Origin of the sequence: Algibacter sp. 2305UL17-15, from assembly GCF_040720935.1 — a bacterium.
GTDB lineage: Bacteria > Bacteroidota > Bacteroidia > Flavobacteriales > Flavobacteriaceae > Jejuia.
This window is the reverse complement of sequence record NZ_JBFDAE010000020.1, coordinates 1-57,671: the sequence shown is the minus strand read 5'-3', so window position 1 is coordinate 57,671 and position 57,671 is coordinate 1. Positions and strand designations below refer to the sequence as shown.

At 33.5% G+C, this 57,671-nt stretch carries 45 protein-coding genes and 1 pseudogene; 10 read left to right on the top strand and 36 right to left on the bottom strand.

Translation table 11 applies throughout. The features are described 5' to 3' along the window. Positions 1–170 precede the first annotated feature (170 nt). Positions 171–866 carry a LytTR family DNA-binding domain-containing protein gene (locus ABXQ82_RS17065; RefSeq protein WP_367062658.1) on the top strand — a complete coding sequence of 232 codons (696 nt, stop codon included), beginning with the start codon at positions 171–173 and terminating at the stop codon, positions 864–866. A gap of 72 nt (positions 867–938) precedes the next feature. Here ABXQ82_RS17065 and priA read toward each other — a convergent pair whose 3' ends face one another. From priA to nadC, 3 genes are all read right to left on the bottom strand, one after another. After that, the gene (gene priA, locus ABXQ82_RS17060) at positions 939–3,389 is read right to left on the bottom strand and encodes a primosomal protein N' (RefSeq protein WP_367062650.1); all 2,451 of its coding nucleotides are present in this window, start codon (positions 3,387–3,389) and stop codon (positions 939–941) included. A gap of 6 nt (positions 3,390–3,395) precedes the next feature. Next, positions 3,396–4,334, bottom strand: a complete 939-nt coding sequence (locus ABXQ82_RS17055; protein WP_367062647.1) for a YihY/virulence factor BrkB family protein — start codon at positions 4,332–4,334, stop codon at positions 3,396–3,398. A 134-nt stretch (positions 4,335–4,468) separates the two neighbouring features. Then, positions 4,469–5,329, bottom strand: coding sequence for a carboxylating nicotinate-nucleotide diphosphorylase (gene nadC / locus ABXQ82_RS17050; protein WP_367062644.1), 861 nt, complete (start codon positions 5,327–5,329; stop codon positions 4,469–4,471). 120 nt (positions 5,330–5,449) lie between these two features. On the opposite strand from nadC, the gene rlmH reads away from it, so the two are divergent. Next, positions 5,450–5,923, top strand: coding sequence for a 23S rRNA (pseudouridine(1915)-N(3))-methyltransferase RlmH (gene rlmH, locus ABXQ82_RS17045; RefSeq protein WP_367062641.1), 474 nt, complete (start codon positions 5,450–5,452; stop codon positions 5,921–5,923). A gap of 292 nt (positions 5,924–6,215) precedes the next feature. On the opposite strand, the gene ABXQ82_RS17040 is transcribed toward rlmH, so the two are convergent. Next, positions 6,216–6,515 carry an HPF/RaiA family ribosome-associated protein gene (locus ABXQ82_RS17040; RefSeq protein ID WP_367062638.1) on the bottom strand — a complete coding sequence of 100 codons (300 nt, stop codon included), beginning with the start codon at positions 6,513–6,515 and terminating at the stop codon, positions 6,216–6,218. A gap of 140 nt (positions 6,516–6,655) precedes the next feature. On the opposite strand from ABXQ82_RS17040, the gene ABXQ82_RS17035 reads away from it, so the two are divergent. From ABXQ82_RS17035 to ABXQ82_RS17020, 4 genes are all read left to right on the top strand, one after another. Continuing rightward, positions 6,656–7,234, top strand: a complete 579-nt coding sequence (locus tag ABXQ82_RS17035) for a non-canonical purine NTP diphosphatase (RefSeq protein WP_367062635.1) — start codon at positions 6,656–6,658, stop codon at positions 7,232–7,234. Positions 7,235–7,287: 53 nt separating this feature from the next. Beyond that, positions 7,288–9,507 carry a RelA/SpoT family protein gene (locus ABXQ82_RS17030; RefSeq protein ID WP_367062632.1) on the top strand — a complete coding sequence of 740 codons (2,220 nt, stop codon included), beginning with the start codon at positions 7,288–7,290 and terminating at the stop codon, positions 9,505–9,507. Positions 9,508–9,583: 76 nt separating this feature from the next. Further along, positions 9,584–10,054, top strand: coding sequence for a transcriptional repressor (locus tag ABXQ82_RS17025; RefSeq protein WP_367062629.1), 471 nt, complete (start codon positions 9,584–9,586; stop codon positions 10,052–10,054). A gap of 18 nt (positions 10,055–10,072) precedes the next feature. Further along, on the top strand, positions 10,073–11,347 hold the full coding sequence (locus tag ABXQ82_RS17020; RefSeq protein ID WP_367062626.1) for an adenylosuccinate synthase: 1,275 nt from the start codon (positions 10,073–10,075) through the stop codon (positions 11,345–11,347). A gap of 61 nt (positions 11,348–11,408) precedes the next feature. On the opposite strand, the gene ABXQ82_RS17015 is transcribed toward ABXQ82_RS17020, so the two are convergent. Continuing rightward, positions 11,409–12,359 (bottom strand): calcium/sodium antiporter, encoded by a 951-nt coding sequence (locus ABXQ82_RS17015; RefSeq protein ID WP_367062623.1) that lies wholly within the window; start codon positions 12,357–12,359, stop codon positions 11,409–11,411. 223 nt (positions 12,360–12,582) lie between these two features. On the opposite strand from ABXQ82_RS17015, the gene ABXQ82_RS17010 reads away from it, so the two are divergent. The 4 genes from ABXQ82_RS17010 (at position 12,583) to ABXQ82_RS16995 (ending at position 19,219) form a co-directional block, all read left to right on the top strand. Further along, positions 12,583–12,942: a BlaI/MecI/CopY family transcriptional regulator gene (locus tag ABXQ82_RS17010; protein ID WP_367062620.1), complete on the top strand. Its 360-nt coding sequence runs from the start codon at positions 12,583–12,585 to the stop codon at positions 12,940–12,942. 2 nt (positions 12,943–12,944) lie between these two features. Next, positions 12,945–14,252: a M56 family metallopeptidase gene (locus tag ABXQ82_RS17005; protein ID WP_367062617.1), complete on the top strand. Its 1,308-nt coding sequence runs from the start codon at positions 12,945–12,947 to the stop codon at positions 14,250–14,252. A 489-nt stretch (positions 14,253–14,741) separates the two neighbouring features. Further along, positions 14,742–14,894, top strand: a complete 153-nt coding sequence (locus ABXQ82_RS17000; protein WP_367062614.1) for an SsrA-binding protein — start codon at positions 14,742–14,744, stop codon at positions 14,892–14,894. 167 nt (positions 14,895–15,061) lie between these two features. Then, a complete protein-coding gene (locus ABXQ82_RS16995) occupies positions 15,062–19,219 on the top strand; it encodes a two-component regulator propeller domain-containing protein (RefSeq protein WP_367062611.1) in 4,158 nt (1,385 codons plus the stop codon). An 81-nt stretch (positions 19,220–19,300) separates the two neighbouring features. Here ABXQ82_RS16995 and ABXQ82_RS16990 read toward each other — a convergent pair whose 3' ends face one another. The 31 genes and pseudogenes from ABXQ82_RS16990 to ABXQ82_RS16840 all read right to left on the bottom strand — a co-directional run bounded on the left by ABXQ82_RS16990 (position 19,301) and on the right by ABXQ82_RS16840 (position 57,034). After that, complete coding sequence (locus ABXQ82_RS16990; RefSeq protein ID WP_367062608.1) at positions 19,301–20,830, bottom strand: arylsulfatase; 1,530 nt, start codon at positions 20,828–20,830, stop codon at positions 19,301–19,303. A gap of 35 nt (positions 20,831–20,865) precedes the next feature. Next, positions 20,866–21,570, bottom strand: coding sequence for a fibronectin type III domain-containing protein (locus ABXQ82_RS16985; protein ID WP_367062606.1), 705 nt, complete (start codon positions 21,568–21,570; stop codon positions 20,866–20,868). Between the two features lie 7 nt (positions 21,571–21,577). Then, positions 21,578–24,109, bottom strand: a complete 2,532-nt coding sequence (locus ABXQ82_RS16980; protein WP_367062603.1) for a T9SS type A sorting domain-containing protein — start codon at positions 24,107–24,109, stop codon at positions 21,578–21,580. 165 nt (positions 24,110–24,274) lie between these two features. Then, positions 24,275–28,258, bottom strand: a complete 3,984-nt coding sequence (locus ABXQ82_RS16975; protein ID WP_367062600.1) for an FG-GAP-like repeat-containing protein — start codon at positions 28,256–28,258, stop codon at positions 24,275–24,277. Positions 28,259–28,385: 127 nt separating this feature from the next. Further along, entirely contained in the window at positions 28,386–29,954 is a 1,569-nt protein-coding gene (locus tag ABXQ82_RS16970; protein WP_367062597.1) for a hypothetical protein, read from the bottom strand. Between the two features lie 46 nt (positions 29,955–30,000). Beyond that, complete coding sequence (locus tag ABXQ82_RS16965; RefSeq protein ID WP_367062594.1) at positions 30,001–31,869, bottom strand: RagB/SusD family nutrient uptake outer membrane protein; 1,869 nt, start codon at positions 31,867–31,869, stop codon at positions 30,001–30,003. A gap of 62 nt (positions 31,870–31,931) precedes the next feature. Further along, complete coding sequence (locus ABXQ82_RS16960) at positions 31,932–35,078, bottom strand: TonB-dependent receptor (RefSeq protein WP_367062591.1); 3,147 nt, start codon at positions 35,076–35,078, stop codon at positions 31,932–31,934. Positions 35,079–36,395: 1,317 nt separating this feature from the next. Next, entirely contained in the window at positions 36,396–36,707 is a 312-nt protein-coding gene (locus ABXQ82_RS16955) for a hypothetical protein (RefSeq protein ID WP_367062588.1), read from the bottom strand. An 8-nt stretch (positions 36,708–36,715) separates the two neighbouring features. Beyond that, positions 36,716–37,180, bottom strand: coding sequence for a hypothetical protein (locus tag ABXQ82_RS16950; RefSeq protein ID WP_367062585.1), 465 nt, complete (start codon positions 37,178–37,180; stop codon positions 36,716–36,718). Positions 37,181–37,309: 129 nt separating this feature from the next. Next, the gene (locus ABXQ82_RS16945) at positions 37,310–37,756 is read right to left on the bottom strand and encodes an RHS repeat-associated core domain-containing protein (RefSeq protein WP_367062583.1); all 447 of its coding nucleotides are present in this window, start codon (positions 37,754–37,756) and stop codon (positions 37,310–37,312) included. Positions 37,757–38,108: 352 nt separating this feature from the next. Next, positions 38,109–38,465, bottom strand: a complete 357-nt coding sequence (locus tag ABXQ82_RS16940) for a hypothetical protein (RefSeq protein ID WP_367062580.1) — start codon at positions 38,463–38,465, stop codon at positions 38,109–38,111. Further along, positions 38,465–39,556, bottom strand: a complete 1,092-nt coding sequence (locus ABXQ82_RS16935; RefSeq protein ID WP_367062577.1) for an RHS repeat-associated core domain-containing protein — start codon at positions 39,554–39,556, stop codon at positions 38,465–38,467. The genes ABXQ82_RS16940 and ABXQ82_RS16935 overlap by 1 nt, the downstream gene beginning before the upstream one ends. Before the next feature lie 436 nt (positions 39,557–39,992). Then, positions 39,993–40,526 carry a hypothetical protein gene (locus ABXQ82_RS16930; protein WP_367062574.1) on the bottom strand — a complete coding sequence of 178 codons (534 nt, stop codon included), beginning with the start codon at positions 40,524–40,526 and terminating at the stop codon, positions 39,993–39,995. Positions 40,527–40,528: 2 nt separating this feature from the next. Continuing rightward, complete coding sequence (locus ABXQ82_RS16925; protein WP_367062571.1) at positions 40,529–41,551, bottom strand: hypothetical protein; 1,023 nt, start codon at positions 41,549–41,551, stop codon at positions 40,529–40,531. A 249-nt stretch (positions 41,552–41,800) separates the two neighbouring features. After that, positions 41,801–42,178, bottom strand: coding sequence for a hypothetical protein (locus ABXQ82_RS16920; RefSeq protein ID WP_367062568.1), 378 nt, complete (start codon positions 42,176–42,178; stop codon positions 41,801–41,803). Positions 42,179–42,184: 6 nt separating this feature from the next. Further along, complete coding sequence (locus ABXQ82_RS16915) at positions 42,185–43,216, bottom strand: hypothetical protein (RefSeq protein ID WP_367062565.1); 1,032 nt, start codon at positions 43,214–43,216, stop codon at positions 42,185–42,187. Positions 43,217–43,600: 384 nt separating this feature from the next. Continuing rightward, positions 43,601–44,104: a hypothetical protein gene (locus tag ABXQ82_RS16910; protein ID WP_367062562.1), complete on the bottom strand. Its 504-nt coding sequence runs from the start codon at positions 44,102–44,104 to the stop codon at positions 43,601–43,603. A 5-nt stretch (positions 44,105–44,109) separates the two neighbouring features. Then, positions 44,110–45,132 carry an RHS repeat-associated core domain-containing protein gene (locus ABXQ82_RS16905; RefSeq protein ID WP_367062559.1) on the bottom strand — a complete coding sequence of 341 codons (1,023 nt, stop codon included), beginning with the start codon at positions 45,130–45,132 and terminating at the stop codon, positions 44,110–44,112. Positions 45,133–45,418: 286 nt separating this feature from the next. Next, positions 45,419–46,264, bottom strand: coding sequence for a hypothetical protein (locus tag ABXQ82_RS16900; RefSeq protein WP_367062556.1), 846 nt, complete (start codon positions 46,262–46,264; stop codon positions 45,419–45,421). 6 nt (positions 46,265–46,270) lie between these two features. Next, positions 46,271–47,341, bottom strand: a pseudogene (locus ABXQ82_RS16895) (RHS repeat-associated core domain-containing protein); the annotation flags it as partial. Positions 47,342–47,650: 309 nt separating this feature from the next. Further along, positions 47,651–48,178, bottom strand: coding sequence for a hypothetical protein (locus tag ABXQ82_RS16890; RefSeq protein ID WP_367062553.1), 528 nt, complete (start codon positions 48,176–48,178; stop codon positions 47,651–47,653). 1 nt (position 48,179) lies between these two features. Beyond that, positions 48,180–49,112, bottom strand: coding sequence for an RHS repeat-associated core domain-containing protein (locus tag ABXQ82_RS16885; RefSeq protein WP_367062550.1), 933 nt, complete (start codon positions 49,110–49,112; stop codon positions 48,180–48,182). A 398-nt stretch (positions 49,113–49,510) separates the two neighbouring features. Next, the gene (locus tag ABXQ82_RS16880) at positions 49,511–49,972 is read right to left on the bottom strand and encodes a hypothetical protein (protein ID WP_367062547.1); all 462 of its coding nucleotides are present in this window, start codon (positions 49,970–49,972) and stop codon (positions 49,511–49,513) included. Between the two features lie 5 nt (positions 49,973–49,977). Then, a complete protein-coding gene (locus tag ABXQ82_RS16875; protein ID WP_367062544.1) occupies positions 49,978–50,769 on the bottom strand; it encodes a hypothetical protein in 792 nt (263 codons plus the stop codon). A gap of 521 nt (positions 50,770–51,290) precedes the next feature. Beyond that, positions 51,291–51,812 (bottom strand): hypothetical protein, encoded by a 522-nt coding sequence (locus ABXQ82_RS16870; protein WP_367062542.1) that lies wholly within the window; start codon positions 51,810–51,812, stop codon positions 51,291–51,293. Positions 51,813–51,828: 16 nt separating this feature from the next. Beyond that, complete coding sequence (locus ABXQ82_RS16865) at positions 51,829–52,872, bottom strand: RHS repeat-associated core domain-containing protein (protein WP_367062539.1); 1,044 nt, start codon at positions 52,870–52,872, stop codon at positions 51,829–51,831. A 395-nt stretch (positions 52,873–53,267) separates the two neighbouring features. After that, a complete protein-coding gene (locus tag ABXQ82_RS16860) occupies positions 53,268–53,945 on the bottom strand; it encodes a hypothetical protein (protein ID WP_367062536.1) in 678 nt (225 codons plus the stop codon). Positions 53,946–53,947: 2 nt separating this feature from the next. Further along, positions 53,948–54,970: an RHS repeat-associated core domain-containing protein gene (locus tag ABXQ82_RS16855; protein WP_367062533.1), complete on the bottom strand. Its 1,023-nt coding sequence runs from the start codon at positions 54,968–54,970 to the stop codon at positions 53,948–53,950. Positions 54,971–55,230: 260 nt separating this feature from the next. Further along, the gene (locus ABXQ82_RS16850; RefSeq protein ID WP_367062530.1) at positions 55,231–55,338 is read right to left on the bottom strand and encodes a YegP family protein; all 108 of its coding nucleotides are present in this window, start codon (positions 55,336–55,338) and stop codon (positions 55,231–55,233) included. A 46-nt stretch (positions 55,339–55,384) separates the two neighbouring features. Next, a complete protein-coding gene (locus tag ABXQ82_RS16845; protein WP_367062527.1) occupies positions 55,385–55,912 on the bottom strand; it encodes a hypothetical protein in 528 nt (175 codons plus the stop codon). Continuing rightward, positions 55,913–57,034: an RHS repeat-associated core domain-containing protein gene (locus ABXQ82_RS16840; protein WP_367062524.1), complete on the bottom strand. Its 1,122-nt coding sequence runs from the start codon at positions 57,032–57,034 to the stop codon at positions 55,913–55,915. Positions 57,035–57,671 lie beyond the last annotated feature (637 nt).

Below are 57,671 nucleotides of genomic sequence, written 5' to 3'. Positions count from 1 at the left end.
TGCAAAAATAACTATTTTATTCTATATTACAACACTTTTTAAACACTTAATTAATAGCAGGTTTTAAATGTTAAGAATATGTTAAAAAAGACACTTTAACGATGTTTTTTGGTTTTTAACCGAAAATATCGTACTATTGTCGATATCTTAACCGAAATAATATAAATGTTATGACTTTAAACTGTGTAGTAGTAGATGACTCCGCGATACAAAGGCTTTCAATTGTTAAGCTGGTGGAAAATCATCCGGCTCTAAATTTGATTGCTGAGTATAGTAGTGCGCTCGAAACAAAAAATGGTTTAAATACGCATCAAGTTGACTTAATCTTTTTAGACATTGAAATGCCAGTGCTAAATGGTTTTGAACTTTTAGACGTATTAAACAAAAAACCCCAAATTATCTTTGTAACCGGTAAAACCGAATATGCTTTTAAGGCATTTAATTATGATGCTACCGATTATTTACACAAACCAATTACCAGAGAACGCTTTAACACATCTGTAGAAAAAGCTCTTGAACAGCATAAATTAACTCTGGATTTCCATGAGGAAGAAGGTGAACATATTTTTGTAAAGAGCAACCTTAAAAAACGTAAAGTATATATTAAGGACATTAAATGGATTGAAGCTCTTGGTGATTACGTAAAATTAGTTACCGAAGAAACAAGCTTAGTTGTACTTTCTACAATGAAAGCTTTTGAGGCAGAATTGCCCGAAAACAAATTTTTAAGAATTCACAAATCTTATATTGTTAATCTCGATAAAATAGACAGATTTAACAGTAAGAATGTTGAAGTTGGTGCTTACGAAATTCCTTTAAGTAGAAATAAGAAGACACAACTGGTTGATGCTTTAAATAATATTTAGAAGCATTGATGTAATCCCGACCTTCGTCGGGACTAATTCAATTACGAAATTTGCTTGCAAATTTCTATTTCATTAGAAGTTATCGACATTTAAAATTATTTTAACCGACCGAAAATCTTTTACATTAAAGAAGCTATTATTAATTTTAATAATGGCTTCTTTTGTTTTTGATAAAGATTGTTTCTTCGGAATTTTGATTAAAATATTTTTATAGAATTGATTACGAATTCTTGATACAGGAGGCGATTCTGGTCCCAATACATTATCCCCAAAAACTAATCGTAACGATTTTGCCAACCAAATAGATGCAGTTTCTACGCGATTATAATCCTTATGTTTTAAGGTGATTTTTATCTGCTTGTAAACTGGCGGATATTTATAATTAAACCGATCATCCATCTGTTCCTTGAACATTGCCTCATAATTATTCGAAGACACCTGCTGCAAAATGTTATGAAACGGATTATAGGTCTGCACCAAAACCTTTCCGCGCTTATCGGTTCTTCCTGCTCTACCCGATACTTGCATAATAAGTTGAAAACTACGCTCGTGTGCTCTAAAATCTGGAAAGTTCAACATGTTATCTGCATTCATTACACCAACCAATTTTACATTTCTAAAATCCAAACCTTTGGTCAGCATTTGTGTGCCCACTAAAATACCTACTTCCTGTTGCTCAAAAGCAGTAATTATTTTTTCGTATCCATATTTACCACGGGTGGTATCTAAATCCATACGTGCTACTTTAGTATCAGGAAACAACACCTTTACCTCTTCCTCTATTTGCTCGGTTCCAAAACCTTTATTATCCAATTCCGGACTGCCGCAAGCACTACAGCTTTTTAACATTCCAGTATTATACCCACAATAATGACAACGTAGTTGATCTCTATATTGATGATACGTTAAACTTACATCACAGTTTGGACACTGTGGTGCATGTCCGCAAGTATGACATTCTATGATTGGCGAAAAACCTCTGCGGTTTTGAAACAGAATAATCTGGTTGCCTTCAGCGAGCGTCTCTCTCATTTCTTCAATAAGACTGTCGCTAAAATGCCCTTTCATGAGTTTTCGTTTATGCTTGTCTTTAATATCCACCAGTTCTATTTCTGGCATCAACACATTGTTAAAACGATGGTTCAGCTCAACAAAACCATAACGTTGTTGTTGCGCATTAAAGTAACTTTCTAAACTGGGCGTTGCAGAACCCAACAACGCTTTTGCATTGTGCATATGCGCTAAAACTATAGCCGAATCCCTAGCGTGATAACGTGGTGCGGGATCAAATTGTTTGAAGGATTGTTCGTGTTCTTCATCTACTATAATTAATCCTAAATTTTTAAAAGGTAAAAATATTGAGGAACGCGCTCCTAAAACTATTTGCGCTTTTTGGGAATTTGCCAGTACATTATACCAAGCCTCAACACGTTCATGAGATGAATATTTAGAATGAAAGACAGCTACTTTCTCCCCAAAGTAATTTTGCAAACGACCAACCAATTGCGTGGTTAATGCAATTTCTGGTAATAAATACAATACTTGTTTCCCTGAATTTAAAACATCTTCAATAAGCTTTACATAAATTTCGGTTTTTCCAGAGGAAGTTACGCCATGTAATAATGTGGTATGATGTGTTTCAAATTCTGATTTTATCTCTGCCAATGCTTTTTCTTGATATTCGTTTAGTGCTTTTGAATCTTCATTGGCATCACCTGAAAATTCAACGCGATCTTTTTGGATATGATAGTCTTCTAAAACACCTTTTTCAATTAATGCTTTTATAATTGAACTTGAAGCATCACTTTCCGCAGATAAATCAGAAACCTTTACGGGCTTTTTTGTTTTAGCCGAAATAGAAAACAACGTCATCACAACTTCTCGCTGTTTTGGTGCCCTGCTTAATGCTTCCAATAAATTTTGAAGATTTTTTTCTGAAGAAAAATTAGCGTGCAACTTTACATAGCGCACCAACTTTGGCTTATATTTTTCATAAACTTCTTCTTGAACAGAAATGGCATTTTTTTCAATTAATCTTTTAATAACTGGCAGCACCGTTTTTTTATCCAAAATGCTCATTACATCTTGAATTTTTAATGAGGACTGATGGTATAAAGCTTCATACACCAGAAACTCATCATCTTTCAAATCTACATCATTGAGCTGTTCTTTGGTTTTGGTAATTACCGTTTCGCTTTCTAAAATAAAAGCACTTGGTAGAGCAGCCCTCATCACATCGCCCATGGTGCACATGTAATAGTTTGAAATCCATTCCCAGAACTTTAGTTGAATTTCATTTACAAGCGGACTTTCATCTAATATTTGATGGATGTCTTTTGCGTCATAAACCAAAGGTGCTTCATTATGAATTCTATACACTAAACCTGTATAAATTTTTGATTTTCCGAAAGGCACAGAAACACGCATTCCTTTTTTTAAATAATCTGCTTCTGCCGGAGTAATACTATACGTAAATAGTTTTTGAAGAGGTATTGGTATGATAACATCTATAAAATAATCCATAAATCATTAACGCTTTCGTAGTTTATTTATAGATGCATTTAATTCATAACCTAGAAGTAAAATATTAGAATTCATCCACAAATAGAACAGTAATATCAATAGCGCACCAATAGAACCGTAAAGTTTATTGTATTGGCTAAAATTCTCAATATAAATTCCGAATAAATAAGATGTCAATATGATTAAAAGTGTTGTAAACAACGCACCTACCGAGAAAAATTTTGACTCCCTTCCTTCTTTTGTTCCAAAGTAATAAAGTGTAGCAGTAGCTAAGTAAACCATAATTACGAAAAACACGTATTTAGCTATATCGAACCAGAAAACGCCATCGGCATCTACATCATAGCCTCTATTTCTAAAAAACCATAATGCTTCTTCTATCACATAAATTTGAAAATAACCTAATACCGCGATAGTCAATATCAAAAGAAAAGCCAATATCAATGCAATGCCCAATGCAAAAATATATTGTTTAAAAACGTTACGGGTTAGTTGCTCATGATACGAATTTTCAAAACCAGAAAATACTGCATTTACCCCATTTGCCATAAGTGCAATGGACAATATAAAAACTGAAGACAGTAAGCCCCCTCTTTTGGTCTGCTCTATATTTCCAAAAATATTTTCAAAGAAAAAATCGGATGTTGTTGGTGGTAAAAACGATTCTAAAAACTCAAGAAATTCTAATTTAAAACCATCTATGGGTATGTATGGAATAACGATAAGTACGAACAACAAAAAAGGAAATAGTGCCGTAAAAAAACTAAACGCAATGGCACTTGCCCTTGTGGTTACGGCTCCTTTAACAATTCCTGTTGCATATAGTTCTAATAAATCATATAAAGATAAGCCCTCAAGACCAGGTAGTTTGATGTTTTCTAAAAGCCTGACTAAAATATTTACTACAGGAATAGTATCTAATCTGTCGCGGATGGGTTTTGCCATTAATTGCTAATAATTTTCAGGTAGAAGTTATACCATGCAAGTTAAAAAATTAGTAGCATTAACAGCACTATTGTTTGAGAAATAAAATTACAAAAAATAAAAATTCCAAATTCCTGAAAAAGAAATAAGCCTTATTATTTAACCGCTTTTAAACTTAAATCCATATTATGAACCGAATGTGTTAAAGCTCCACAGGAAATATAATTCACACCACACTCAGCATAGTGTCTAACCGTAGTTTCGTTAATGTTTCCAGAAGATTCTGTAAGACACTTATCGCCTATCATTTCAACCGCTTTTTTAGTGTCTTCATAATCAAAATTATCAATCAATATGCGATATATACCATCACTTTGTAAAATCTCTTCAACCTCGGTTAAATCTCTGGCTTCAACCATAATTTGAAGCTCTTTACCAGTTTCGCTAAGATATTTTTTTGTCATATCAATAGCTTTCGTAATACCACCGGCAAAATCAATATGATTGTCTTTTAACATAATCATATCATATAAAGCAAATCTATGATTGTCTCCACCACCTATTTTTACAGCCCATTTTTCTAAAACCCGAATACCTGGAGTTGTTTTGCGCGTATCTAAAATTCTTGTTTTTGTACCTTTAAGCAAATCTACAAACCCTCTTGTTTTGGTTGCAATAGCACTCATGCGCTGCATGGCATTTAAAACTGTTCGTTCTGCTTTTAATATGGATTGAGAGGGGCCTTCAACATAAAGTACGACATCTCCATAAGAAACGGGTGTTCCGTCTTCAATTTTAATCTCAACTCTCAGCTTTTTATCTACAAACTCAAAAACACGTTTTGCAAAAGCTACACCGGCAATAACACCTTTGTCTTTTACCAAAAGTTTTGCTCTCCCTCGGGCATTTTCTGGAATACAGGCCAACGAACTGTGGTCTCCATCGCCAACATCTTCTCTAATAGCATTTTCTATAATAAAAGCTACTTCTTTTTCAAAATATTCTTTGGTTATCATACTAAGAAACTGTTTAAGAATTTGAGCAAAAATAATAAACGGAACGTTAAATTACGAATTTTTTAGTTTTATTGCTTTAAAATATAAATTTCGTAAAAAAGGAAATTGTAATTTTGTAGTATGACGATAAAACTTCTAGTAATTGGCAAAACTGATAATAAGGAACTTATCTCTTTAATTGATACTTATAAAAACAGATTAGGCCATTATATCAATTTTGATTTAGATAGTATTCCAGATCTAAAAAAAACAAAAAACTTAAGTGAAAATGAACAAAAAGTTAAAGAAGGGGAGCTTATTTTGAAAAAATTGGCCCCAGCTGATACGCTAATTCTTTTAGATGAAAATGGGAAGCAATTTGATTCAATCGGTTTTTCGGAATATTTGCAAAGACACATGAATTCTGGAATCAAACAACTTGTTTTTGTAATTGGTGGGCCTTACGGGTTTTCAGACGACGTTTATAAAAAAGCAAAAGGAAAAATAGCATTATCAAAAATGACATTCTCCCATCAAATGATACGCTTATTTTTTATTGAACAACTGTATCGAGGGTTCACTATTTTGAGGAATGAACCTTATCACCATAGGTGAATTAGTTTGCAGTTTGCAGTATTCAGTTTGCAGTTCTTACTCGGATGTGTTAAAAAGTTTGCAGTCGCAGTTGCAGTTTGCAGTTCTTACCCGGATGTGAACATTTTAGTCTTTAGTCTTTAGTTTAAAAAAAAAAGATGGCTGAAAAATTAATTTTTCAGCCATCTTTTTACCTCCGTCATCTGTCTTCTGTCTTCTGTCTTCTGTTATCCGTCCTCTGTCATCCGTCCTCTGTCATCCGTCCTCTGTCATCCGTCATCCGTCTTCCGTCATTTTTTCTTCCTTCATTTTTTTAATGCGTCTTAAACACTTCTTTGCGTTTCTTCAATTGTCTTTCTAAATCGCTTATCGTTTCTCTAACAGATACTTCAAAATTATGTTCGTTTGATGTCGCAAAAATTCTTGGCCCTGGCAAACTCAATTCAATATTACATATTTTCCCAGCGTCATGCTCCTTTCCATCTTGTTTAAAATACACCATGGCACTAATTAAAAACTCATACTTACTAAATAATTTCTCTAATTTTTCCTTTGTAAAAGCTGATAATGTTTCACTTACATCTACACCTACATATTGAAAATTTACTGTCATATTCTATTTATTTTTAATGTTTAAATTCTATTCCAAGATACATACTTTTAGGTCAACTTCAAATAACAAAAACCATAAAAAAATTATAAAATCCCCATAAAGTATTATAATAGTACTTTTGAAAATTAAAACTGCACCATATGCAAATTGTTTTCGCTACACATAATCAAAATAAGCTCAAGGAAATACAAGCTTTACTTCCGCAGCATATAAAATTAATAAGTTTAAAAGCTATTGGTTGTTTTGAGGATATCCCTGAAACACAAAATACCATTGAGGGTAACGCCGTCCAAAAGGCAGTATATGTTAAAACTAATTATGGATACGATTGTTTTGCAGACGATACTGGTTTAGAGGTTGAGACTTTAAACGGAGAACCTGGTGTTTACTCCGCACGTTATGCTGGCGCACAGAGAGATGCAAACGATAACATGGATTTACTACTTCAAAATTTAAAGGATAAAGATAATCGTAACGCACAATTTAAAACCGTAATCGCTTTACAACTTCACAACAAACAATATACATATACCGGTATTTGTAAAGGTAAAATCACGACATTTAAATCTGGAAATCAAGGTTTTGGCTATGACCCCATTTTTAAACCAGGTGGTTACGAGCAAACTTTTGCTGAAATGGATTTAGAGCTGAAAAACAAAATTGGGCATCGCGGAAAAGCCACAAAAAAGCTCATTGAATTCCTAAATAAAATTTCTTAAAAAAATATAAAATCCGTACTGGCTATTTGCCATGATTATATTATTTTTATTCGATGTCTGAAGAAGAAATCGAAAAAGAAAACGCAGCCATCGCCAAAGCTTACAAAGAGTTACTTAAAGTAAGCTACACAAACCTTTCTGATGATGATAAAAAACTCATCAGGAAAGCGTTTGAAGTTGCCTTGGATGCTCATAAAACCCAACGCAGAAAATCTGGGGAAGCCTATCTTTTCCACCCACTTGCTGTTGCCAAAATTGTAGCGCAGGAAATTGGTTTGGACGCCACCTCTATTGCCGCTGCACTTCTTCATGATGTGGTTGAAGATTCTGAAGACTATTCCATTGATGATATTGAACAATTATTTGGCGAAACTGTTGCCAGAATTGTTGACGGACTCACAAAAATTTCTTCTTTAAGCAAGGAACAAGATATGGATGTATCCTTGCAAGCCGAAAATTTCAGAAAAATGCTGTTGACGCTAAATGATGACGTTCGCGTTATCATCATAAAAATAGCCGATAGGTTGCACAACATGCAAACCATGGATGCTATGCGACCTGACAAACAGGTTAAAATAGCATCAGAGACGCTATATATTTACGCACCTTTGGCGCATAGAATTGGGCTCTATAATATAAAAACCGAACTTGAAGATTTAGCGCTTAAATATACTGAGCCTGAAGTTTATACAGATATTCTTCATAAAATAAAAGAGAGCAAAGAAGACCAGGATAAATATATTGAGCAATTTAGTGCGGTAATCAGAAAATCTTTAGATAAAGAGAACTTTGAATACACTATTAAAGGACGTCCTAAATCCATATTTTCAATTCGCAGAAAGATGGTAAAGCAAGGCGTTGCGTTTGATGAGGTATATGATAAATTTGCGATTAGAATTATTTATAAATGCAAAGAGGAAGAAGAAAAGTTTTTAGCTTGGAAAATATATTCTATTGTAACCGATCATTTTAGACCCAACCCTATCCGTCTGCGCGATTGGATTTCTTCGCCTAAAGGAACCGGTTATGAGGCATTGCATATTACGGTTATGGGACCTAAAGGCAATTGGGTTGAAGTGCAAATACGTAGCGAACGCATGAACGAAATTGCCGAAAAAGGCTATGCAGCACATTATAAATATAAGCAAGAAGGCGAAAAAGAAGATAATTTAGAAAGCTGGATAAGCAGGCTACAAGAAGCACTAGAAAACCATGAGATGAATGCGGTAGATTTTGTGGAACAGTTTAAACTCAATCTATATGCCCAAGAAATATTTGTTTTTACACCAAACGGAGAATTAAAATCACTCCCTATAGGCGCTACTTCCCTAGATTTTGCTTTCCATATTCATACTGAGATAGGGATGCATACCCGAGGTACACGAGTGAATGGGAAGTTGGTACCACTAAGTCATGAACTAAAAAGTGGCGATCAAGTGGAAGTTATTACTTCAGAAACCTCAAAACCAAACGCCAACTGGTTAAACTATGCAACTACAGCTCGGGCAAGATCAAAAATTAAATCCGCACTTAGAGAAGACAGAAAAACCATAGGAGAAGAAGGTAAAGAAATTTTAAGACGCAAACTGAAACAACTAAAAATTACACTTAACGAATCTTCGGTCAACGATTTGGTGCGTCATTTTAATCTAAAAACAAGTTTAGATTTATTTTATCGTGTTGGAATTGGCTCTATAGACAATGCCATGCTCAAGGATTTTGCTTCCTCTAGAAGTAATGTCTTAATGAGTTATATTAAAAATAAAATTGCAAGGAAACCAACCATATCTAAAGAAGACATTGAGAAAGATGAAGTTACTTCTAATTATGATTCCTTAGTTTTTGGTAAAGAAGAAGAAAAGCTAGACTATAAATTATCAAATTGTTGTAATCCTATTCCAGGCGATAGTGTTTTTGGATTTTTAACAGTTTCTGAAGGTATTAAAGTACATAAAAAGAATTGCCCTAACGCTTTGAGTTTACAATCCAACTACGCTTACCGCATCATGCAGGCAAAATGGATTGATTCTTCACAGGAAGAATATGCTACTGAAATCGTCATATCTGGAATAGACCATCTTGGATTGGTAAATGACATCACAAAAGTTATTTCTGACAACATGCACGTCAATATGAAAAGCTTGAGTTTTGAGACCGACGATGGTTTGTTTTCAGGAAAAATTAAGGTTGTTGTAAAAAACAAAGCATTATTAAAAAAAATATTGGAGAAACTTAAAAAGATTAATGGTATTGATAAGGTATCGAGAGTGTAATAGTAAAACGACACCCAAATAGTCTAATAATTTATATATCCTTTTGATATAAAAAGCGTAAATTTGTGCCGCAATTATGAGTTCAAATACAGATAGTAAAAATCAAGAGATTGTAAAGAACGTTTTTACCAGCTTTCTTGAAAGTAACGGGCACAGAAAAACGCCTGAACGCTACGCTATACTCCAAGAAATTTACGACAGTAAAGAACATTTTGATATTGAGTCGCTTTACCTTAATATGAAAAATAAAAAGTATAGGGTATCTCGCGCTACACTTTATAATACCATAGAATTGCTTTTAGAATGTAAATTGGTTAGAAAACACCAATTTGGTAAAAACCAAGCACATTACGAAAAATCATATTTTGATAGCCAGCATGACCATGTTATTTTAACCGATACGGGAGAAGTAATCGAGTTTTGCGACCCTAGAATTCAATCTATCAAAAAAACTATAGAAGAAGTATTCGATATTGAAATCAATAACCATTCACTTTATTTTTACGGAAACCGAAAAAAAACCCCTGAAACCGATCAGGATAACTAACTAATTTAATATTTTACAATGGCAGTAGATTTACTACTAGGACTACAATGGGGAGACGAAGGCAAAGGAAAAATTGTTGACGTATTAACTAAAAACTACAATATTATAGCACGTTTTCAAGGCGGACCAAACGCGGGACATACCTTGGTGTTTAATGGAAAAAAACATGTTTTGCACACTATTCCATCAGGGATTTTTCATGATGAAGCTACTAATTTAGTAGGTAATGGTGTAGTTATAGATCCTGTTATTTTTAAAAAAGAATTAGACAAACTTGAAGAACAAGATGTTGATTATAGAAAATCACTTCTAATTTCAAGAAAAGCACATATTATTTTACCAACCCACCGTTTATTGGATGCTGCAAGTGAAGCTTCAAAAGGGAAAGCTAAAATTGGTTCTACCCTAAAAGGAATTGGGCCAACTTATATGGATAAAACCGGTAGAAACGGTATTAGAATTGGTGATTTGGAATTAAGCGATTGGAAAGAACGCTATAGAGCATTGGCCGATAAGCACGAATCTATGATTGCTTATTACAATGTTGAAATTGAATATGATTTAGCAGATTTAGAAGCAGAGTTTTTTGAAGCTGTTAAGGTATTGAAATCTTTGAAGTTTATAGATTCTGAAGAATATGTGTATCAAGCTCAAAAAAGTGGTAAAACAATTTTAGCAGAAGGCGCACAAGGCTCTTTATTAGATATTGATTTTGGAACGTATCCGTTTGTAACTTCAAGTAATACAACTGCAGCTGGAGCTTGTACTGGTTTAGGTGTTGCCCCAAATCAAATTGGTGATGTTTTCGGAATTTTCAAAGCATATACAACACGTGTGGGTTCTGGGCCTTTTCCAACTGAATTATTTGACAAGGATGGAGAAGATATGGCGCGTATTGGTCATGAATTTGGTGCAACTACCGGTCGCCCTAGACGCTGTGGTTGGCTAGATTTAGTGGCACTAAAATATGCCTGTCAGGTAAATGGCGTTACGCAATTAATGATGATGAAAGGCGATGTGCTTTCTGGGTTTAAAACTCTAAAAGTATGTACTGCTTACAACTATAAAGGTGAAACTATCAAGCATTTACCATATAATATTGAACCAGAAAATGTAACTCCAATTTATACTGAATTTAAAGGTTGGAGCGAAGACTTGACAAAAATGTCTGAAGTGTCTCAATTGCCAAAGGAATTGAACGAGTATATTGATTTTCTTGAAAAAGAATTAGAAACCCCAATTACAATTGTTTCGGTTGGCCCCGACAGAAAGCAGACTATTTTTAAGAACTAATAATCTTATGTCTTCAAATAAAAACGCTCCAAGAATCAAAACTCTTGGAGCGTTTTTTATGCTAAATCTTTCCTTGAGTAAACACTAAAAACATAAATATACCATAAGCAACTACTAAAAAAAAGCCTTTAAATCTGCTAATTTGCAAACGATTAGGCAAAAATATAAGTGGAATTAATACTGCTGAAAACCCCAACATCCAAAAAATATCGTTAGACAGTATTTGAGGTTCTGTAACAGGAATTGGTTTGATTAAAGCCGTTAACCCTAAAACCGATGCTATATTAAAAATATTAGAACCTATTAAATTTCCTAACGAAATGGCTTTTTCCTGTTTTGCCGCAGCAATAACAGATGCTGCAAGTTCTGGAACACTAGTTCCAATTGCTATTAGCGACACACCAATTACAGCTTCGCTAACACCAATAGATAATGCAATTTCCTTTGAGCCCTCTACCAACCATTCACTACCAAAATAAAGTGCTGTGGCTCCAATAAGTAACCAAATAGCTATTTTAAAATTCGAAACGGTTGCAAGGTTCTCATCAACCGCTTCAACTACCTTATCCTTTTTTGCACTTCTAATAAGCACAACTAAAAACACAATAAGGCCAATGAAAAGCGCTGCCCCTTCATAAGCCGTTAATACAGTATCATTTTTTAAAAAATAATACAGGGCCAATGAAAAAACCATCATTACAGGCCAATTCAGTTTATAAAATGATTTATCTACTGCAATGGAACCCACCAAAGCTGTAATACCGAGAACCAAACCAATATTGGCAATATTAGAGCCTACAACATTATTAATAGCTATTGCTGGAGAACCAGATAAAGCTGCTTGAAGACTTACTAATAACTCTGGCGCAGAGGTGGCAAATGACACTACCGTCATCCCGATTACCATTTTAGAAATATTGAATTTAAAGGATAATGCTACGGAAGAGCGCACTAAATACTCTCCTCCTATTACCAATAATGCAAAACCTAGAATTACCCAGAGTAAACTCATAAATTTTTTTTTTTTTTTTGCGAAGATAATACAACCATTTACGATTTACGATTTTTGATTTACGAATTTAGAAACTGCATCAAAAACTAAATTAACAGTTACATAACTGTTAATTTAGTTGTATAACTATAAAAATAGTTATAGGTTTGTAATGCGAAAACAATTATAGAGATTTCCTCTCAATAATTATCGGGATTCGAGGAAATGAAAAAAATAATTCTCAATGGAAAAACTAACAAACAAAGAAGAAGAAATCATGCATATTTTATGGAAGTTAGAAAAAGCTTTTGTTAAAGATGTATTAGTAGAAATTAAAGACGCAAAACCTCATTACAATACACTTTCTACCATTATAAGAAATCTGGAAGAGAAGGGTTATGTGGCTTATAATGCCTATGGAAAAACACACCAGTACTACCCTATTGTAAAAAAGGAAGATTATAGAAAGCGTTTTATGAATACGGCTATAAATAATTACTTTAATAATTCTTATAAAAATGTGGTTTCCTTTTTTGCAAAGGAAGAAAAAATTACTGTTGAGGATTTAAAGGACATAATAAAACTCATAGAAAAAGAGCAGTAATCATGGCATACATACTTAAAGCCAGTACCGTAATTATTTTATTCTTTGTTTGTTACAAAGTTTTTTTGCAGAGTGAAACATTCTTTCAGAAAAATAGATGGTTTTTTCTTTCTGGTGTTTTATTTAGCTTTTTGATGCCATTAATTGTTATTCCCATTTATGTAGAGCAACAGCCTTTAAATTTGGATGTATTTTCCATAACCGATAACTCAATAAATTCTGCGAATTCAAAATCATCTTTAGAGTTTTTAGACTACATAACTATTGTTTATTTTGTCGGGTTTGCTTTTTTTATAACACGATTTATACTCCAGATAGTTTCGTTATATAAAATTTTAAGAGGAGATGAATCTATTAAGAAAGATGGTATTACATTTATTAAAACGGAAAAAGAGATCCCTCCGTTTTCATTTTTTAAATGGATTGTTTACAATCCAAATATGTTTCGGGATGATGAGCTCAAACAAATTATTGCGCATGAAAAAGTGCATGTGCAGCAATACCATTCCATTGATATTTTTCTAATTGAAATAGCCTCATTAATATTCTGGTTTAATCCATTTATTTGGTTCTACAGTAAAGCGCTAAAACAAAACTTAGAGTTTATTGCAGATAAACAAGCGGTTACTGCTTTAAACTGTAAAAAAGCATATCAATATACACTACTTAAATCTGCTGTGCCCCATCATAATATATCCTTGCGCAATAATTTTTATAATTCATTAATCAAAAAACGAATCATCATGTTACACAAATCAAAATCAAAAAGAGTGAACCAATTAAAATTGTTAATAATACTTCCGCTGGTGACATTATTTTTAATGGCTTTTAACACCAAAGAGACGCTTATAGAACCAAAACCTTTGGAAGTAATTATAACTCAAGACAAAAACCCAATATACATGGTGGATGGCAAAGAGATTACAAAAGAAGAAGCTGAAAAAATCCCGAAGGAAAACATAGAAGCAATACATGTTTTAAAAGGAGAAAAAGCTATTGAAAAATACGGAGACAACGGAAAAAATGGTGTTATAGAAATAACTTTAAAGACAAAAAATGAAAAGCCCGAAGCGAAAAGTCCTTGGAAAACTCAAATCGGGGTAACATCAACCGATGATAAAAATCATACGCTTCATAAAGACGCCCTGTACATTCTAGACGGAAAAGAAAGTTCTGTAGATATATTAAAAGATATAAAACCAGACAAAATAGAAAGTATAAATGTTTTAAAAGGAGCATCTGCCATTGAAAAATATGGAGATAAAGGAAAAGATGGCGTTGTAGAAATAACAACCAAAAAGACAAATTAAACCTACTAAAAACACAATGTTCAAAGGCACTCTAAAAGGAGTGTCTTTTTTTGTGTATAAAGTTTAAAAAAAAGACGAAATCGACAAATAGTTTCATTTTTTTATGAAAACGCCCTTGGTTTTTAAAAATTGGACTAAAAACCACCTACAATTATTTCATATTTAAACAACATACATCTATTTAAATTACATTTTACCACACAAAACAAGACAGTCACATAAATACCGAAATCAATTCCTCTTTTTTACTTACAAATCCCTATTCAACTGCATCGATTTCTATCAAAACATTTGGTAAACATATTGGCAAATATATATCTTCAAAAAATAGTGATATTATTAACCCTTTAAAACCTAAAAACATGATGACACTTGCCAAATTTGTAATTGATTTAATTCTTGTTATTATAGCAATGATTTAATCCAAAAAACCTGTAAAGCTTAGTCTAGAATAAGTTTTACTATTTTTGTAAAAACAGTTACAAATTCGTGAAAAAGCATGTTTTCAAATTTTTAGCGAGAGTTAATAAAATTATACTTCCTAGTTATTCTAAGCAAAAACTAGATTTAGCCAAAGCCAGCAAACTACAAATGGCAATAATTGGTTGGCGCTATTATATTACAAAAAATGCCTTGAACTAACATTTTAAGTAATTATTTGGTTTCCTCTTAATCCAGTTTTCTTTTTATTCTATTTTTATAGGTATATTTGAGATACTAGTCTCTTATAAATAAATCTCCTTTTGAACTTAAAAAAACACTATAGCACTGTATTAGTTTGCATCATCTTTTTATGCGGACTTCTAAATATGTATTCCCAAAACACAAAAAATGATGCTTTCTTTGAGCATTTAGGAACTTCGGACGGTTTATCGCAAAACGATGTTAATTGTATCTACCAAGACAATCTTGGTTTTATGTGGTTTGGCACCCATGACGGACTTAATAAATATGATGGCTACAATTTCACGGTTTACAACCCAGATCCAAACAACCCAAAAAGCATAAATAGTAATTTAATTTTTGCGTTAGACGGAGACGAGCAAGGGAACTTATGGATAGGTACTTCCGGAAAAGGGGTAAATTACTTCAACAGAAAAACAGAAACTTTTACGCATTATGTTAATAACCCCGAAGACCCTAACAGTCTGAACGGTAATGATGTTCAAGATATATTGGTTGATTCCAAAAACCGCATTTGGGTCATAACAACACAAGGATTAAATGTGGCTGATTTAAATAATGAACCCGTATCCTTCAAGCATTTTAATTTTAACAAACTAGAATCTCAACTGAATAACGTACTAAGTGTATTTGAAGACAGCAAGGGTAAAGTATATGTGGGCACCACCAAAGGTTTATATGAATTAATAGAAGAAAATAATAATTTACCAGATACTTTAAAGTTGGTTAGTTCAGACAACTTTATGGTTAGAAGTATTAGTGAAATAGAAAATGGCATTCTGTTACTAGCTATTTATAATGGTTTTTTCACATACAACCCTAATGCTAAATCCAATACACTAAAACGCGCTTTTAATAGTAACACCTCCACTCCTTTTAATAGTGTTCGTATTGAAGGAAACACGGTTTGGGCAGGTTCAGATTCGGGTTTGTTCAAATTTCAAACTACCAATTCTTTTAAAAACCTTAAACTGGTAGATAAATATGTTTATCATCCTCAAGAAAAAAATTCTTTAAGTAAAAATATTATAAAATCTTTATATAGGGATAAAACCGGAATTTTATGGATTGGGACAAATGGCGGTGGGATAAACAAACTAGATCCCACTAGAAAACCATTTTTGCATATTAAAAGTAGCCTAAACCCAGCTAGTTTAAGTTATGACAAAATTAGATCGATCTACGAAGACAGCCCTGGAAATTTATGGGTTGGAACTGAGGGGGGTGATCTAAACATGTTACCAAAACAAGAAAACAGTAATTCCTACTTAGGTTTTAAGAAATTTGACTACATCCAAAAAACCTTTGCGATAACCGAAGTTCAAAAAAAGGACAAAAAAATACTTTTGGTTGGTGGAGAGAACTATTCGGCACTTTTACAGCTAGATATAACCGATATAAACAACATAAAACAAATCGATTACTTTGATTTTAGTTCAATTACAGGAAGTGTTTTTTCAATTTTAGAAGATAGCAACAAAAACCTTTGGATAGGCACTTATAATAAAGGCATAAACAGATGGCTTTTTGATAAAACCTCGAATACTTACAAAAAGGATTATTTGTCTCATAATGAGAGGGATTATTTAAGTATTCCCAGTAATATCATTAGAAATATCAAAGAAGATAAAGATGGTAATATTTGGTTTGCCACAGGAAAAGGGCTTTCTATGTTGCCCAAAAATGAAATTTCTAAGGAAAACCCAAAATTCGAAACTTTCAAGTACAACCCTGATGATAAAAACAGTATAAGTCACGACTATATTTTAGAGTTATTTGAAGATAGTAAAGGAATACTTTGGATAGGCACTTTTGGTGGAGGCGTTAATAAGTACATTCCTCCTATTGGAAAAGCGCCACCTAAATTTATGGCATATAAAGAAAAGGATGGTTTACCAAATAATGTGGTAAAAGGAATTCTTGAAGATGACAATGGAAATCTTTGGATTTCCACAAACAAAGGGCTTTCAAAATTTGACCCTGACAATGAAACTTTTAAAAATTATGATGTTAATGATGGTTTACAGGACAATGAATTTCAGGAATTGGCACGGTTAAAACGAAAAAATGGAGATTTAATTTTTGGTGGAACAAATGGATTTAATGTTTTTAACCCTTCAGAAATAAGAGATAATCCTATAGAAGCTGAAACTATAATTACCAAGTTTTCGGTATTTAACAAACCTGTCCATGTTGGCGATACCTTAAATAACAGGGTGATATTAAAACATCCAATAAGCCAAACAGATCACATAAAACTAAAATACAAAGAGAATAGCTTTTCTTTCGAGTTCGCAGGTTTGCACTATTCTGCACCAGAAAAAAACAACTTTCTTTACATGCTAGAAGGCTTTGATAAAGATTGGATTTACACAAATTCAAAAAAGCGTTTTGCTACCTATACCAATTTATCTCCTGCAACATATACCCTTAAAGTTAAAGCTTCCAATAACGATAATGTTTGGGATTCAACCCCTTCACTATTAAAAATTACGGTCGCACCACCGTACTATTTAACTAATTTTGCATTTTTGGTTTACAGCTTAATTTTATTAGGGCTCTTATTATTATACCGAAGGTTTACCATAATTAAAACCACTAAAAAGCATGCTTTAGAGCTTGAGCATCTTGAAAAAGAAAAGAACAATGAACTTCAAAGAATAAAGCTTGAGTTTTTTACAAACATTACCCATGAGTTTACCACACCGTTAACATTAATTAAAGGACCACTAAATTTTTTACAAAAACAAGGTGATAATCTTGAAAACGAGGTTAAGCAAGAGCAGTACAAGCTCATGCAGAAAAATACCGATTATCTTTTAAGGCTTATTTCTCAACTCTTGGATTTCAGAAAAATCAATCAGGGAAAAATGCGCTTGGTAATGCGCAATAGCAACATCGTTAATTTTATAAAAGAAGTTAGCGAGCCTTTTCAATTTATGGCAAGAAAGCAGCATATAGCCTTTAATGTAGAAGCATCGAATAATAATCTCAAATCTTGGTTTGATCATGATTCCGTAGAAAAAATAATGAATAACCTATTGTCAAATGCTTTCAAATTTACTCCCGAAAGTGGCATCATCAATGTTAGTATTTCTGAAATAGAAGGCTCAAAAAACCTGAATCTAGAAAACGATTTAAGCTATATAGAGATTAAGGTAAAAGATACTGGTGCCGGCATGGACGAAGTGAAAGTTTCTAATATTTTTAAACGTTTTTTTTCAGAAAAAAATAAAGATAAAAAGAATTCTGAAGGCATGGGAATTGGTTTAGCCTTTGTTGAAAGTTTAGTCCTATTGCATCAAGGTTCTATTAAAGTGGACAGTAAGGTTAACCAAGGCACTACATTTACCGTAAGATTGCCCAAAGCAAAAAAAGCTTATACCAATATACCTGAAATTACCTGTAAAGATGTTTCTGAAAGTGATTTCCATGTGCGCTCTTCAGAATCAGACTCCATGGCAATCGGTATTAATGATGACATTGTTGACGAAAGTCTTTCTAAGGAGAGTAGCGAAACCCCAACCCTTTTGGTGGTTGATGATAACGAAGATATTAGAATTTTTATTAAGCAGGCACTTAAAACAAAATACACGATTTATACTGCAGAAAATGGCGCTGATGCCATTGAACTATTACAAAATATAAACCCGAAAATCATAATTACCGATATTATGATGCCTATTATGGATGGTATAGAATTTTGTAAACACATAAAAAGCAAGAAAGAAACGAGCCATATTCCTGTGGTAATGCTAACCGCAAAATTATCTCAAGAAAATGAAATAATTGGTTTAAAAATTGGTGCCGATGCTTACATCAGAAAACCTTTTGATATTGAATTATTAGAGCTGAAACTTTCAAATATTTTAAAACATCGCCAAAAATTAAGAGACAAATTTAATCTTGACATCACATTACAGCCAAAGGAAATTACTGTGACATCTATTGATGAACGCTTTTTAAATCAAGCGATTGAAATTGTAGAGAAACACATGATGAATACCGATTTTAACGTAGAAATGATGGTTAAGGAGATGGGATTTAGTAGAACAAATCTTTACAAAAAATTTAAAGAAATAACCGGGCTATCTTCTAGTGAATTTATTAGAAATATTCGTCTTAAACGTGCCGTTCAGCTATTTGAACAAAGTGATTTTTCTGTAAAAGAAATCATGTATATGACAGGGTTTAACACCTCATCATACTTTGCAAAATGCTTTAAAAAACAATTTGGAGTAAAACCAAGTGAATATGTAAGGCAAAAGAAAACTAAATCTTAATATAAACTACCTCGAAGCAAGCTCACGAGGTATTATCCCGAAATTTCGGGACAAAAAAACAAACACTAAATTCCAAAAAAATTAATGAACTCCTGTTTTAACTTTACTATCTCGGGTTTTATTATATTTTTCGAATAAACTATTTACTTTATCTGCGTATGAAGCATTTTTAATCAAATTATCCTTTTCATTTTCTTGAGGATTTTCATTTAAATTAAATAAAGCAATTGGTTTTCTAAGTGTATCCGTTTTATCCTTTTTATCACATTGAATAATGAGTTTCCAACCGTTTTCTGTTATCATGGTTTCCTTACCAGTACCACTTTGAGTGATTAAAAAATCATGGGGGATTAATGAATTATCTCCTAACAAAATTGGTAATAAGCTAGAAGAATCCATAGCATTATTCCCTTCAATTTTTTGATGCGTTACATCTGCCAATGTTGCCATTACGTCTATCCCCAATACAGGCGTATTGGAAATTATATTCCCTTTTATTTTATTTGGCCACCAGGCTATAAAAGGCACCCTTGTTCCGCCTTCGTATGGCTGGTTCTTTCCACCTCTGTAAATACTTGATGATTTATGTCCAGAATTCAAGGTTTCTTTTACCAATAACCCTCCGTTATCTGACGTGAAAATAATTAATGTGTTATCGTAAACCCCTTGTTTTTTCAATGTTTGAATTAGCATTTCTAACTGAATATCCAACTCTTTAACCATATCCAAATGATTAGAAGGTGTTGTTCCTGCTATTTTAATGCCATTCAATTCTTTTGAGGGCGTATGCGGTTTGTGTACTGCCTGAGAACAATAATACATAAAGAACGGGGTTTCCTTTTTGCTATTTCGTTCAATAAAACCAACGGCTTTATCAACCAATAATTTACCGGCATTAAAAGAATTCCAATGACTATCGCCTAAGCCCGCTTTTTTATCTAATTTAAACCCAAGAGCTTTGGTATATTCCTGAGTAATAAGAATTATTTCTGAATCTTCTTTTAATGGTTTCATGATGCCATTTTCATAAACGGCATAAGGCTCTGCCTGGATTCCTGCTGGGTACATGTAACTATAATCAAATCCATTCTGCGCAGGCCCTTTATCGATAACTTTAGAAATATCAACATCTAACTCATGTTCCTTTCTAGGACTTCTATAAACTTTATTAGGATCATCTTTTCTACCGAAATCCATACCGAATCCCCATTTACCAAAAAAAGACGTTTTATAGCCTGCGTTTTTCATTAGTTTACCTAAAGTAAGCTGATTGGGTTCAATTGGAGATGGTTGGTAAGCACCCCAAACGCCCCAAGGCGCATAACTTCTATAACAATGGTTTCCCGTCATGATTGCATAGCGCGTTGGTGCGCATAATGCAGCGGGTGAATGTGCATCTGTAAAAATAATACCTTCTTTTACGAGTTTATCGAGTGTAGGTGTTTCTACAATTATGTTATCTGAATGTAATCTTCTATAATGAGACACATCACCAGTACCAATATCATCTGCAAGTATTACAATTACGTTTGGTCTATCTTGAGCAAATACACTAGAGACGCATAACATAAATAATAAATTAAAAGCAATTTGTAAATCTTTGGGTTTCATATTTCAATCTTACTTAAAATTCATTATTTAAAAAACTATTGAGTTTTAAATTCAAAAACTTGAGATTTAGATGTATTTCCAGCAGCATCTTTAGTAATTACTCTCCAGTAATATGTGGTATTCGCAGTTAATGAGATATTACTAATTTTATTCGCAGTTTCATTTGCTTGCTGTAGTTTTGTTGGAGGATTGGCGGTATCTAAATACACATCGTATGCTGCTATATCATTATCTATATCACTACCAGTCCACTCTAAAGACACCGTTGTATTTGTTGTTGCTCCTATATTTGGGCTTACAACTTCAGCTGGAAAAGGAGCATAGTTACTAACGCCCTCGCCTGCATTATAAAACTTCCAAGTCTCGCTTGTGGCCGTGGTAGTAGTATTGCTTGCTTTTGATACCACATGCCAAGAATATGGCACACCTCTTAGGAGTTTAATACTCGTTATTACATCGTTGGTAGTGTTTTCTTCTGTAGTATTGGTATCTAGGTTTTTTATAACCAATGTGTAACTTGTGGCATTATCTGCTTTAGACCACTCAAACCTTACATTGCTTTCTGTATCTGAAACTATGTTGCCTTGTTTACACTCTTCGTCTTTTGTTGGCGATATTAAGCTTGTAGCCTCTGGCGGTAGAATTTTATCTCCTCCATCTCCAGACGAATCGCCTCCACTACAACTAAATAGCACTATGGTTAATGCTAGAATCCCTGTGTATATATAATGTCTTGACATAGTTTTTTTATTTTGAAATTTTTAAAGCTTTTATTTTTTTAGAAACTCCTTTCGTTTCGACTGAAATGATGTACAACCCTTCTTTTAAAAAGTTTGTATCTAAGTCTATTTGATGATTTATTGGGTCATGCACTTTATCATAAACCAAAGCACCTAAAGTGTTGTATATTTTTAATGCTGCTGAATCTTCCAATCCTAAATCTATGGTTAGATGATTTGTAAACGGATTTGGATGACCTACAATTTCGTTAAAAAACAAGTTATCTTCAAATTTACCTTGACAGTCTTTTTCTCCTTTAATTTTAATGCTGTTACTTCCTGTTTTCAAATACAATTCGATGGAAGCATCTGTGGTTGAAAACTGTTCGCCATTAAATTCTATACTATAACTGCTACTTCCTTCTAAGCTATATGTAACACTTTTTGTATTTGTGTTTAGCTTACCTGAAACAGATAAACTTTCTGGTTCAGAAATAACCACTTCATATTCCGTTTTTACATCAGGATTTGTTGGAGAGCTGATTACAACCGTATAAGTGCCCGAAGCTAAACCTGTGATATCATAACTACTGGAAAAACTATTGGTATCGTTTAAACCGTTACCAGTTATTGTAACATTAAAAGGACCAGCCGCTAATGGGTTTACCGTAATAACGCCATTAGTTTGACCAGGACATGAGTTACTAGTACTTTGCACAGAGGCTAAAGCTCCAATATCTGGAGCATTATCATACAATTCCACAGATAATATTAAAGAACTGACCCTTCCGCCAGAATCTGGAAAAGTGACACTCACAGTATTTGATTCCTGTAAAAGTCCTGCTGAAAATGGTATTTCTATCATTCCGAAAAAATCATCTCTATTCGCCTGATCGTAGCCTTTATAGTTATCAGGAACTTCAATAGTATTACCATTCACTTTTACTATTGGTTTCTTAGAAACGTTGTGTTTTCTACCAATACTCATTCTGAGGGTAGCAAAACCATTACCTGTTGAAATAGTGTTAAAACTATAAAGCAACTGTGAGTTTGCTACTATAGCTTGTAAATGATCCTTAGTATAGTATTTTTTCTGCCTTAACGCGTTATCGAAAGTTATGGGGTCGGTAAATGTATATTCCAACAAGGCTGTTTCACCTTTAATCAATGCTATAGCATTGGGAGCAGTAGTCACAGTTTCTATGGACATGTTTGGCATCACCTGAGGATAAATTTTAAGCGTTTTTATCTTCACATCTACTAAACCAGTTACATTAGACAACATGGTCAAGTTTGCTGTTTGTGTAGTATCATCTAAATTATTTAAAGCTACAAATAGTTTATTGTTATCAACAAATGCTTGAACCTGTACATCTGGATGATCACTTTTAATCATAACGCGTTTTCCATTCACATCTTTCCAAAGTTCGTAAAAATGAATTCTTGGCGTATATTCCCAACCCGCAGGAGTTGGCTCGCCAATATTTGTAGGTTTAAAAAGTACTGCTTGATAAGGTTGATAATTGTTTGCTGCTGTAATATGCCACGTCGCTTTTCCAGTAATAAAAGGAATAGAATTCACTAACTTATCTTCTCTTTCCAATAAATTAAATAATATATGGTTTATGGATTGTACCGTTTGCACACTGGCAATATCGCTATAATCATCTCCATATCCTTCTTCAATTGCCCCATATTCCGTAATGGCATGTGGCTTAATGGCGTCCCATTTTACATAACTATAATTTTCAATTAAATCGAGAATGGCTTCGGAATTACTTCCAGAACGTTTTGAGTCTTGTCCAGTAACATTAATCCCATCATATAAATGCGTTGAAAAAGCAAACATGTTTTCACCAGCATTATCCATGAACATTTTCATATTGTCATTCCAATGTCCAAAATCATCACGCTCCATAGAAGGCCATGCACTAGAATAGCCAAGAACCTTCATATTATCTAATGCAGGGGTTTCATGGATACGTTTTGCTACTTCGTCATATAATTTTGTCATTTGCAATTTTATTCTATTATTCTCAGAAATACTCCATGGCCCTGAGTAAAAATCCTTGGCATGCACAAAAGGCTCGTTCATGACCTCAAAGAATTCGTTTCTGCCATTCTGATCTACAAAGTCCTTGAAATACTCCACCGCCCAATTACCTGCGGTTGTTATATCTAAGCCGTCTAAAAATACATTTCCTGGATGCTCGGTAGCTACAAAACCATTTTTTACAGCTCTTAAATCCTCATTTCCATTTTTGTAAGCGGGATATACTCCTACAGATCCTGTTTGGTTTTTCGCAAAATTATAAGGTCCCCAAAAGTTTCTACCTCCGGTAACGTTATAATCCGTTCGAAATGTATTGGATTCAGTATCGCTTGCCACATCATGTACAGAAAAAAATTTGGTTCTGTCCAATTCTGAAACCTCACCAAGGAAGCGCTGGCAATTAGGATCTATTTTTACAGTTACATCTTGAGCCATTGTCATGAACCCAAAAGATAAGAAAGCAAAAATGAGACTGATTTCTTTCGAAAAATACAACGATTTTATCATAAAAGTTTAATTTAAGTGCTTTTAAGAGTAAAATTAATTGCAAAGTGGGCGGAAATAACAACCAAATGTTTTTAGTTGGACAACGAATGGTTAGAATGTGAACTTATACCAATATGGTATTGTTTTTATGTGTCGGACAACTTTTTATGAAATGAAAAAAAGACATTATTCTTTTACCAATTTATAAGCAAAATTAGTATCTATTTTTAAAAGATAAATACCTTTGCTTAAACCAGAAATGTCAACTGTAGATTGAGCGGTCTCAAACCGTTTAACTTCTTGACCTAATAGATTAAAAATTGATATGGTTTGAAATTCCTTTAAGCCAGAAATATGAATAACACCCTCCGTTGGATTAGGGTGAATAACATATTTAGAGTTTTGATTTTCTTCTGAAACTTTCCCACTAAAATATTTAACACCAAAATTGAAGGCATCAATCCCTATTTTTTCGCCAATTAACCGTCCTGGAATATCATCGGCAGGTGGATGAATACCACCCCAAATTCGTGACAAGCTACATTGGTCTGATGCATCTCTATAAGTTGCCCATTGCAGTTTCACATCAACACTTGGGCCTTCTTCAAAAACTAAAAATTCATTTTTTCTTGCGATAAACTCCCCGTAGCCCCCTGGAAAATAGGCATCTCCTGTTAAAAGCGTCATTACTTCAGCAGCAGCTCTAGAATATGTTGAATGCCCCGAAACATAACCCGCAAATGGAGGTGTTACAAAACTAGGCCGTTGGTATGGCCACCAGTTTTCGGCTAAAATCCAATCAACACCAGCATTATCTGTTTCGGTATCACTAATATAATCATGCCCTCGCCAAGTGTATAATTTAATTTTCCCTATGTGCTCTCTTTGTCTGCCTTCAAGTGGGTCTCCTGATGCTACAATTTCTATGAAACCATCTGCTAAAGGCATACCTGCAATGTTATAATTGTCAAGAGAACTATCAGAACTTTGCCCTAAACCAGCCATATATCTAATTGCCGAAATTGGTCGGATATAATCGTACCAACCTTTGATACTCCATGCAGAAATAGCTGCATCATGCATGGCGCCACCTAAAATAAAATAAGATTTAACATCCCATTCCAAAGGATTTAGATCTTCTCCCTTTCCTTCTAATTTCTTTACTAACAAATCACTATCGCTAACGTAATTTAACAATGCAAACCAATGTCCCGGTGGCGTTTCAGAATCTGGCCCGTCTGCCCAAAACTCAGCTAAAACCCTTGTATAATCACCTCTTGGAATAATTTGTTCTTCATAAGGTGCATTGGTATAAGGATTTACAGTATGCCCTTTACCAATATCTCCACCTTCAAAATACTTATAGAAACTTGAGTAATCCTCAAAACCAGAGGGTAAATTTGAAATATCAATATTCCCTATAGACTTTGGAGATATATCCCATAACACATTATCTGTTGGGTCTAAATGCGCTCCCCATACCGATACCATAGAAAACCCCCATTTATAAGATTCACTTGAACCATCATTAACGTTCATATTTAAATAAGGAGGTGCTTTTGGATCGTGATAGACACCATAATTATTGCCATCTCTATTGAAGGTGTTTTTAACTTCATCTGTTAAGGAAAAAGGAGTTACTGCCCCCCACTCAGGGCTTAAAAAGTCTGGTTTTGAACCTAAAATTAAATTTCCACTTTGATCTATAAACTGCTTTAAAGCTAATGGCTGCCAACGATTGGGATTTGTTAAACTTGAGTTCCCTCTATTAAACGGAAATAGAGCCTCATTAACGGGTTGGTAGAACGCGTTACCGTAACCAGAGGACTCTCTTGCGCCGTCTGAATTACCAAACTCAATAATGGTTTTAGCAATAAAATTGCCTAAAGCTGCCGCATTTCCTTCTGAATAATCTGTAGATAAAAAATTAATATCGTACTCAAATTCATCCATTAAAAAATCAAATAATTTCTGGGATTCTTCAATATTTGGAGAGTTTTTAAACCTATGGGATAGCAAACGGTATGCTGCGTAGCTCATTGTTTTTGCTCTTGCAATTTGCTTGTCTTCAGTTGTTTTAAATTTATCTATAGTAGCATCAACTAAATACGTTTTGGCATTATCATCATACATTGCCCAAGCATCATATAACGCAATGCTTGTATGAAACAAATTTCTGGCATGTACTGTTGGTCTTGCAAAATCCCCTCGAATAGCATTCAATAAAGCCTCATTCCATAAGCGCGCCATAGAATGTTCTTCAGATAATTTTGAAACAGACAAATTAACCTGTAAAGTTATTGCTTCACTCGAACACTCGGGATTGGTTTCTTTAACTATTATTTCTCCTATAGTAGCAACACCCCATTTTACGGAAATAGTATTTGTATTTTGTCCTTGAATGATGTCTCCTCCAGATACAGACCAATTATAAACACTACCGCTTGAAGATGACTCATAACTATATGTTTCAGTATTTAAAAATCCTGAAGTTTTAGAGCCAGTAATTGCACCGGAAGTCAGATATTCACAAGAGTTATCTTCAATGGTTGCCAACGGATTGTAGGAGCATGATAATGGATCTGTACATCCTGTTAGTTTTTCAACTACAGGAATTTCATGAACCTTAAACCCATTATTTTCAGTAAACAGTATAGATTGATTGGCAGTAAAATCGGTATAGGTTTCTATAATACCTGATGGCCATTTAATTTTTACTTCTGAAATTTCATTAGTGGAATCTAAACCAAAATGAAGGGGTTTTAAACTTTGAGACAAATGGGTTATGGATGCATTGTAACGGTGTTGTGTTCCCATATTTGTAGTCACAGAGACTATTGCGCCTATGGCATCTCTATTGGAAACCGTGCCTTGCAGAGCTACCTTAAACCAATTTAAATTCTCATCGGAATCAGCGGTTTTATTTTCATAAAAAATAGATGCTTTATCGCTATTGCTCACAAATAAATCTAAATCGCCATCATTATCATAGTCAAACGCTACTGGTGTTACACTTGTTGCTACATCAAATAAACTAGCACTAAATGTTGCATCTGTAAAAATAGCTTGTCCTTGTGCATGCTGGTTTTTAAAGTAATAGTTTCTTTCTTGAACAGGCGTATTTTCTTTGTAACCATTGGTAACAAATAAATCTTCGTCACCGTCTAAATCAAAATCGGCAAAAATAGTGCCCCAAGCCCAACCAGTATTTAGTACATCATATGAACCTGCCAAATCCCTAAATGTATTATCGCCTTTATTTGTTAATAACACATTTTTATTGATGGTCGTTATATAGAAATCAAAGAAGCCATCGTTATTGATGTCGCCAATAGCCAATCCCATATCTTCACCAACATGATCCATACCATATAGGCCTGATTGTTCCACAAAGCCCATCCCGTTTTGGTTGATAAAGGTTTCGTTATGATCTTCAAAATCCTGTGTGACGTACAAATCCATCCATCCATCTTGATTAAAATCGAATGGTATGCTTGTGTAGGTACTTTTTCGGGCATTTGAAAAGTAGTCAGAGGCCGCATTTCTAAATGTGCCATTGCCATTATTGATATAGAAATTATTATAATCGCAACTGTCCCAATCTGAAATATAAATATCCAAAAAACCATCGTTATTAGCATCAAACCATGTTGCCCCTGTATTTGAGCAGTTATTTACCTTTTGAATACCAACGGCATCCGTTACATCGCTAAACGTGCCATCGCCGTTATTATGAAATAATTGCACCTTGGTTGTGTATGTAAAAAAAATATCAGGAAACCCATCATTATCATAATCGCCCCAAGCCACACCATTTTTAAAACCATCTGTGGCAGAATCTTCGATAGAAACCTCATCTTCAAAAAGAAGGTTTACCAGTTTAGATTCTTGAGTAACATCAGTAAATGTGCCGTTACTATTATTTCTAAAAAGCCTACTTTTCGAATATGCCTTAAATTCTGAATCTCTAAGCTTGGCAACAACAAAAATGTCTAAATCCAAATCGCCATCATAATCTGCGACTGCTGCTCCATTATTTTGGTCAAGACTACTAAAACCTACAATAGTCTCGCTACGCTGAAAATTTTGGGCAACACTAGCTGTAAACACATTGAAAAACAGCGATGCATTTAAAAAAAATAAAAAATAGTGTTTTGGAGTATTAGGCATTTCAGCTTAAAAAAATGTTAAAAAAGTAACTGTTTCTATTTCTTGATACAAAGATATAAGGTAAAAAAGCCTGTTTGAAAATCAAACAGGCTTTTTATTAAAATTATGATATAAAAATGACTAAAATCTATCTTTCGTCAGTTATTAAAATTTTAATATCATCAAAGTATAAAACGCCTTGACCGTTATGTCTAATATATATTTCATAGAAATCAGCTGTCTCTGCTGCAGTATATCTTCCACCAGGACTCACAGTTACCCAAGTATCTGCTGGAGCATCTTTAACAGTATTGTTCCAAAACTGCACTACGGTGCCACCACCATCTTTAGCAATCCAAGGCCCATTCATATTTATAGCAGCACCTGCTACCTTATATATTTTATATTCCATTTGGTATTTAACACCTGCAGTAAGAGAATATTGATCCACTAAATTTCTAAATGAAGACCAGTTACCCGAAGCGGCAGCATCTACTTTTAAACTAAAAGCGCCACTTGCAGCTTGTTCTGTGGACGGTGTAATTGTTGTTGTTGCTAAATTTTCTGGATGCGCAGTCCAATTTACGCCTCCGTCCTCAAAATCAAAAACCACAACTTCATGTTGGAACATTTTTACAGTTTCTGGACCAAAAGCAACTGGAGATCTCGTATCTGTAGATTCTAGTGTACCGTTACCATCGTAACTTACCGTGATAGTATCATTACGGTAAATGGTTTCATTAAATTTAATATCTAAAATAGTAGCATCATTTGAATTTATTGCTAAATCAAAATTGGTAGTTTCCACCCCATTTAAAGTTACCGTAAAGTATTGTTTTTGATTCAAGAAAGGAGCAAACTCACCATTAAAAGGTACTTGTATGGTTTGGTCTTCAAGCTCAATAATATCCTCTGGAATCACAACAAATGGTTGACTTGAAGGAATAACCTTAAATGGTGCTGGAATTTTATATTGTTCATAATCTCCAGGAATATTTAGGCCTGCTCTTCTTAATTCTAATTGACCTTGAAAAGTACCTAGCTTCTTTAAAACTATGGTAGGGTTTTGCTCAAAATTCCTTGAGCCCCCAATACTCCATTCCCAATCGTCTGGTCTTCCTTGTGTTGTTAAATCAAAGAAATCTAAAGATCCACCTGCTTCAACAAAAATGGTATCATTTGGATTCTCATGATCTAATACAACGCCGTCTTGTTCAATTCTTATAATTGGTACAATAGAATCATAGACATCTACAACAAATGTATTATCTATTAGCCACTCGCCAGGTCCAACAGAATCTGCTTCTATGGTAAATCCAGGTCCTCTGAAAGTTACTTTTTCCTTGAATGTATTGATAAATTTCACCTTGTTAAATCCTGATTTTCTAAACCAAACACTAACCGTTTTATCGGCTATAGAACCAGATCCTATTATCTTATCATCAAACACAGAATCATTACGTTTTATAGGATGGTCCAGAAAAAAGTTACCAGATTCTATTTCCCATTTGTGAGTTGTTGCACTTTGGGATAGATCTGAAAAAGAGATGTAATCATCCTTATTGATCAATAAAGTATCTGGCAAAGGGTTAACAGGATAACCTATATACCACCCAACATCCGAAAACGAATTTGGAGCATCATATTCATCGTCTTTTTGACAACCAATAAAAGTGATTGCCAAAATAAGACAAGTTAAAATTATATTATTTTTCATATTTTAAAATTTTATTGTTGTAATACACATTTAAAGCATAGTGCTTTTATTGAGCACCGTAAAGTTTAGGATTAGCAGTTTCTTCACTATTTGGTACAGGCCAATAGGCATGTCTGCCTTCTACATAATTTGCAGCAGCCTGTACAAACTCAGTCCAATTTTCAAATGGCTCATCGCCACTCAATGGTGTTGGCTCATCAGAAACAACAGAGTTCCATCGCGTTTTAGGGTCGCCATCTTCATCTTCATACTTAAAATGGTCATTATAATACACTCTTTCGGACAGTTCTTTGAACCTAGCCTTAGTGATGCCCCAACGACGTAAATCTATGGTTCGAATAGCATTGCCTTCAGCAGATAACTCTAAGGGTCTTTCAACATACATTAAATGCTCCATTAAAGTATTAGCAGTATATTGAACATCATCATGGTCATTAACAGGGTACTCACCAGTACCTGTCATTCCCAATAATCTAACACCAGACCGTCTTCTTACTCTATTTATATATACTAGTGCTTCTTCAACACCTGCATTATTGGTACCTCCTGAGATTAAGCATTCTGCATACATTAAATACACATCCGCTAAGCGAATCAACCTTACATTGACACCTGAGCGTGGTACTTCGTTAGAAATGGATTTTTCGTTTCTAGTAATATCCCAGTTTGTATATTTTCTCCAATAACTGTGTTCATTATTATTAAATAAAGTTCCTTGTGGCGTTGGAAGCCCATAATAATCTGTATCCCAATCACCAACTAAAGCAATAGATGCTGACGTACGTAATGAATAAATTCTTGGAACATCTACATCCATCTTTATCTCACCTTGGCTACGTGCTACACCATTTTCATCAAGTTCTCCCTCAGCATATAAGGCAGGTAAACCATTTGGCATACGCCTGATTCTAGTTACCGTGTTTCTTGGGTCTTGCATATCCAAAGGATCTCTTTGGTATTTTAAATTTAACCATAATGCAGGGTAAGTGCTTCTCCACCCACCTACATTTGCTGGGCTAAATACAAAATTCAGTGTGTTAGAGTTTTGATCTTCTCCAAAAGGAGGAAGTTCATTCTTATAATTTAAAGAATATCCAATCTCTAAAATAGACTCTTCATTAAATTCATCTCTGGTTGTGAAATTACTCCCTATATCTGGAGTTAAGGAATAAGGTCCTTCATCTATAATTAGTTTAAAAAGAGCCGCTGCTCTTGGGTAATCGCCTTCGTAAAGGTAGCTTTTTGCTAGAAGTGCTATTGCTGCACCACCCGTTATGCGTCCTTCTTGCCCAGAATCGTAGGACTTAGGGAGTACAGTTATTGCATACTCCAAATCTGCTCTGAAAAATTCCTGTACTACACTAGCTGGTTGGATAGACTCATAAAACTCTGATTCTACCCTTGGTACAAAATCAAAAATTGGCACCGCACCCCTATTAAATCCAGAATGTAAATAAAAGTAAAACAGCCCTCTTAAAGCCCTAGCTTGGCCGATAACTATATCTGCATCTTCTTTGGTTTCTGCGCTAAAATCTGGATATAACCGTTCTGCCGCTTCCAAAACTTGATTTGCTCTAAAAATCCCTCTATATAGCGATGCCCATTTTCCATTAGGGGCACTTGATGAATTATTAAAGGTCTGTAACCAATATTCATTGGTAGCATTTGGTCTTCCAAAACCTGGATAGGTCATATCACTTCTATTTAATTCATTTGCTATAGAGGTAGTATTACCGTCTTTTAATGAATTATATACAGCAGTTAATCCTGTATTAAGATCGTTTAAATTTTTCCAAAAACTATCAGTAGATAGTTGTATTGGGTTAGTTTCCTCTAGAAAATCTTCGGCGCAACCAAAGATAACTACAGAGGATACTAACAAAAACACCATTTTTTTAAATATTGTCTTTTTCATAATTTATAAGTATTTGTTAGTATTTATATTCGTTTTATTCATTTTTTTATCAAATTTAACAATTAAAATCCAATTTGCACTCCAAATCTAAAACTAGAACTTATAGGATAACTACCTCTATCTAAACCTCTTGTGCTTAAACCGTTGTTTCCTACTTCTGGATCAAAACCGGTATAATCAGTAATTGTTAAAGGGTTTTGTGCTGAAAGATATATTCTGAAATTTGATATACCGTGCTTTTCTATAAAATCTTTAGGTATTGTATATCCTAAAGCAATGTTACGTAATCTCACAAAAGTTGCATCTTCTAACCAGAAATCTGTATGACCTCTATAATTATCATGATTTCCTCTTCTATCAGTAGGGATTAGAGATGTAGGGTTTTGAGCCGTCCATTGGTGTACTAAATCTTGGTGAGTACCTGCTTTATAAGCCCAAGCTTTACTACCGTTCATTATCTCCCCGTTAAATGCGCCGTACCATTGCATTGCAAAATCAAAGGCTTTGTATTTTGCTCCGAAATTAAAACCAATTTCGAACTCTGGTAAGCCGCTACCAGAAAATTGTCTATCGTTGATGTCAATAACACCATCACCAGCATCTGGGATGCCATCACCATCCGTATCTTCTGTAAGCGCATCAACATATTTTAAATCTCCAAGATTAGCGGTGCCACCTATTAGCGTATTATATGCATCCAATTCTTGTTGATCGTCAATAATACCATCAGTTCTTATTAAGAAAAAAGAACCAGCAGGAAACCCTTCGGCTACAACAGATACTAAATCTTCACCATTATCTTGTACCACCTTACTATTATCAAGGTACAAAATATCATTGGAACCGCTCATACGCGTTACTTCGTTTGTGTTTTTTGTGAATGTTGCGCCTGCATCCCAAGTTAGCTTATCGCCACTATGCTTATAGTTTACCGTCCACTCCATACCTTTATTGGTCATATCGCCAACGTTAATGACTACCGTAGAACCTTCTCCAGCTCCAGTTGTTGGTGGTAATAATAAAGGTAATAATAAATCCTCTTTATCGTTTTGATAAAAATCTGCCGATATACTTAACTTATTTTTAAACAGTCCCAAATCAAAACCTACGTTTTTAGAAACGGATGTTTCCCATTTCACATCTGCATTTTTAAATTGGGTTTGAATAGCTCCTAAAATCAGATTGTCTCTTTCTTCAGGCCCAAAGATTGCATCTCTATCTATTGTAATTGTTGGTTGGTTACTGTAGGGTTCAAAACCATCATTACCAACTGTACCTACACCAGCTCTAAGCTTTAATGAGGTCGCAAAACTTTTAATGGGCTCCCAAAACCCTTCATCTGAAACATTCCAACCTACAGAAGCAGAAGGAAATGTTCCCCATCTATTATTTTCACCAAATTGAGAAGAGCCATCACGTCTTACCGCTCCACTAAATAGGTATTTACCTTTATAGTTGTATTGTGCTCTGGCCATTAAACCTATTAAGTTGATGGTTCTGTTGTTCCATAGTCCACCAGAGTTACCAACATCAGAATCTCTTAAAGCACCGTCAAGATTAGTAATTTCATTACTTAATAAATCTCTTTTATCTGCAAACGTTTGTCTTGCAAAAGAAGTTTCTGCAGAAAACAAACCTGTTAATTGAACATTATGATCTCCAAAACTCTTTTTATAGTTTAAGATATTCTCTAAAGTATGTTTTGTTCGTCTTGAATATTGTTCTTTAATTCCAGAACGCTGTGTAGGTGGTATTAATTGACCTTCCTCAGTAAACTGTCTAAATACGGGGTTAATGGTAACTCTTGTTCCATTAGAGTAATTCATACCCGCCCTAAATGTATAAGAGAAGCTCTCGCTAACATCGTATCTCGCTGAAATATTGGCATCAAAACTATCTACATTATCTCTATCTGATTGTTTTAATCTCAATAAGTTATTAGAAACATTTAAAGCATCATTATCATCAGGAGAGCCTGAATGAACAAGACTCGTAGTATTAGGGTCTAAGAATTGAGAATACGGGTTATATTTATAAGATTGTAATAACAATTGCCAAGGCTCTCGATCTCTTTCTTCTATTCTAAAACCTAAACCTGTGGAAATATTCCATTTACCCTTTCTGTATTGTGTGTTTGCGCGAATATTAAATCGTTCATATTTTGAATTGATTAACATACCATCTTGCTTAAAGAAAGATGCATTAATATTATATGCTAAACCATCTTTACCCCCAGAGATACTCAAGTTATGGTTCTGAAGTGGTGCCGCGTCATTTTCAACAACTTTTGATAGGTTTGTATTATTGGTTAACTGATGTGGCCCTTGCACAATTGGTGTCCAGGTATTACCAAAAAAGGTACCATTTAAAGTGTTTTGCCTTAAATGTCTAGTATATAAATAATCTTCTATTTCCATTATAGGTAAACCGGATGTGATAGATTGTAACCCATAATAAGTATGGATATTCATCTTCATGACACCCTCTTTACCTTTTTTAGTTGTAATAAGAATTACACCAGCAGAACCACGTGTACCATAAATTGCTGCCGAGGCACCATCTTTCAATACATCAATAGTTTCAATCTCGTCGATACTTAATTTTGGATCTCCATCAAAAGGAATACCATCTACAACGTAAAGTGGGGAGTTTTGACCAAACACAGAACTTATACCACGAATAAGGATATTAGATTCTGCACCAGGTTGACCACTTGAAGCCGTAACGTTTACACCAGCTATTTGCCCTTGAAGCGCCGTACCAATATCGGCAGTAGCACTAAGTGCTAAATCTTCATTTTTTACCTGCCCTACAGCACCAGTAATTTCCTTTCGTTTTTGGGTACCATACCCAACTACCACTACTTCATCAAGTGCAGCAGCATCTTCTTTCATGGAAACGTCAATTTGAGTTTGACCGTTGACTTTCACATCTTGGCTAACATAACCTAGATAACTAAAGCGTAGTGTACTATTAGTATCAGCGGTAATTTCATAATTACCATCAAAATCGGTAACAGCGCCTTTGTTTGTGCCCACCACAATTATACTAGCTCCTGCTAGGGGGATACCATCACCTGTAACCACACCTTTGACAGTTACTGTTTGAGCTTGCATTGCATTCATTCCGAGCGAACACAGAAATACAATTAAACAAGCCTTGAATTGCCATTTTTTAAATAGCATCTTTTCAAGCAAATTAATTTTCATATTTATTTAGTTAAAGTTTAGATACAAAGATTGTGAAATACTAAGGTATTTAAGGAAACTTATGTGTTTATAAGTGAAACATATGTTCAAATCGTTAACAATCTTTTAACATTGATATTCGATATATTACTAACAATCAATGCTTTAATGTTTTGAGCCAATTGTAATTCAATTATGTTAGATACTTTATTTGTTAAATTTTTTAAGAAAACAAATTTCTTATGTCATATCCTATAAAATATCTATGATTGCGCCCTAGGTTTGAAAATTATGCATTCAAAACCATTTGTTATTAATCATCTTGATTTGGATTGTTATCCTTGTGTTTGATATATGTGTATTCACTAATGTCCACTAAAAAGACAAAAGACCGCTTCGCTACAAGATATAAGACGTAAGACTTTCCCATCTCGCAAAAAAAGCATGTTATTTTAAACAAATAAAAAGCGAGTTAATAAAAATTAACTCGCTTTTTTCGTGACCTCAAGAGGACAGAATTCGAACTTTTTGAAGGAAGATATTGAAATTATTATTATTAATAAATCATCTCATATTAGACGAATTTGAACCTACTGTATCCAGCGGCTACCAGATAAGTGAACGGTTCCGTTCCTCCAAGAAAATGAAACTGCTGTCCATACTGTACAATGAAATCTCCATCATAGTGAATGGTACGGGACGGTATGGGAGATGTCCGTTCTGTACGTCATCATGATACTATTAAAAAGCTTATAAACAAGATTTATGATTTAAAAAGGTTGAATTAGTTCGTTATTTGTTCGATTTAGTAGATAAATCTTAAATATTGAACTTGATTTATTAGAAAAGAAACCCAAAGTTGAAAAAGAACTTCGGGTTATGAGCCCGACGAGCTACTTGTTACAGCACTCCCGTTAATTTCAAACTACTGATAAACAGATGGTTAATATTTTAGTAAAATTCCATATAATCAAAAACGTATGCGGTTCTGTATGCGCTTTGGTATTACTAAAGTACTATTTATTTTTAAAAATTCAAGTCTTATCAAGATTTTAAACGCCAATTCTTAGAACATTAGATCTTATCAAAGCATCAATAATTTCTATGAATTTTGTATTTCGAAAAACAAAATTAGGAACAAAATTGTATTATGTTTTTGAGATTAATCATTTGAATCTATTGCCCAATGGCACTAACCCATAAAGTCCGTGAAGCTTAAGGCTATTACTTAAAAAAAGCCTTTACATCTCTGTAAAAGCTTTTCTCTTTTTGTTTTTTTTCTTACTCTTAACGCCACTAAGCACAGCTTAGCGGGAGCGGGGGATTGCGTAAAATACTCTACTGCCAAACATCATCAACTTTTTTATGACCATTTCTACAAATTTTAGACTTAGGGGTTCTAGCTAGTATACCACAAATACTGCACTTGTTCATATATATATCATGCCCATGCTCATTTAACAGTCTATTGATAGTATCTCGATAAAACTTATCCTTATGTTTATTTTTCCATTTGGTTTTCCTAAAAAAAGATTTTTCTTTAGAATCCTCAATAATTGAATTCCAAATATCAATTTCATCTTTAGTTAATAGATTTCCATAATAATTAAACAAATATCTTTTTAACTCTAAATCATATTCATTTCTCATAATTATTTCTAATCTATCTTATTGTTCTTATTATGCTGTGAAATACTTATTTCTTCAGTTTTTATTGTTTTTCCAGTTTCAACATCAATTTCCATTATCATTACTCGTTCTCTTTTTGTTGAACCTTCTCCTGTTCGCATAAACTCTAAAATTAAAGTTTTAACCCCTTGTTCTTTTGCTTTTTGAATCATGTTCGACTTAAACTGTATAACTTCTCTTCCCATTTTACCTACTAATCCTTTATCAGACCATGTTAGCGAACCTTTCCTAAACATATAGATATCTTTGATTAACATCTGACTTTTATTAATTGCCATTTTCGCATTAAACATTACTGACTGTCCTAAAAATGACTTGCTGGCTATTTGATGACTTATTTTTGAGAAATTTTTAAACCCTCTAACATTTCTAAGTAAAATAGATTTTGGCTGAGCTTTGGAGTCAAGGTTTTTACTTCTAGGTGAACGACGCATACTCCTAGTGTTAGCTCTTATACTGGCTCCACTTGCAATGCCTTGTAAAATCTCAGCTTTAACAAAATCATCTTCAAAATCATTATAAGTAGTATTTAGTGCATCTGCTTTATTATCATAAGTCTCTGTTTAATCCTGCTTAGCCATAATACCTTGAAACTCCACGACAACTAAAATTTCTGGTCTGTAGTGTACTATATGTTTTTCATACACATTTATTTTAGTTGTATATGAAAAAGTACTCCGATTCCATTGCTTTTCAATTATATCGTTTACAGTTTCGAGCTTTATTTCAGAATCCCCATTTTCATCCAAAGTAAACGCATAGTGATATTCTTCTAATCCATCTAAATCTATAGCTTGAATAGGAGTATTACCTGCAAATTGATAAGGTGTATAATAAGGGAAACCTTTAAATAAAGGGTCGGTACTCAAAAACTTACCGATTCGTGGGTCATAAATTCTAAACCCATAATCATACTGCGCACCTTCGCCTTTGACTTCATCATCTTTCTCTTTGCCATTGAATGCGTATCGATAGTCGCTACTGTTACCGTGGCGATTGGGTAGAAGCATACCAAAGGTAAGCCTAATCAAAACACCTCTAAAGGCTTTATGTATAAGAACGTTCGTGTTTTTAAATACCTTAAAAACTTACCTTTTTTTGCTTTTTCGATACATTTTGCACGTACCAAAACGGTAAAAATGCACAGTAAAAGTAGGGCTTTATTTTGATTGTATAAAGTACAGAGCTAAACTAAAAAAAGTCCTTTTTTTCTCCCACTAATTAATCAACAAAAAACGAGTATAAAAGTTATACTCGTTTTGTATCATTAATGTTATTATTTTTTTGCTTACTCATTACCGCTACTAGTTTTTAAACTAGCGGTAGCGGGGGGGGCTAACTCTTACCACTACTTGCCAGAACTTAACAAGTAATATTAGTACTAAAAATAGCCATAGATAAATGGTCCTTATAATCATACCAATCTTTGACATATGGAATATCATTAACAATTTTAGGAATATTCCCATGAAACTTAAAAAAACAAATAGTTTTATACCCTTCTTCTATAAAATCTAGTTCAAATAAAGATTCATTTGTAATATAAATTAATTCACAATCAATATTTTCGTGTATTCCATTTAAATACACTTCTTTAAAAAAAGTTTTTTTAGGTATCGAAATGTCAGTATAATCAACGAAAAAGCCTATTATATTTTCATCAACATTTAATATTCTTGCGCTTAGCTCTTTATTTATTTTCCCTACTATCTTAATCATTAATTATTACTCTTATCAAGGTTTTTTATAAATTCTTCAGTTTGTTTGATAGCTTCTTTCTCAATTATTTTTGATGCTTTTTCATAAAAAGTGTTTATTTGTTTTTCTGTTAAGTCTTTAGTTTGCTTTAAAATAGTATTAATATTCTGCATGTTGACAGTTGAAGGTACTGCTATCCCCATTTCTTTAAAAATACTTTTGGCTTGACCAAGAGTTATAGAAGCTGCCTCTTTCATGAAGGTTGAAGGTTGTATATTTAAAATAACTTCTTTTTCCATTTCAGCAAGTCTATTAGATGGCAATGTAGGAATATTTTTTAGCTTTTTCATGTTTCCTATTAACACTATAGCTTCACCTTTTGCTTTATTAAGTGTTGAAAAAATTGTTGCTTTGAGTGGGTCTGTACTTGTATATGTAGCAGAATATTTAATAGCTGTAGCTCCTCCTGAAAATCCTCTAGTTGTACCTCTAAAAAGGTATTTAATTGGTCTAGCTACATCATCTAAATTACCTGGGTAGTCATTTGCAGGATTGGGGTCTATTAGACTTGCTGTTAAACCTCCAACAGCAACAGCCATTTCTTGGTTAGCTGGATTAGAAGCAATCCAAGCTAATCTATAAAAACCATAAGCTAACCTACCAGAAGCATAGAGTTCTGCCCCTACACCTGCTGTTGCAATTGTAAGAGTCAGTACTGCTGCAGTTTTAGCTTCCTGAATATCTTCTTCAGTTAAATCACTTGGGTCTAAAATTGTATTATGATGACAATCAACACAAGGCACAGATTCTTGTATAGAATACTTTAGTTTTGGGGTAGAACTTTCCTCTGTATTTGGTATGGGAATATATTCTTCTAAACCATCTAAATCAACAGCTAATATTGGTTTATTTCCAGCAAACTGATAAGGAGTATACCAAGGGTAACCTTTAAATAATGGGTCAGTACTCAAAAATTTACCAATTCTTGCATCATAAATTCTAAACCCATAATCATATTGTACACCCTCGCCTTTAACTTCATCATCTTTCTCTTTTCCATTAAACCCATATCGATACGAACCCTCGCTACCACTACGATTGGGCAGGGTCATTCCAAAGGTAATCTAATCAAAACACCTCAAAAGGCTTTATGTATAAGAACGTTTGTGTTTTTTAATATATTAAAAACTTACCATTTTTTGCGTTTTTGGTATGTATTATAAGCACTAAAACAGTAAAAATATGATATAAAAATAGGGCTTTATTTTGGTTTTGGAAAGTGTGTCTTGAAACGAAGAAACGTCCCGCTTGGAGACGCTCTACATATATTTGGCACTTGCTTACTCTGTACGGCACTCGTCAAAGACGAAGCGCTAGCCGATACGAGGACTAGCTGGGAAGATAAAAATATGGTTTACAGAATTATCGATAAAATGCTTACAACAAAGAAATTTAAAGAGTTCTTTGATAAGAATATTGATTCTCTTTAAAACTAAAAAAGCCTCCACATCTCTGTAAAAGCTTTCTCTTTTTATTTCTTAACACCAACTAATCTGACCCATTACCCAACTTAGTAATGTTATCCCATTTATCTCCATTTTTTGTAACGAAATATATTGGCGTAAACCTTTTAAATGCTATTTCATTTAATTCAGTCTTATTATGGCAAGGCTCTATATTTAGAACATACAAGGAATCCATTTTTATCTCTTTTTCATTCATATAGAAATCTTCACGAAAACAGAATCCGTTAATAGAAAACACATATTCAGCCTTGCTCTTTTTTTCTAATTGGATATTAATAGATTCTTTTCTGAATTTATAGCTCAACCCAATAGAATGACCGCATTCTGAATAACTCATCAGCGACTTAGTTTTTTGCTCTTTATTATAATTATAATAATCAATCACAATCAAACTATCTATACCTCTAGATTGATTCTTAAAAACATAATTCCTTTTTATTTTAGTTGTATCTATTATGCTTTGGTTTATAGAAATCACCTTGCATTTCTTTTTACTACAAGAAAAAAGAAGTGAAAAAAATATTAATAAAAAAGGAATAATATATTTAGTTTTCATAATTAAAGTTTCTTAGAGCTCTCTTTATAGCCTTCTTCTTTTAACCTCTTATTTATAAACTCTTTTTTATTTTGAGAAAACTCTTCTTTTGACAACTCATAAAGCTTACCAGTGTCTTCATTAAACCCATAAGTATCGCCGTTTTCTTCATAAAAATTGGATAACTTTTCAATATACTGGTTTTTTTCTTTCTCTCTTTGTTTAATTGCTGTTTCTAACTTTGGCAACCATTCATTAACATTAATACTAGCTGGACCAATGTGATTTACATCTACACCATTTATTTTATCGTCATAAGATATAGCAATATCTGAGTCAAGTACTGAAATATTACCGTCCCAGGCATCACTTCCAATACTTTGAATTAAATCTCCTTTAGCACTAATACTAATTAAACTAGCTTGAGATGCTTCAGAACTTATTTCTATATCACTCTGTCGAGGAGTATTTAAGGCAACTATATTTATATTATTAGGGTTAATTTTGTGTTTCTTAACTAAAATATTAGCTGCCTCTATAGCTACATTACCTCCGTGACTATGCCCAACGATGCTTATTGGTTCACCTGGTTTTCTATTATCAATAATATACTCAGCTAACCTTGCTCCGGCATGGGTTCTTCCATAATCAGAATTTTCACCAGTCCATTTAAAACCAACATCGCTAGTTCTATTACCTAATAAAGGTGTTAGACCTCTAACTCCAGATTGTCCCTTTCTAAACATATGAGTTCCAAAATTTAATCCATATGGAGCGATTACTGTTCCATGAATAAAAAATGCTTCAAGCCCTTCTAATTCAATAGCATCTATAACCCTGTTTTCACTAAATGCATATGGAGAGTTATAAGGATAATCTTTAGTTAAAGGGTCAACCGCAAAAAACCGCCCAACCCTAGGGTCATGCATCCTATACTTGTAATTCAAGCTATTTCCTTCCCCCTTAATGGCGTCATCCATTTCCTGTCCTTGGAAGCTATATCTATATGTGTCAGGGTCACCGCCACGCCTGTTTGGCAAGGTCATTCCAAAGGTAGTCTAATCAAAACACCTCAAAAGGCTTTATGTATAAGAACGTTTGTGTTTTTTAATATATTAAAAACTTACCATTTTTTGCGTTTTTGGTATGTATTATAAGCACTAAAACAGTAAAAATATGATATAAAAATAGGGCTTTATTTTGGTTTTTGGTAAGTGTGGTTTGAAACAAAGAAACGTCCCGCTTGGAGACGCTCTACATATATTTGGCACTTGCTTACTCGGTACGGCAGGAGGTTACCAATCAAATAACTTATTAAATATTACATCATATTTTTCATCTACCTTAACATCGTTTTTAAATAAATCAAAGATTGAAGACCAGTACTCCTGAAGATAATTTAATTGATTTAAATGGTTAGTGTCTCTAATGTTTTCATTGGATAATATTTCTGCAATGATATTTAAACTATATAAATCTCTTTTTGTTGGAATTTTTAAAAAATTAATATACGTAGAAAACTCTCCTTTATCTCTTAAAAATTCTATTTGTACATTATTATTTGAGAAAATCATTTGAAGGTTAGAACCATTATTAATATTCGTAATTTCTTTTAGCTCATGTTTTTTTGAAAAACTATACAAATCAGATATTATGCCTTTTAAGTCTCTCATAAACCTCTATTTTGGTGTTAAAATTGTTTTTTCTGCATTTTTCCATATATATCCTTTTTCTTCTATTAAATATTTTATTTCTTTTTTTAGATACTTTCCTGGTTCTTTATTTTTACCTAGTGTAATGATAATTTCATCTCCTTGTCTAGCAACCTTGTCCAAAAAAACCTTGTTAATATTCCACACATTTTGGCCATTCTTTGCAAGTGCATCCCAAGTTGCACCAATATCAAAATAACTACTTTCATTCTTTTTAGCCATTTGAATATAATCAGGAAAAGAGCCTAAGATAGTTTTTCCTGAATTATTAACATTTGCTACTGCTTTTTTTTGTGCAGCAATATATATATCAAATGCCTCGTCAGCATTATTAATAAATTCAGGATGAACTAAATTATTAGCATTCTTTATAGTTTGAGTTGCAAGTTTTGAGGATTTCCAAATCTGATAAGCCCGTCCTAATTTAGCAAATGCTATTTCTGGAAGAATTACACTTGGAGCTTCCATAATTCCTACACCAATATTTCCACCAATGGAATATTTCCCTCCAAGCATAGTATTTGGTCTTGCATTTATAAAGCAAGTAGCACAATTACAGGTTACTGTTGCTGGTTTTGTATATGGAGTTGATGGATTGTTATATAGGAATTTCATATACGAATCCATCATTGAAGGAGTTTGCATTCCAATACTTTGAGCTGCTTGAGCTAATTCTTGAGTGGCAAATGAATTCAGTACTTCTTCGGTAGGACCTTCTAATTTCACAACTTCTTCTCCATTGATAACCCAACCTTCTTCTAATCCTTCAATTTCTCCAAAAGCAATAACTTTATTTCCGCTGAAACTATAAGGGGTATAGTATGGGTAACTCAGAGTCAAATGGTCAACCGCAAAAAACCTACCCACACGTGAGTCATGCATCCTATATTTATAATTTACAGAATTCCCTTCCCCTTTAACTTCATCATCTTTTTCCTGCCCTTGGAAGCCATAACGGTATGAGCCCGGGCTACCACCACTACGATTAGGCAGGGTCATTCCGAAGGAAGCCTAATCAAAACACCCGCAAAGGCTTTATGTATAAGAACGTTCGTGTTTTTAAATACCTTAAAAACTTACCTTTTTTTGCTTTTTTGGCACGTTTTGCATGCACTAAAACGGTAAAATATAGAGTAAAAATAGGGCTTTATTTTGATTTTGGAAAGTGTGTCTTGAAACGAAGAAACGTCCCGTTAGGAGACACTTAAAACATATTTGGTACGCTTACTCGGACGGCACTCGTCAAAGACGGAGCGCTAGCCGACACGAGGACTAGCAGGGGCTAGCCGATACGAGGACTATCTGGGATGCATTATAACTTATCTTTCAAACCTATCTACTAATCTTTGCAGCCACTACCAAAGACTACATGTAGTGTAAGGACTATATTATTACCTTTTTATCATTTAGATTAAACTCTTCTAATTTAAGAAAACCACTAATTTGATCTTCTTTTTCTAAAATCATTACTTTTTTATATATCTTATATTCAAATTTTAAGGAAGTAATTTCCTTAAGCTCTTCTATTTTAATAGTATCTCTTTCTAGAATTTCTTCATATAAATTATAATTCTCAACAAAATAAGAACTTATGATGACCTTATTAGATACTAAATTAAAATTCAGATAGCCATAGTAAAGACAATTTAACAAATCTAACCTAATACTTGATTTGGATTTGTTCTTTCTTAATCGCAACAAATTCTCCAAGATTAATACGCAAATTTTATAAGATTCTAACCTAGAATTATAATCTCTACTAATTTCTACCATAAAGGAGTAATAGTATTTATAGAAAATAACAAGTTCCTTTTCTTCAAAAAAATCTTTATTAATTTTTTCTCTTATAATAGATAAATCTTTAATTATTATTTCTTTTGAGTTCATAATTATTAAAATTCATTCAAGATTTCAAGACTTTCTTCTATAACTTCTTTTGCTATTTCCAAGCTCTTTTCACTTGGCTGATAATGCCCACTATGATTAGTGATTTCAAGCACATAATACCCAGTCCATTTAGAGCCTGCCAACATTATTTCTCCTGCGGCTAATACATCTTCTCCTTGAGATAAGACCGTATGTGATATTTCTTCTCCATTTTTAAATTTATTCATAATCTTCATATTGCCACTCTTGTCAACAATAAACTTCATAGGGCCTTCAGCTATCATGTCATCAAACTTATCACTTCCTAAATCTAAAACTTCAACTCCTAAATGTGCAGCTCTATCAAGTTCTGATTTTATAGAATTAGGCATCAAGTTTTTCCAAGAATCAAATGCTCCTTCTGCAATTCTACTTAATAAAGTCCCTCTACCTGTTGTTTTAGCAAAAACCCCAATTCCTTTTGTCATACTTCGAAATGGTCCTCCCATCCCTACTGCGTTTCCTAAAACTTCTACAGTATCTAAAACACTATTAACTGGATTATCATTATAAACACTAACTAATTGATATTCATAATAAATCCCTATAGTGTTCATCTTATACTGCACATCGTAGTAATCTTGAATTTTTAATGTTACTCTAGTATATTCTGTTTCTCCCATAGCCTTAGCCCAGGCTTTTCTAGCTGTATTACCTACTGCTGTATAACCAGATTGGATAGCAAATATTGGGTCAATTGACTCACCAAGAGTTGGTTCTCGAGGTCCTCCTATTGTTTGTTGAAATTCTAAACCCTCTAAATCAACTCCGTCTATCACTCTATTTTCACTAAATGCGTAGGGACTATTCCATGGATAAGTTGTGGCTAAAGGGTCAACAGCAAAAAACCTACCCACACGTGGGTCATGCATCCTATACTTGTAATTTACAGAATTCCCTTCCCCCTTAACCTCATCATCCATTTCCTGCCCTTGGAAGCCATAACGGTAAGCCCCCGGGCTACCACCACTACGATTAGGCAGGGTCATTCCGAAGTAAGCCTAATCAAAACACCTCTAAAGGCTTTATGTATAAGAACGTTCGTGTTTTTAAATACCTTAAAAACTTACCATTTTTTGCTTTTTCGATACATTATACATGTACCAAAATGGCAAAAATGTTTAGTAAAAATAGGGCTTTATTTTGATTTTGAAAAGTGTGTCTTGAAACGAAGAAACGTCCCGTTAGGAGACACTTAAAACATATTGGTACGCTTACTCGGTACGGCACTCGTCAAAGACGAAGCGCTAGCCGATACGAGGACTAGCTGGGGGCTTACTTTCGCTTAAGTTTTGGCAAAATCAAGTCCTTGTAACTATAATTATAATTCTTTTTATTGTCAAAATAAAACATTTCTAATTTTGAAAAAAAGCTAGTATCACAATCTTCTATAAAAGTTCCTTTTAAGTTGAACTCAACTAATTTAGGTAAATTATCAATAAAACCTATACTTCTAATCTTTTTAGAACAATAGATTAATGATAACTTCATCAACCCCTTTATTTTCGATATATCTTGAAAATTTTCGATTTTTCTACAATATTCTAAGTGCATCTCTCTTAAATTAATTATTTCCCCATCAATACTAATTTGAATTAACTTTCTTAGGTGGTATCCCTCAAATTTAGACAGCATTTTTAAATTCTCAATTCCATAAAGTGAAGATATACTGCTATCGCTTAAAGAAAGTGTTTCCAGTTTTTTTAATTTTTGGAAATATATTAAGTTATCTTGGTCATAGTTCCAAAGTCTTAACGATTTTAGATGCAAACACTTTGATATATTAAGCCATTTTCTGTTCCAATCGATACTTAGTGATTTTAGGCTTGTAAAAAAACTTAAATCAAATTCTGACTTTGGGTTTGAATTACTAATTAAAACTCTTAGATTTTTCAAGTGTTTTATCCCGTCTATATCAATATCTCTATCCGTGATAGATATAACCTCAATACTTGGACAAAACTCTAAAAAGTTAACATCTTTTAAATAATATCCTGAGACACTATTTATATCAAGATTCTTGATTTTATTTTTGTTTATATAACTTATATAATCATCCAACCTTGACGAGTCTATTCTCAAGTATTCATAATCTAAATCTTTATATATCTCAACCTTCATATTGTATTAACTGCCCTTTTTACCATATTTTTTATCGTAATCATCTTTGTATTTTCTATTCCCTGGAGAATCTCTAAGGTTTCGGTTATTTGTATTTTTATATCCACCAGGGTCATTATTAAGTTTCTTTGCTTCATCAACAAATCCATCTGCATTTGTGTTTTTTGAAGAGGGAGTCCAATCAAAATTTGCTATTACATCTTCTGGGTTTTTTGATTTTCGGGCTGAAGCAGAAATTGCCTCTTCAAGGTTGCCTTTTCCATGGTATTTAGTTCCATCTTTAAAAACAATAGTATATGAACCCATATCTTTAAGTTTTTCCTTGCCATATTTTTCAACAAATTGCTCTTTAACTTGCGATCTTAATACTTTTTTAAAACCATGTTCTATTATGTCAATTGGATCCATAATGACAGGGACTCCTGTTATAGACTCAATAGTATATTCTAAACTTTCTTCTGCAAGGAAAGTTAAAACAGTTTGCGTACCATATGCTGCTATTACCTCTAATCCTACTACCACAACTGCTGGTGCAGCCATCATAACAGCAATAACCTTTCCAGCTTCTTCATCGCTCAAATTTCTATAGCTGTTATAAATTTTATTATAATCCTCTCCTTTTGCACGCTTAAGAGCATCTCTAAAAACTACATTATTTTCAAAAAGCAACTTAGCCACCTGGTCACTTCCAAGAGGATATTGATTTACAATAGGAGACCCAACTTGTACTCCATTGTTTTTAGGGTCATTAAAAATGTATTCTGTGAAGAAGAATCTATGAGGAGCTCCATTCCTTATGACATAAATACTATTAGTTATAGCATCATAATAATAATAATAATCATCTCCTCCTTTGTCGATAAACATTATGGGGCTATTGCTAGCAAAGTTATAATTCCCTTGGTAAGTTTTACTAACCGCATCTAAACTTAGCCACCTCCCGACTCTTGGGTCATGGAATCTAGCTCCATAATCATAGCTATTGCCTTCCCCTTTAACTTCATCATCTTTCTCCTGTCCTTGGAAGCCATAACGATAGGAATCCACGCTACCTCTACGATTGGGCAGGGTCATTCCGAAGGCAGGATAATCAAAACACCAGCAAAGGCTTTATGTATAAGAACGTTTGTGTTTTTAAATACATTAAAAACTAACCATATTTTGCGTTTTTGATACGTTTTGTAAGTACCAAAACGGTAAAAATACAGGTTAAAAATAGGGCTTTATTTTGATTTTGAAAAGTGTGTCTTGAAACGAAGAAACGTCCCGTTAGGAGACACTTAAAACATATTTGGTACGCTTACTCGGTACGGCACTCGTCAAAGACGAAGCGCTAGCCGATACGAGGACTAGCTGGGGGTAATTATATCCACTAGAGCGGCAAGACTACTTTATATCTCCGAAATATCTTCTTGCCTTTTCAAACCAATCTTTATTCCCTCCAATAGTTTCTTTATATAAAGGATGATTATAATCAAGACTCATAATTTTTGCCAACATTGTCTTTTTTTGTTCTTCAGTATTTTTTAAAACAGAACTCCAACTAAAATCTCCAAATACAACACCTTGCATATACTGATCCAATAATTCTGAACATGAATTCAATTGACTTTTAATAAATTTTCTTGTGTTTTTAGGAGAGGTATTGCCTTTTATAACTAAATCCCTAGAAGGATATAGACAATGGATTACATCGTTAAAAGTGAACGAATCCTGATTTCGAGGGTTAATAATTTCAACAAGAAGATCCATTCTATCTAAGCTAAAATCTAGAGCAAAATCAGGATTATAAAGCCGTACAAAATAAATTTTATTTGAATTTTCATATTCAAACTTAACAATTAATTGATGTTTTACTATCTGTTCTTGAAAGATACTTATAATATCTTCCTTAAATTCACTATAACCATGCATATCATTTACTTTTTTTCACCATAGAACTACCTATTATTTCAAAATCATTTCCTTTTAAATAATCGACTTCCTTTCCAAAAGTTGTCAGTCCTTCACTAGCATCTTTACCGTTCCAAAATAAATTTTTAGCATCACTTGGATCGGAAACCAATCTTATATCATCTCCTCTTTCAATAGCTTCATCTAAAAAACGTTTATTAATATCTTTAAACCAATCGAAGGCTTCACCGCTCATCTCCTTAACTTGTTTAGCAACAGCTATAGTTTCATTATCTATGTTTAAAAAGTTTAATTTTAAATCGGAAAATGCATCTATTTTTTTAAGTTTCTCTATTCCTCCTACATACCTTCCCAAAACGGTAGTTACTTTATCTGACCTAGAGACTACATCGCCCCCAAATCCAGCATATTTATAGACGTTTTTTCCTAAATTTTTTGCTGCTTTTAAACTATATTTAGTCGCTACTGCGGCATATCCAGCAAATGGTACAGCTGAACCAAAACTTAAAGTTGCATTAAGTTTTTGACCTTCAAAAGAATAAATAACCCCGTTTAATACATCGGCTGGCTCACCAAATCCAGGCACTAAACCAATGCCATCTAAAGTATAATGCATTGTCTCGATAGAAACAGCCTCTGCAGTTTTTTGATAGGCTTTCGGACTTACAGTCGAATATATATATGACATTCCAATTTCTAAACCTTCTAATTCAACAAATTGGATAACTCTATTTTCACTAAAGGCATAAGGACTATTCCAAGGATATTTACTTGCTAGTGGATCTTCCGCAAAAAACCGACCCACCCTAGCATCATGCATTCTGTATTTGAAGTTATAACTATTCCCTTCCCCCTTAACCTCATCATCCATCTCCTGCCCCTGGAACCCATAACGGTAGGAATCCGTTGCCCCGTGGCGGTTTGGCAGGGTCATACCGAAGGAAGCCTAATCAAAACACCCGCAAAGGCTTTATGTATAAGAACGTTCGTGTTTTTAAATAAACCAAAAACTTACCATTTTTTGCTTTTTTGGCACGTTTTGCATGCACTAAAACGGTAAAATATAGAGTAAAAATAGGGCTTTGTTTTTATTTTGAAAAGTGTGATTTGAAATTAAAAAAACGCCCCATTTGGAAACGATTTCCCTGTATTTTAGCGGGCTTACTCGGTACGGCACTCGTCAAAGACGAAGCGCTAGCCGATACGAGGACTAGCTGGGTTTTAATCATAGAATACCTTTAGATTGCTGTAAAAGCTTTCTCTTTATTTTCTTACTTTTATCGCCACTAGTTACAAACTAGCGGTAGTCGTTACTCGGACAAACTAGCACTATCAGGGGGTAGCGGCGCTACAGATACCAAAATCCGTAATTCGTTTACGGACAAACTGAAATATCAAACATTCTTTTCTTTTCCTATTAAATATGTTATACCATTCAACTTTAACCTTTATAAAATCTTCATTTTTATTTAAAACCGTTAAAAATAAATCATCTTTATGGAAATTGATTAATTTCTCTTGAAAAAAACTTTTTCTTGATTTTAGAGGGCTATACTTTAAAAACAGCATATCAAATATATAATATTCATCTAAATCGTTTATACTAACATTTCTTTCTTGAAAATTTTTAATGACTGCCTTTTTATCAACAAAATGCAAACACTTTTTTAAATCTTTAGAATGAATTCCTTTAATAAATTCATAGCAAATATTATTCATTTCACTATCAGTTATTTGTACTCTGTTACAACTATTCACAATAAAAATTAGAAATGATAATAAAAAAAATTTCACGGGTATTAATTATTTGGTGTTTTATCCTTTATTCTATCATTAGTTAAAGCATCTATTAAAGGTTTCCTGCTTCCACCAGCATCCCTTATGACTTTACCTAGTTCTGGATTTTGTTCAACTAATTTCTTCAATTGTTGAAACAACCTATTTGGTGTTTCTGTAGTTATATCCATAGCAGGTATTTCTATAACACCTCCCATTGAACCAAGTTTTCCGCCATCATGCTTTATGTGTTCCAAAGCAGTGATTTCATCAAAATCAGTACTAATATCAGTAATTGGGCATATTACAAACCCAGTGCAGTTTGCGTTAACTCCATTATAGAAAAATTCAAATATTTCATCTGATTCTTCGTTTATAAATTCACCTTGTTTGTCAAATTGTTCTTCAAGATTTCTCTTAATTATATTATCCTTACTAACACTTGTATATAATTGAATTAAGCCATCTGCTGGTGAATCTTGCTCTCCACCAACATCAAAAAAATCTTTTAAACCAAAGGAACCTCCATCAGATTTTATTTCTTCAACGGAGATATTAGATAATGAACTTAAGTATCCTCTTATATTTTTGTCAAAATCATTAACATCATTAGTTGCTTCACTAGGAGCAAAGTCATAAAAAGTAACAGTTCCGTCTTTTACATATTTAACATTTGTAACTTCAATTCCATTGACCATCACTTTTTCTTCTACTTTTTTATAATTATCTACTGCAATACCAACATGTCCAATATCTCCCGATTTAGTAAACCAAATAATTAAATATACATCTTTTCCATCTGGGTCAATTGCCATCAAAGGAGTATTAAGCACAAAATTATATGGAGAAAAACTTGCATATTTACTTTCAGACGGGTCTGTAGCAAACCATCTACCAACCCTAGGGTCGTACACCTAGCACCAAAGTCATAACTATTATTATTACCTTTTAACTCATCATCTTTCTCCATTACATTAAACCCATACCTATAAGAACCCGCACTACCACTACGATTGGGCAGGGTCATTCCAAAGGAAGCCTAATCAAAACACCCGCAAAGGCTTTATGTATAAGAACGTTTGTGTTTTTTAATATATTAAAAACCTGCCATTTTTTGCTTTTTCGGTACGTTTTATAAGAACCAAAATGGCAAAAACATAGAGTAAAAATAGGGCTTTATTTTGGTTTTGGAAAGTGTGTCTTGAAACGAAGAAACGTCCCGCTTGGAGACGCTCTACATATATTTGGCACTTGCTTACTCTGTACGGCACTCGTCAAAGACGAAGCGCTAGCCGATACGAGGACTAGCTGGGGTATTGTTTCGAAGTTGCAAACTTCAAAGAGCAGGTAATTTTATACTATTTCCCCAACCATTATTTTGATTGAAACTTGAATTCATAATAACATTAGGTATAATTGGCAGATTGAATTTTTCTCTTTTTAATATCTGAAATATATATAACAATTCATTAAATGTGCATTCACTATATTCTCCTGTATTTTTGTAAATATTACATAAAGCTAACTCTATGACACTATCTATAATCTCAATTACTGATTGTGGTAAATTATTATATAAAACTTTAAAACTTTCTAATTCTGAAGTTTTAAAAAAAGTATATTTTTTAAAATTATTATCAGGATGAGAATCTAATATTGAATTTGGCGATAATTCTGTGATTTTTTGTTCAAAATTTTCAGGATATTTTTCATTCAATCCTTCACTTATCTCATTCAAAATAAAAAGCAACTCTTGGTTATCAGAGAATTCAATGAATTTTTCTTTTATAAATAGTTTCAAACAATAGATTGAATAAGCCAACCTACCATTGATTGATATTTTCTTAAAAGTTTCCATGTTCATAATTTTATATTTAACCTCCTCCATTAACCGTATTTGTAACATCTTTAGTTGTTATTGTACAATTATCGCAAGGAGGATTATCTTTTATATTTGATGTATTATTATTTTTTGGTCTAGGTTTTTGTATTTCGACTGTATGAATCTCTAAATTTTCGATTTTAGCTTTATCCTTAAAGGCATTGTTTAAAGCGTTACATTCTGAACAATTAGCTACATCTGTTTTCGTTCCACTCCTTTCAGGCAACATGTTTTTTAATTCAGATGTTAAATCTGGACTATTAGATTTCAATACACCACTTTCTCCTAAATAATATTTGCCGGTTGACTTATCATAAACGACAGACACACTTCTTGGCAGTTTTCTATTACTTCTTGTCTGCAGGAGTTGTTCTGCGTATGTATAAGCTCTTGTTTTTGCAAAGCCCGTGGAGACTATATTATCTAGACTTTTTAACGCTTGTGATGTGAATGGGCTAAACTTTGTAAATAAGTTTGTTGAAGATAGCAAAGGCCCCGTAAAAGCCCCCGCATAGCTCGTAGTAAATGCAGAAGCAATATCACCAGCGGCTCTAGGGTCGTCATTTTTTAAGTTTGTGGTAAATTCATTTATTCCCTTTTTGAAATTTGACCACCTTATACCATTCAATATTGTTGCTGAAGTTAGAACTGGGTTATCCCAAAAACTCTTTGCTAAAGATATTGGTCCATGAATTAAATTTTGTTCTACACGTTCATTAGCAACACTTCTAAATTCATTAGTCAAGGGTTGCTGCCATCCACTATATTTTGCATATAACCCATGACCTGGTGTTCCTTCTAGACCTTCAATTTCTAACATCCCAATTGGACTATTACTGCTAAATTGATAAGGGGTTAATTCAGGGTATTTCCATGTTAACGGGTCAACCGCAAAGAATCTCCCAACTCTAGGATCGTGCATTCTAAACTTATAGTTCAAGCTATTCCCTTCCCCTTTAACTTCATCATCCTTCTCCTGTCCTTGGAAGCCGTAACGGTAGTCATCCGTTGCCCCGTGGCGGTTTGGCAGGGTCATTCCGAAGGTAGCCTAATCAAAACACCCGCAAAGGCCTTATGTATAAGAACGTTTGTGTTTTTAGGTAAACCAAAAATGTACGGTAAAAATAGGGCTTTATTTTGGTTTTTGGTAAGTGTGGTTTGAAACAAAGAAACGTCCCGCTTGGAGACGCTCTACATATATTTGGCACCTGCTTACTCGGTACGGCACTCGTCAAAGACGAAGCGCTAGCCGATACGAGGACTAGCTGGGGTGTATTGAAACGAAGAAACGTCCCGCTTGGAAACGTTTTAAATATATTTGGCACTTGCTTACTCGATACGGCACTCGTCAAAGACGAAGCGCGAGCGTTCACTCATTCGGGCGCGAGCGGGGCTTGAATGCATTTCACTTTTTCATTGGTTGAATGAAGACTATACATCTATTATTATCAAGCCGTTGGAAACTTCCACAACAACTTCTACTATATTAAGACCTGTAATATTATTTAATTCTATTTCATTTTTTAAATTTTCAGAAATGTATGTATTGAAATCAAAAAAGCCTATGAAAAATAAATCAAGATTTTTCAATATGTTAGACTTAAAACATAATCTTTTAGCATAAATTTCACCATTAACTCCTAACTCTTTGGATTTTAAATTCAAATCAGAAAAGTTATTAAAATCTATTTCTTTACCCCCAGATATTATAAAGTCAGAGCTTTTGAACTCCACCTTTTTATATAATTTAGATATAAAATGTAATCTCTGATAATCATTATATTTCTTTTCACCATGTACAAATGATGCTTTAAAATATTTATGGTCAATTAAATTAAATTTTGTCAATAAGTCTTTTAACTTATCGCTTACCATAAACCCCATTCCACCTAGAGGCGTAGCACTTATAACATCTGTTTTATTTGCTTCTTTTTGTAGTAAAAAACTATCTAAGTTTGGGGTGAAATTTATTTCTTTATTTCTATTTTCATACAATATGTAACTTGAGTTTGGAGCATCATAATCATAGCCTTTTATCATTTTCTGTGATTGAGGAAAGTCTCCAGTAATTTTTAAATTCGTTGATTCCGAAATTTTATATAGTCTCATTATTAATTATTTGGGTCAAAATTTTCAAGTTTTAGGTCTAAATCGTTAAGTTTAGTATTTGGATTTGATTCAATAACCCCCTCAACATACTCACTTAACTTCTCTAATCTTTCTTTCGCTTGTTGAGGATTGAATTTAGTCATGTCAAGTTTTTCTACATATTCTCTAATCTGATTTGTGTATTTAGTGTGTTTAGCATGTACTCCTCTTTCATTCTTTTTCAGATATCTTTCTAAATCTTTAAATTTATGCTCAAAACCACCTTTAAAAGCCTTTCTTATAAATGGTATATCCTCCAAAGATTCTGGTATTAAATGATGTCTTTGTAATTCATTAACAACTTGAAAAACTTCATCTAATGCTTTAGGGGTTTTTAATTTAACATCAGGAATTAATTTTTGTAACTTTAATAAATTAGTTGAAGCCCCTATTGGAATAAAACTCGAAACACCGTCTTCTGCAAATCCAGTTGGGTCTTCAAGTACTTTATCCCTTAAATCTACAGACCACAAGGTAGGCAGAGGTCTTTTTTCAACGTAATTATTTACAGCTGTAGCTGATGAGACTACATCACTCTTAATTTTATTCGCCCCTCCAGAGTTTAATAGTGTAAATGCGTTACCTCCCGCATTCCTATTCGCCTCATCAATTTTACCCGCATAATTAAATGGAGCAACAATAATATTATTATATCCAGATATTAGCGTATTGATAAGAAAAACAGCAACTGGTGAAGCTGTTGCAGATTGGTCATAGTCAAACTTTTGTGCCTCAGATAAGAATACCTCTGCTCCTTCTAACTCTATGAACTGGATTACTTGATTTTCGCTAAATGCATATGGAGAATTCCATGGATATTTGGAATCTAGAGGGTCAACCGCAAAAAACCTACCCACCCTTGGGTCATGCATCCTATACTTATAATTAAGCGAATTCCCTTCCCCCTTAACCTCATCATCCTTCTCCTGCCCTTGGAAACCATAGCGATACGAACCCGCACTACCACTACGATTGGGCAGGGTCATACCAAAGGAAGCCTAATCAAAACACCCGCAAAGGCTTTATGTATAAGAACGTTCGTGTTTTTAAATACCTTAAAAACTTACCTTTTTTTGCTTTTTTGGCACGTTTTGCATGCACTAAAACGGTAAAATATAGAGTAAAAATAGGGCTTTATTTTGATTTTGGAAAGTGTGTCTTGAAACGAAGAAAAGTCCCGCTTGGAGACGCTCTACATATATTTGGCACTTGCTTACTCTGTACGGCACTCGTCAAAGACGAAGCGCTAGCCGATACGAGGACTAGCTGGGGCATTATTCTTTACAGAAGCAATACCGTTTTCCATAGCATTTTTACTTGAATGCATTTTGCTTGTTTCAACTATTAATGTCAATGTGTGTGTTGTAAGTGGCAGTGAGGATATTTACTAGTTTAGACCATTATCCATTATTATCAGAATTTATCAATAAATTTACTTTTAAGGTATAATCATCTAAAATTTTAACATCAGCACTAATTTTTAGAAGAAAGCTCAAAAAAAAGTTCTTAATTTCTTTTTTTTCACACTTTAGTATTATTTTATCTGTATCAGAAGAATCTATTTCTAGAATAAAATCACTATAATCTTTCAATTTAGCAATATCAAAAAAGTCATCAGGGTTAATATATCTGTTTTCTATTATTCTAGAAATTAAATCTTCCTCATTTTTGAATATGGGAAAATTTGAGAAAAGTGAATAATCGAAATATTCATCTGAGAACAATTCAGATAATGAGATGAATTTTGCTTCTTTGGTCAATTTATTTATTATAAGCGGTCCTGAACTTCCAACATAATCATTTTTATATGTAGTCTTTCCACTATTTAAATTATCATCTAGCAAAAAAATATAAACATATTTTTCATTTTCAATTTTTTTATTGATGGTCAACCCTTTCGTTAACTTTTTGATTAAATAATCATACATTTATTCTATTCGTATTATAGAGAAGTTCTTACTTATATTCTTATAGTATTTCCATGAAATCTCACTTCCATTTTGGACATCATACAGCCTCCAAATACCATTTTCTTTGACGGCATTAAAAGCATGTGCATCAAAACCAATTGTAGCCTTTGTAGTATCATCAAAATGAGAAAAGAGTATCACAGAATCAGTATCTAATTTATTTAAATTTTTAAATAAATTCGTTGGGTCAACTCGCCATTGAGTTACTGTTGCATCATCAAAACTATTTTTGATGAAAGCTAAAGCGTCATCGAATTTTAAACCTCTCCCTCCTGCTTTTTTAGCTTCACTAAAAACTCTTCCAATTAAAGCTTTATGGAATTCTACAGCACAAGATACACAATTAGCTTTTGACCTAGTCGGATTAATTGCCGAGCTTAACTGTCTTAATCCAATATTTTTATTTCCTACATTATTAATACCACCACCAACATTATCAGTAGTTTTCACAGCTTTAGCAGCAAGCTTAGATTGCTTAAAAACTCTATAAAGTTGATATATATCAATAGCTTTATCAACTACGTATTCACCTGCTATAATTGCTGGGGCTTCCCCAAATCCAATTAGTACACCATAAGAGACTTGCATACCAGGGTTACTATAGGTTTGAACCATTAATTCTTGGCGTTTTCTTGCAGATTTTATCTCCCTTTTTTGCTTTTCAATCTCCGCTTTGCTTCTAGTTTCTTGCGTAAATTGAGACCCCTCTCTATATCTTTTTTCTGCAATTAAAGCCTGTTGAAGTTGAACCTTGAACGCAGCATGCTTACTTGAATACAATTTCAACCCTTCTTCTCCTTTCCAAACTTTTAGTTTATCTCCATAAATCACCCAATATTCTTCTAATCCTTCTAACTCTCCATGGGATATAACTTTATTACCGCTAAAAGCATACGGTGAATAATGTGGGTACTTATGAGTCAACGGGTCAACAGCAAAAAACCTACCCACCCTAGGGTCGTGCATCCTATACTTATAGTTCAAGCTATTCCCTTCCCCCTTAATCTCATCATCCTTCTCCTGTCCCTGGAAGCCATATCGGTAAGAACCCGCATTACCACTACGATTGGGCAGGGTCATTCCGAAGGAAGCCTAATCAAAACACCCGCAAAGGCTTTATGTATAAGAACGTTTGTGTTTTTTAGTATATTAAAAACTTACCATTTTTTGCGTTTTTGGTATGTATTATAAGCACTAAAACAGTAAAAATATGATATAAAAATAGGGCTTTATTTTGATTTTGGAAAGTGTGTCTTGAAACGAAGAAACGTCCCGTTAGGAGACACTTAAAACATATTTGGTACGCTTGCTCGGTACGGCACTCGTCAAAGACGAAGCGCTAGCCGATACGAGGACTAGCTGGGGAGAACATAGCACAGGACACCATAGAAGACATAGATTTACTTACTTTGTTCAACAAGGCTCAAAAACTCTCTAAAAAACAAAAGGAAACAGTTAAGGATTTCCTCTCTGCTTTTGTGCTTAAAGCTGACCTTACCCAAAAGTTAGTGCAATAAAAAAGCCTTTACATCTCTGTAAAAGCTTTTCTCTTCTTATTTTCTTACTCGGTACGGTACTCGTTGCGAACGAGCACTCAATGTCATTAAGTTAAGACCTTTTCAAATGCTATCTTTTTGATTTTTAGTTATTTTAGGCTTAATTCGAGTGCGATATTTTCCTGTATTTCGTTCAAAAGACCTGTTTGGTCTTATTGGAA

Coding starts and splice junctions, on each gene's coding strand:
- ABXQ82_RS17065 (WP_367062658.1), top strand. CDS start 171: ATGACTTTAAACTGTGTAGTAGTAGATGACTCCGCGATACAAAGGCTT.
- priA (WP_367062650.1), bottom strand. CDS start 3,389: ATGGATTATTTTATAGATGTTATCATACCAATACCTCTTCAAAAACTA.
- ABXQ82_RS17055 (WP_367062647.1), bottom strand. CDS start 4,334: ATGGCAAAACCCATCCGCGACAGATTAGATACTATTCCTGTAGTAAAT.
- nadC (WP_367062644.1), bottom strand. CDS start 5,329: ATGATAACCAAAGAATATTTTGAAAAAGAAGTAGCTTTTATTATAGAA.
- rlmH (WP_367062641.1), top strand. CDS start 5,450: ATGACGATAAAACTTCTAGTAATTGGCAAAACTGATAATAAGGAACTT.
- ABXQ82_RS17040 (WP_367062638.1), bottom strand. CDS start 6,515: ATGACAGTAAATTTTCAATATGTAGGTGTAGATGTAAGTGAAACATTA.
- ABXQ82_RS17035 (WP_367062635.1), top strand. CDS start 6,656: ATGCAAATTGTTTTCGCTACACATAATCAAAATAAGCTCAAGGAAATA.
- ABXQ82_RS17030 (WP_367062632.1), top strand. CDS start 7,288: ATGTCTGAAGAAGAAATCGAAAAAGAAAACGCAGCCATCGCCAAAGCT.
- ABXQ82_RS17025 (WP_367062629.1), top strand. CDS start 9,584: ATGAGTTCAAATACAGATAGTAAAAATCAAGAGATTGTAAAGAACGTT.
- ABXQ82_RS17020 (WP_367062626.1), top strand. CDS start 10,073: ATGGCAGTAGATTTACTACTAGGACTACAATGGGGAGACGAAGGCAAA.
- ABXQ82_RS17015 (WP_367062623.1), bottom strand. CDS start 12,359: ATGAGTTTACTCTGGGTAATTCTAGGTTTTGCATTATTGGTAATAGGA.
- ABXQ82_RS17010 (WP_367062620.1), top strand. CDS start 12,583: ATGGAAAAACTAACAAACAAAGAAGAAGAAATCATGCATATTTTATGG.
- ABXQ82_RS17005 (WP_367062617.1), top strand. CDS start 12,945: ATGGCATACATACTTAAAGCCAGTACCGTAATTATTTTATTCTTTGTT.
- ABXQ82_RS16995 (WP_367062611.1), top strand. CDS start 15,062: ATGTATTCCCAAAACACAAAAAATGATGCTTTCTTTGAGCATTTAGGA.
- ABXQ82_RS16990 (WP_367062608.1), bottom strand. CDS start 20,830: ATGAAACCCAAAGATTTACAAATTGCTTTTAATTTATTATTTATGTTA.
- ABXQ82_RS16985 (WP_367062606.1), bottom strand. CDS start 21,570: ATGTCAAGACATTATATATACACAGGGATTCTAGCATTAACCATAGTG.
- ABXQ82_RS16980 (WP_367062603.1), bottom strand. CDS start 24,109: ATGATAAAATCGTTGTATTTTTCGAAAGAAATCAGTCTCATTTTTGCT.
- ABXQ82_RS16975 (WP_367062600.1), bottom strand. CDS start 28,258: ATGCCTAATACTCCAAAACACTATTTTTTATTTTTTTTAAATGCATCG.
- ABXQ82_RS16970 (WP_367062597.1), bottom strand. CDS start 29,954: ATGAAAAATAATATAATTTTAACTTGTCTTATTTTGGCAATCACTTTT.
- ABXQ82_RS16965 (WP_367062594.1), bottom strand. CDS start 31,869: ATGAAAAAGACAATATTTAAAAAAATGGTGTTTTTGTTAGTATCCTCT.
- ABXQ82_RS16960 (WP_367062591.1), bottom strand. CDS start 35,078: ATGAAAATTAATTTGCTTGAAAAGATGCTATTTAAAAAATGGCAATTC.
- ABXQ82_RS16955 (WP_367062588.1), bottom strand. CDS start 36,707: ATGAGAAATGAATATGATTTAGAGTTAAAAAGATATTTGTTTAATTAT.
- ABXQ82_RS16950 (WP_367062585.1), bottom strand. CDS start 37,180: ATGCGTCGTTCACCTAGAAGTAAAAACCTTGACTCCAAAGCTCAGCCA.
- ABXQ82_RS16945 (WP_367062583.1), bottom strand. CDS start 37,756: ATGCTTCTACCCAATCGCCACGGTAACAGTAGCGACTATCGATACGCA.
- ABXQ82_RS16940 (WP_367062580.1), bottom strand. CDS start 38,465: ATGATTAAGATAGTAGGGAAAATAAATAAAGAGCTAAGCGCAAGAATA.
- ABXQ82_RS16935 (WP_367062577.1), bottom strand. CDS start 39,556: ATGACCCTGCCCAATCGTAGTGGTAGCGAGGGTTCGTATCGATATGGG.
- ABXQ82_RS16930 (WP_367062574.1), bottom strand. CDS start 40,526: ATGAAAACTAAATATATTATTCCTTTTTTATTAATATTTTTTTCACTT.
- ABXQ82_RS16925 (WP_367062571.1), bottom strand. CDS start 41,551: ATGACCTTGCCAAACAGGCGTGGCGGTGACCCTGACACATATAGATAT.
- ABXQ82_RS16920 (WP_367062568.1), bottom strand. CDS start 42,178: ATGAGAGACTTAAAAGGCATAATATCTGATTTGTATAGTTTTTCAAAA.
- ABXQ82_RS16915 (WP_367062565.1), bottom strand. CDS start 43,216: ATGACCCTGCCTAATCGTAGTGGTGGTAGCCCGGGCTCATACCGTTAT.
- ABXQ82_RS16910 (WP_367062562.1), bottom strand. CDS start 44,104: ATGAACTCAAAAGAAATAATAATTAAAGATTTATCTATTATAAGAGAA.
- ABXQ82_RS16905 (WP_367062559.1), bottom strand. CDS start 45,132: ATGACCCTGCCTAATCGTAGTGGTGGTAGCCCGGGGGCTTACCGTTAT.
- ABXQ82_RS16900 (WP_367062556.1), bottom strand. CDS start 46,264: ATGAAGGTTGAGATATATAAAGATTTAGATTATGAATACTTGAGAATA.
- ABXQ82_RS16890 (WP_367062553.1), bottom strand. CDS start 48,178: ATGCATGGTTATAGTGAATTTAAGGAAGATATTATAAGTATCTTTCAA.
- ABXQ82_RS16885 (WP_367062550.1), bottom strand. CDS start 49,112: ATGACCCTGCCAAACCGCCACGGGGCAACGGATTCCTACCGTTATGGG.
- ABXQ82_RS16875 (WP_367062544.1), bottom strand. CDS start 50,769: ATGGCAATTGACCCAGATGGAAAAGATGTATATTTAATTATTTGGTTT.
- ABXQ82_RS16870 (WP_367062542.1), bottom strand. CDS start 51,812: ATGGAAACTTTTAAGAAAATATCAATCAATGGTAGGTTGGCTTATTCA.
- ABXQ82_RS16865 (WP_367062539.1), bottom strand. CDS start 52,872: ATGACCCTGCCAAACCGCCACGGGGCAACGGATGACTACCGTTACGGC.
- ABXQ82_RS16860 (WP_367062536.1), bottom strand. CDS start 53,945: ATGAGACTATATAAAATTTCGGAATCAACGAATTTAAAAATTACTGGA.
- ABXQ82_RS16855 (WP_367062533.1), bottom strand. CDS start 54,970: ATGACCCTGCCCAATCGTAGTGGTAGTGCGGGTTCGTATCGCTATGGT.
- ABXQ82_RS16845 (WP_367062527.1), bottom strand. CDS start 55,912: ATGTATGATTATTTAATCAAAAAGTTAACGAAAGGGTTGACCATCAAT.
- ABXQ82_RS16840 (WP_367062524.1), bottom strand. CDS start 57,034: ATGACCCTGCCCAATCGTAGTGGTAATGCGGGTTCTTACCGATATGGC.